Origin of the sequence: uncultured Eudoraea sp., assembly GCF_947258925.1 — a bacterium.
Taxonomy (GTDB): domain Bacteria; phylum Bacteroidota; class Bacteroidia; order Flavobacteriales; family Flavobacteriaceae; genus Eudoraea.
On sequence record NZ_CAMYKG010000005.1, the window covers coordinates 16,596 to 74,266 of the forward strand.

General features: G+C 38.2%; 57 protein-coding genes and 1 pseudogene (1 of these 58 only partly in view). 20 read left to right on the plus strand and 38 right to left on the minus strand.

Going from position 1 to position 57,671, the window contains the following annotated elements; translation table 11 throughout:
- Window positions 1–57: 57 nt before the first annotated feature.
- The 13 genes and pseudogenes from rpmC to rpsL form a co-directional block, all read right to left on the minus strand.
- On the minus strand, window positions 58–249 hold the full coding sequence (gene rpmC / locus Q0X77_RS02625; RefSeq protein WP_297792888.1) for a 50S ribosomal protein L29: 192 nt from the start codon (window positions 247–249) through the stop codon (window positions 58–60).
- 16 nt (window positions 250–265) lie between these two features.
- On the minus strand, window positions 266–688 hold the full coding sequence (gene rplP / locus Q0X77_RS02630) for a 50S ribosomal protein L16 (protein WP_297792599.1): 423 nt from the start codon (window positions 686–688) through the stop codon (window positions 266–268).
- Between the two features lie 24 nt (window positions 689–712).
- Window positions 713–1,426, minus strand: coding sequence for a 30S ribosomal protein S3 (rpsC, locus tag Q0X77_RS02635; protein ID WP_297792601.1), 714 nt, complete (start codon window positions 1,424–1,426; stop codon window positions 713–715).
- Between the two features lie 10 nt (window positions 1,427–1,436).
- Window positions 1,437–1,844 (minus strand): 50S ribosomal protein L22, encoded by a 408-nt coding sequence (gene rplV, locus Q0X77_RS02640; protein WP_297792603.1) that lies wholly within the window; start codon window positions 1,842–1,844, stop codon window positions 1,437–1,439.
- Window positions 1,845–1,851: 7 nt separating this feature from the next.
- Window positions 1,852–2,130: a 30S ribosomal protein S19 gene (gene rpsS, locus Q0X77_RS02645; RefSeq protein ID WP_297792605.1), complete on the minus strand. Its 279-nt coding sequence runs from the start codon at window positions 2,128–2,130 to the stop codon at window positions 1,852–1,854.
- 14 nt (window positions 2,131–2,144) lie between these two features.
- A complete protein-coding gene (rplB, locus tag Q0X77_RS02650) occupies window positions 2,145–2,945 on the minus strand; it encodes a 50S ribosomal protein L2 (protein WP_297792891.1) in 801 nt (266 codons plus the stop codon).
- A 33-nt stretch (window positions 2,946–2,978) separates the two neighbouring features.
- A pseudogene (locus Q0X77_RS02655) lies at window positions 2,979–3,179 on the minus strand (50S ribosomal protein L23); the annotation flags it as partial.
- A gap of 7 nt (window positions 3,180–3,186) precedes the next feature.
- A complete protein-coding gene (rplD, locus tag Q0X77_RS02660) occupies window positions 3,187–3,816 on the minus strand; it encodes a 50S ribosomal protein L4 (protein ID WP_297792607.1) in 630 nt (209 codons plus the stop codon).
- Window positions 3,816–4,433 (minus strand): 50S ribosomal protein L3, encoded by a 618-nt coding sequence (rplC, locus tag Q0X77_RS02665; protein ID WP_297792609.1) that lies wholly within the window; start codon window positions 4,431–4,433, stop codon window positions 3,816–3,818. Before rplC ends, rplD begins: the two co-directional genes overlap by 1 nt.
- Window positions 4,434–4,591: 158 nt before the next feature.
- Window positions 4,592–4,897: a 30S ribosomal protein S10 gene (gene rpsJ / locus Q0X77_RS02670; protein ID WP_007094989.1), complete on the minus strand. Its 306-nt coding sequence runs from the start codon at window positions 4,895–4,897 to the stop codon at window positions 4,592–4,594.
- 11 nt (window positions 4,898–4,908) lie between these two features.
- The gene (gene fusA, locus Q0X77_RS02675) at window positions 4,909–7,035 is read right to left on the minus strand and encodes an elongation factor G (RefSeq protein ID WP_297792628.1); all 2,127 of its coding nucleotides are present in this window, start codon (window positions 7,033–7,035) and stop codon (window positions 4,909–4,911) included.
- A 6-nt stretch (window positions 7,036–7,041) separates the two neighbouring features.
- A complete protein-coding gene (gene rpsG / locus Q0X77_RS02680) occupies window positions 7,042–7,518 on the minus strand; it encodes a 30S ribosomal protein S7 (RefSeq protein ID WP_297792630.1) in 477 nt (158 codons plus the stop codon).
- Between the two features lie 22 nt (window positions 7,519–7,540).
- Complete coding sequence (rpsL, locus tag Q0X77_RS02685; RefSeq protein WP_297792632.1) at window positions 7,541–7,900, minus strand: 30S ribosomal protein S12; 360 nt, start codon at window positions 7,898–7,900, stop codon at window positions 7,541–7,543.
- Window positions 7,901–8,420: 520 nt separating this feature from the next.
- Here rpsL and Q0X77_RS02690 point away from each other — a divergent pair.
- From Q0X77_RS02690 to rlmB, 5 genes are all read left to right on the plus strand, one after another.
- Complete coding sequence (locus Q0X77_RS02690) at window positions 8,421–11,660, plus strand: SusC/RagA family TonB-linked outer membrane protein (protein ID WP_297792634.1); 3,240 nt, start codon at window positions 8,421–8,423, stop codon at window positions 11,658–11,660.
- 13 nt (window positions 11,661–11,673) lie between these two features.
- A complete protein-coding gene (locus Q0X77_RS02695) occupies window positions 11,674–13,338 on the plus strand; it encodes a SusD/RagB family nutrient-binding outer membrane lipoprotein (RefSeq protein WP_297792636.1) in 1,665 nt (554 codons plus the stop codon).
- A gap of 19 nt (window positions 13,339–13,357) precedes the next feature.
- Window positions 13,358–14,272, plus strand: coding sequence for a hypothetical protein (locus Q0X77_RS02700; protein ID WP_297792638.1), 915 nt, complete (start codon window positions 13,358–13,360; stop codon window positions 14,270–14,272).
- A 114-nt stretch (window positions 14,273–14,386) separates the two neighbouring features.
- Window positions 14,387–15,112 (plus strand): hypothetical protein, encoded by a 726-nt coding sequence (locus Q0X77_RS02705; RefSeq protein WP_297792640.1) that lies wholly within the window; start codon window positions 14,387–14,389, stop codon window positions 15,110–15,112.
- A gap of 68 nt (window positions 15,113–15,180) precedes the next feature.
- Window positions 15,181–15,918, plus strand: a complete 738-nt coding sequence (gene rlmB, locus Q0X77_RS02710) for a 23S rRNA (guanosine(2251)-2'-O)-methyltransferase RlmB (protein ID WP_297792642.1) — start codon at window positions 15,181–15,183, stop codon at window positions 15,916–15,918.
- Between the two features lies 1 nt (window position 15,919).
- On the opposite strand, the gene Q0X77_RS02715 is transcribed toward rlmB, so the two are convergent.
- Window positions 15,920–16,666 carry a rhomboid family intramembrane serine protease gene (locus Q0X77_RS02715; RefSeq protein WP_297792644.1) on the minus strand — a complete coding sequence of 249 codons (747 nt, stop codon included), beginning with the start codon at window positions 16,664–16,666 and terminating at the stop codon, window positions 15,920–15,922.
- 213 nt (window positions 16,667–16,879) lie between these two features.
- Between Q0X77_RS02715 and Q0X77_RS02720 the strand changes: the two genes are divergently transcribed.
- On the plus strand, window positions 16,880–18,151 hold the full coding sequence (locus Q0X77_RS02720; protein ID WP_297792646.1) for a replication-associated recombination protein A: 1,272 nt from the start codon (window positions 16,880–16,882) through the stop codon (window positions 18,149–18,151).
- Here the strand turns inward: Q0X77_RS02720 and Q0X77_RS02725 are convergent.
- The 6 genes from Q0X77_RS02725 to radC all read right to left on the minus strand — a co-directional run bounded on the left by Q0X77_RS02725 (window position 18,148) and on the right by radC (window position 23,766).
- Window positions 18,148–19,005: a hypothetical protein gene (locus Q0X77_RS02725; protein WP_297792648.1), complete on the minus strand. Its 858-nt coding sequence runs from the start codon at window positions 19,003–19,005 to the stop codon at window positions 18,148–18,150. The two genes, Q0X77_RS02720 and Q0X77_RS02725, sit on opposite strands and share 4 nt — an antisense overlap.
- A gap of 12 nt (window positions 19,006–19,017) precedes the next feature.
- Window positions 19,018–20,454, minus strand: a complete 1,437-nt coding sequence (locus tag Q0X77_RS02730; RefSeq protein WP_297792650.1) for a DUF5723 family protein — start codon at window positions 20,452–20,454, stop codon at window positions 19,018–19,020.
- On the minus strand, window positions 20,451–20,999 hold the full coding sequence (locus tag Q0X77_RS02735; protein ID WP_297792651.1) for a hypothetical protein: 549 nt from the start codon (window positions 20,997–20,999) through the stop codon (window positions 20,451–20,453). Before Q0X77_RS02735 ends, Q0X77_RS02730 begins: the two co-directional genes overlap by 4 nt.
- Window positions 21,000–21,087: 88 nt before the next feature.
- Window positions 21,088–21,777 (minus strand): YjjG family noncanonical pyrimidine nucleotidase, encoded by a 690-nt coding sequence (locus Q0X77_RS02740; RefSeq protein ID WP_297792653.1) that lies wholly within the window; start codon window positions 21,775–21,777, stop codon window positions 21,088–21,090.
- Window positions 21,770–23,065, minus strand: a complete 1,296-nt coding sequence (locus Q0X77_RS02745) for a polysaccharide deacetylase family protein (protein ID WP_297792654.1) — start codon at window positions 23,063–23,065, stop codon at window positions 21,770–21,772. Before Q0X77_RS02745 ends, Q0X77_RS02740 begins: the two co-directional genes overlap by 8 nt.
- A 2-nt stretch (window positions 23,066–23,067) precedes the next feature.
- The gene (gene radC / locus Q0X77_RS02750; RefSeq protein WP_297792655.1) at window positions 23,068–23,766 is read right to left on the minus strand and encodes a DNA repair protein RadC; all 699 of its coding nucleotides are present in this window, start codon (window positions 23,764–23,766) and stop codon (window positions 23,068–23,070) included.
- A 66-nt stretch (window positions 23,767–23,832) separates the two neighbouring features.
- Here radC and Q0X77_RS02755 point away from each other — a divergent pair, with 66 nt between their 5' ends.
- Window positions 23,833–24,276, plus strand: coding sequence for a DUF1569 domain-containing protein (locus tag Q0X77_RS02755; protein ID WP_297792656.1), 444 nt, complete (start codon window positions 23,833–23,835; stop codon window positions 24,274–24,276).
- A 27-nt stretch (window positions 24,277–24,303) separates the two neighbouring features.
- On the opposite strand, the gene Q0X77_RS02760 is transcribed toward Q0X77_RS02755, so the two are convergent.
- Complete coding sequence (locus Q0X77_RS02760) at window positions 24,304–25,665, minus strand: Mur ligase family protein (RefSeq protein WP_297792657.1); 1,362 nt, start codon at window positions 25,663–25,665, stop codon at window positions 24,304–24,306.
- Window positions 25,666–25,769: 104 nt separating this feature from the next.
- On the opposite strand from Q0X77_RS02760, the gene Q0X77_RS02765 reads away from it, so the two are divergent.
- From Q0X77_RS02765 to Q0X77_RS02775, 3 genes are read left to right on the plus strand one after another with little or no spacing between them, the layout of a single operon-like run.
- Complete coding sequence (locus Q0X77_RS02765; protein WP_297792675.1) at window positions 25,770–26,597, plus strand: class I SAM-dependent methyltransferase; 828 nt, start codon at window positions 25,770–25,772, stop codon at window positions 26,595–26,597.
- A gap of 10 nt (window positions 26,598–26,607) precedes the next feature.
- Window positions 26,608–26,925, plus strand: a complete 318-nt coding sequence (locus tag Q0X77_RS02770) for a cupin domain-containing protein (RefSeq protein ID WP_297792678.1) — start codon at window positions 26,608–26,610, stop codon at window positions 26,923–26,925.
- A gap of 8 nt (window positions 26,926–26,933) precedes the next feature.
- Window positions 26,934–27,719, plus strand: a complete 786-nt coding sequence (locus Q0X77_RS02775; protein ID WP_297792681.1) for an SDR family oxidoreductase — start codon at window positions 26,934–26,936, stop codon at window positions 27,717–27,719.
- A 32-nt stretch (window positions 27,720–27,751) separates the two neighbouring features.
- Here Q0X77_RS02775 and Q0X77_RS02780 read toward each other — a convergent pair whose 3' ends face one another.
- The 5 genes from Q0X77_RS02780 to Q0X77_RS02800 form a co-directional block, all read right to left on the minus strand.
- On the minus strand, window positions 27,752–28,627 hold the full coding sequence (locus tag Q0X77_RS02780) for a tetratricopeptide repeat protein (RefSeq protein WP_297792684.1): 876 nt from the start codon (window positions 28,625–28,627) through the stop codon (window positions 27,752–27,754).
- Between the two features lie 229 nt (window positions 28,628–28,856).
- The gene (locus Q0X77_RS02785) at window positions 28,857–31,169 is read right to left on the minus strand and encodes a S9 family peptidase (protein ID WP_297792687.1); all 2,313 of its coding nucleotides are present in this window, start codon (window positions 31,167–31,169) and stop codon (window positions 28,857–28,859) included.
- Window positions 31,170–31,413: 244 nt separating this feature from the next.
- On the minus strand, window positions 31,414–31,953 hold the full coding sequence (locus tag Q0X77_RS02790) for a DUF4136 domain-containing protein (RefSeq protein ID WP_297792690.1): 540 nt from the start codon (window positions 31,951–31,953) through the stop codon (window positions 31,414–31,416).
- Window positions 31,954–31,999: 46 nt separating this feature from the next.
- Window positions 32,000–33,001, minus strand: a complete 1,002-nt coding sequence (gene obgE / locus Q0X77_RS02795) for a GTPase ObgE (protein ID WP_297792693.1) — start codon at window positions 32,999–33,001, stop codon at window positions 32,000–32,002.
- 59 nt (window positions 33,002–33,060) lie between these two features.
- The gene (locus Q0X77_RS02800) at window positions 33,061–34,179 is read right to left on the minus strand and encodes an adenylate kinase (RefSeq protein WP_297792696.1); all 1,119 of its coding nucleotides are present in this window, start codon (window positions 34,177–34,179) and stop codon (window positions 33,061–33,063) included.
- A 138-nt stretch (window positions 34,180–34,317) separates the two neighbouring features.
- Between Q0X77_RS02800 and Q0X77_RS02805 the strand changes: the two genes are divergently transcribed.
- From Q0X77_RS02805 to Q0X77_RS02815, 3 genes are all read left to right on the plus strand, one after another.
- The gene (locus Q0X77_RS02805) at window positions 34,318–35,472 is read left to right on the plus strand and encodes a 5-(carboxyamino)imidazole ribonucleotide synthase (protein WP_297792699.1); all 1,155 of its coding nucleotides are present in this window, start codon (window positions 34,318–34,320) and stop codon (window positions 35,470–35,472) included.
- Between the two features lie 6 nt (window positions 35,473–35,478).
- On the plus strand, window positions 35,479–35,970 hold the full coding sequence (gene purE, locus Q0X77_RS02810; RefSeq protein ID WP_297792702.1) for a 5-(carboxyamino)imidazole ribonucleotide mutase: 492 nt from the start codon (window positions 35,479–35,481) through the stop codon (window positions 35,968–35,970).
- 69 nt (window positions 35,971–36,039) lie between these two features.
- The gene (locus Q0X77_RS02815) at window positions 36,040–38,067 is read left to right on the plus strand and encodes a M3 family metallopeptidase (protein WP_297792705.1); all 2,028 of its coding nucleotides are present in this window, start codon (window positions 36,040–36,042) and stop codon (window positions 38,065–38,067) included.
- A gap of 1 nt (window position 38,068) precedes the next feature.
- On the opposite strand, the gene Q0X77_RS02820 is transcribed toward Q0X77_RS02815, so the two are convergent.
- Window positions 38,069–38,422: a rhodanese-like domain-containing protein gene (locus Q0X77_RS02820; RefSeq protein WP_297792708.1), complete on the minus strand. Its 354-nt coding sequence runs from the start codon at window positions 38,420–38,422 to the stop codon at window positions 38,069–38,071.
- A 73-nt stretch (window positions 38,423–38,495) separates the two neighbouring features.
- Here Q0X77_RS02820 and Q0X77_RS02825 point away from each other — a divergent pair, with 73 nt between their 5' ends.
- A complete protein-coding gene (locus tag Q0X77_RS02825) occupies window positions 38,496–39,056 on the plus strand; it encodes a sigma-70 family RNA polymerase sigma factor (protein WP_297792711.1) in 561 nt (186 codons plus the stop codon).
- Window positions 39,057–39,276: 220 nt separating this feature from the next.
- Here Q0X77_RS02825 and Q0X77_RS02830 read toward each other — a convergent pair whose 3' ends face one another.
- A complete protein-coding gene (locus Q0X77_RS02830) occupies window positions 39,277–40,134 on the minus strand; it encodes a hypothetical protein (RefSeq protein WP_297792714.1) in 858 nt (285 codons plus the stop codon).
- 107 nt (window positions 40,135–40,241) lie between these two features.
- On the opposite strand from Q0X77_RS02830, the gene gcvP reads away from it, so the two are divergent.
- The 4 genes from gcvP (at window position 40,242) to Q0X77_RS02850 (ending at window position 45,742) form a co-directional block, all read left to right on the plus strand.
- Window positions 40,242–43,094, plus strand: a complete 2,853-nt coding sequence (gene gcvP, locus Q0X77_RS02835) for an aminomethyl-transferring glycine dehydrogenase (protein ID WP_297792715.1) — start codon at window positions 40,242–40,244, stop codon at window positions 43,092–43,094.
- A gap of 161 nt (window positions 43,095–43,255) precedes the next feature.
- Window positions 43,256–44,314, plus strand: coding sequence for a 3-oxoacyl-ACP synthase III family protein (locus tag Q0X77_RS02840; protein WP_297792717.1), 1,059 nt, complete (start codon window positions 43,256–43,258; stop codon window positions 44,312–44,314).
- A gap of 4 nt (window positions 44,315–44,318) precedes the next feature.
- On the plus strand, window positions 44,319–44,864 hold the full coding sequence (locus Q0X77_RS02845; RefSeq protein ID WP_297792720.1) for a methyltransferase: 546 nt from the start codon (window positions 44,319–44,321) through the stop codon (window positions 44,862–44,864).
- Between the two features lie 26 nt (window positions 44,865–44,890).
- The gene (locus Q0X77_RS02850; protein WP_297792722.1) at window positions 44,891–45,742 is read left to right on the plus strand and encodes a glycosyltransferase family 2 protein; all 852 of its coding nucleotides are present in this window, start codon (window positions 44,891–44,893) and stop codon (window positions 45,740–45,742) included.
- Here Q0X77_RS02850 and pafA read toward each other — a convergent pair.
- Entirely contained in the window at window positions 45,734–47,416 is a 1,683-nt protein-coding gene (pafA, locus tag Q0X77_RS02855; RefSeq protein WP_297792725.1) for an alkaline phosphatase PafA, read from the minus strand. The two genes, Q0X77_RS02850 and pafA, sit on opposite strands and share 9 nt — an antisense overlap.
- Before the next feature lie 112 nt (window positions 47,417–47,528).
- Here pafA and Q0X77_RS02860 point away from each other — a divergent pair, with 112 nt between their 5' ends.
- On the plus strand, window positions 47,529–48,266 hold the full coding sequence (locus Q0X77_RS02860) for an ABC transporter permease (protein ID WP_297792727.1): 738 nt from the start codon (window positions 47,529–47,531) through the stop codon (window positions 48,264–48,266).
- Complete coding sequence (locus Q0X77_RS02865; protein ID WP_297792730.1) at window positions 48,266–49,033, plus strand: ATP-binding cassette domain-containing protein; 768 nt, start codon at window positions 48,266–48,268, stop codon at window positions 49,031–49,033. The genes Q0X77_RS02860 and Q0X77_RS02865 overlap by 1 nt, the downstream gene beginning before the upstream one ends.
- A gap of 8 nt (window positions 49,034–49,041) precedes the next feature.
- On the opposite strand, the gene Q0X77_RS02870 is transcribed toward Q0X77_RS02865, so the two are convergent.
- From Q0X77_RS02870 to porV, 9 genes are all read right to left on the minus strand, one after another.
- Window positions 49,042–50,496, minus strand: a complete 1,455-nt coding sequence (locus Q0X77_RS02870; RefSeq protein ID WP_297792733.1) for a DUF389 domain-containing protein — start codon at window positions 50,494–50,496, stop codon at window positions 49,042–49,044.
- 2 nt (window positions 50,497–50,498) lie between these two features.
- Window positions 50,499–51,596: a mannose-1-phosphate guanylyltransferase gene (locus Q0X77_RS02875; RefSeq protein WP_297792736.1), complete on the minus strand. Its 1,098-nt coding sequence runs from the start codon at window positions 51,594–51,596 to the stop codon at window positions 50,499–50,501.
- Window positions 51,589–52,203, minus strand: a complete 615-nt coding sequence (locus tag Q0X77_RS02880) for a SprT-like domain-containing protein (RefSeq protein WP_297792738.1) — start codon at window positions 52,201–52,203, stop codon at window positions 51,589–51,591. Before Q0X77_RS02880 ends, Q0X77_RS02875 begins: the two co-directional genes overlap by 8 nt.
- Window positions 52,204–52,304: 101 nt before the next feature.
- Window positions 52,305–52,985 (minus strand): SDR family oxidoreductase, encoded by a 681-nt coding sequence (locus tag Q0X77_RS02885; protein ID WP_297792741.1) that lies wholly within the window; start codon window positions 52,983–52,985, stop codon window positions 52,305–52,307.
- Window positions 52,986–53,999, minus strand: coding sequence for a M28 family peptidase (locus Q0X77_RS02890; protein WP_297792743.1), 1,014 nt, complete (start codon window positions 53,997–53,999; stop codon window positions 52,986–52,988).
- A gap of 88 nt (window positions 54,000–54,087) precedes the next feature.
- Window positions 54,088–55,746 (minus strand): pyruvate dehydrogenase complex dihydrolipoamide acetyltransferase, encoded by a 1,659-nt coding sequence (locus tag Q0X77_RS02895; protein WP_297792746.1) that lies wholly within the window; start codon window positions 55,744–55,746, stop codon window positions 54,088–54,090.
- A gap of 4 nt (window positions 55,747–55,750) precedes the next feature.
- Window positions 55,751–56,749, minus strand: coding sequence for a pyruvate dehydrogenase (acetyl-transferring) E1 component subunit alpha (gene pdhA, locus Q0X77_RS02900; protein WP_297792749.1), 999 nt, complete (start codon window positions 56,747–56,749; stop codon window positions 55,751–55,753).
- Between the two features lie 193 nt (window positions 56,750–56,942).
- Window positions 56,943–57,461 carry a cytidine deaminase gene (gene cdd, locus Q0X77_RS02905; RefSeq protein WP_366939197.1) on the minus strand — a complete coding sequence of 173 codons (519 nt, stop codon included), beginning with the start codon at window positions 57,459–57,461 and terminating at the stop codon, window positions 56,943–56,945.
- A 100-nt stretch (window positions 57,462–57,561) separates the two neighbouring features.
- Window positions 57,562–57,671 carry the 3' portion of a type IX secretion system outer membrane channel protein PorV gene (porV, locus tag Q0X77_RS02910; protein ID WP_297792753.1) on the minus strand. It continues 1,036 nt past the right edge of the window, so only the last 110 of its 1,146 coding nucleotides appear in the window; the start codon falls outside the window, past its right edge; the stop codon is at window positions 57,562–57,564.

Below are 57,671 nucleotides of genomic sequence, written 5' to 3' on the forward strand. Positions count from 1 at the left end.
GTTACAACGCCTATTCTTTCCTTTCTTAAATTTCTTTTTTCCATAAAGCAGAACCAATTATTGGTTATCCCTTTTTGTTAATTCAGTAGCCAATTGTGCTACCGTTCTTCTTGCCTTCCTTATTTGAAGGGGGTTTTCCAGTGGAGTGACGGAGTGGGCGATTTTAAGATCTGCATGCTGCTTCTTAAAATGCGACATCTTCTCCTTCAATTCTTCTACCGATAATTCATTTATTTCTGATTGTTTCATCATGCTAATTATAAAATTATGCCGCTTCGTAATCCCTGGCTACAATAAATTTTGTCTTCACTGGTAACTTTTGCGCAGCAAGCCTTAAAGCTTCCTTAGCAATGTCCATAGGCACTCCGGAAACCTCGAACATAATCCTTCCCGGTTTAACCACAGCAACAAAGTATTCCGGAGCTCCTTTTCCTTTACCCATACGTACCTCTAAAGGCTTTTTAGTAATGGGTTTATCCGGGAAAATTTTAATCCACAATTGTCCTTGCCTTTTCATATACCTTGTCGCAGCAATACGTGCCGCCTCAATCTGACGCGAAGTAATAAAACAGGAATCCAAAGATTTAATCCCGAACATTCCATTGGAAAGTTGATGCCCTCTTCCGGAATTGCCCTTCATACGTCCTTTCTGCGCTTTACGAAACTTCGTTCTTTTTGGCTGTAACATAATCTTTAACTTCTTCTTTAATTATTACTTTCTGCGACGTTGCTTCTTACCACCATCCTGCTTTCCTTTAGACTGCCCTTTAGACATGCCTACCAACGGAGAAAGTTCTCTTTTACCATAAACTTCACCCTTCATGATCCATACCTTAATCCCTAATCTACCGTAGGTGGTATGAGCTTCATGAATGGCATAATCTATATCCGCCCTAAAAGTGGATAAAGGAATTCTACCATCTTTATAAGATTCTGACCTTGCCATTTCCGCACCATTCAATCTTCCTGCAATCTGAATTTTGATTCCCTCCGCATTCATTCTCATTGCGGCAGCAATAGCCATTTTAATCGCTCTCCTGTAAGAAATTCTATTTTCTATTTGTCTGGCCACACTGGCAGCTACAAGATTTGCATCTACTTCTGGCCTTTTTATTTCGAAAATATTTATCTGAACTTCCTTATCCGTAATTTTCTTGAGCTCCTCTTTTAATTTATCTACTTCCTGACCACCTTTCCCGATAATTATCCCGGGTCTTGCCGTCGTGATAGTAACAGTAATTAACTTTAAGGTTCTTTCTATAATTACTCTGGACACACTAGCCTTTGCCAAACGTGCATGAACATATTTTCTTATCTTATCATCTTCGGCCAGTTTGTCACCATAATCGTTTCCACCATACCAGTTAGATTCCCATCCCCTGATTATACCTAGACGATTGCCGATTGGATTTGTTTTTTGTCCCATACTAAAAGTTCTAGCTTTGTGTATTATTGTTAGATCCCAAAACCAAGGTTACGTGGTTGGAACGTTTTCTTATTCTATGAGCTCTCCCTTGCGGTGCCGGTCTTAATCTTTTCAGCATACGACCACTGTCCACAGTAATTTCCTTAATAAACAATTCAGCTTCTTCAACATCTGCTTCTTCATTTTTAGCCTGCCAGTTAGCTATTGCAGATAACAATAACTTTTCTAACCTGCGGGAGGCTTCTTTAGGACTGAATCTTAGAATAGCAAGTGCCTTTTCAACTTCCGCTCCCCTTACCAAATCTGCTACCAAACGCATTTTTCTTGGTGAAGTAGGGCAGTTATTTAACTTTGCAAAAGCTATTTTTTGCTTTTCTGCTTTTAGTCTTTCGGCCATTTGTTTTTTTCGAACTCCCATAGCTTACTTACTTTTTACCTTTATTTTTTGCCCCTGCGTGACCTCGGAAAGATCTTGTTGGGGAAAATTCGCCTAATTTATGTCCTACCATATTCTCAGTAACATAAACAGGTACAAATTGTCTTCCGTTATGAACCGCTATTGTCTGACCTACAAAGTCGGGAGTAATTGTTGATGCTCTTGACCAGGTCTTAATAACTGTCTTTTTACCGGACTCTAAATTCAGCTGGACTTTTTTATCCAGGCTATAATGAACGTAAGGTCCTTTTTTTAGTGAACGTGCCATTTCTTTCTACTTTTTTATTTCTTTCTACGTTCTAATATATACCTATTTGTATCCTTGGTTTTGGATCTGGTCCTGTATCCTTTAGCAGGAATTCCATTCTTAGATCTTGGATGTCCTCCGGACGCCCTGCCTTCACCACCACCCATTGGGTGATCCACAGGATTCATCGCCACCGGTCTTGTTCTTGGTCTTCTGCCAAGCCATCTGCTTCTACCGGCTTTTCCGGAAACAATTAACTGGTGATCAGAATTAGACACCGCACCAATAGTTCCAAAGCAATTAGCAAGGACTAATCTTGTTTCTCCGGAAGGTAATTTTATAGTGGCATACTTTCCTTCTCTTGCCATTAGCTGAGCAAAAGTTCCAGCACTTCTCGCCATTGTAGCTCCCTGACCAGGACGTAATTCAATACAAGAAATAATTGTTCCTAAAGGAATTTTACTCAATGGAAGTGCATTCCCGATCTCAGGAGCCGCTTTTTCCCCGGAGGAAATTTTCTGACCAACCTGTAAACCGTTTTGAGCAATTATATATCTCTTTTCACCATCAGTGTATTCCACTAAAGCAATAAAAGCTGTTCTATTAGGATCATACTGGATAGACTTTACTTCAGCAGTTACGTCTTTCTTATCCCGTTTGAAATCAATAATACGATACCTCCTTTTATGCCCTCCACCTCTATGGCGAATGGTCATTTTTCCTTGACTGTTTCTACCTCCAGACCTTTTTAACGGAGCAAGCAAGCTTTTCTCCGGCTTATCAGCAGTAATGGCGTCAAACCCGTTTACTACTTTAAAACGCTGTCCTGGAGTGATCGGTTTTACATTTGACTTCCCATGTTGAACCCCTGTTTTTGTGAAACGGGTTTTGCGTGAAGGTCCATAATTCATTGTCCGAACTTTCTTTACTGAAACACCATAAGCTGCTTCAACGGCATCTTTGATCTGTAGTTTATTGGCCTTAGGATCAACAACAAAACCATAGCGATTATATAACTCGCTATCCGCTGTCATTTTTTCCGTTATAATTGGCTTTATCAACACACTCATGTCTTACCTATTTAATTAAGTTCGATTCAATTCCTTCTATGGAACCTTCTAAAAGAACAATTTGATTTGCATTAAGAATTTTGTAAGTGCTTAATTCTGAATTAGTTACAACTTCATAACCTTTCAAATTACGCGACGACAAATATACGTTATTATTTGAATCGCCCAACACAAACAAAGACTTTTTGTTTTCCAATCCTAAGGATTTCAAAACCTGAACGAATTCTTTGGTCTTTGGAGAGTCAAAATTAAAGTCTTCGACAACCATAATAGCCTTATCCTGATTCTTAAGACTCAAGGCTGATTTTCTCGCTAACCTCTTTAAATTCTTATTCAATTTTTGGGTATAATCCTTAGGCCTTGGCCCAAAAATCCTTCCTCCACCACGAAAAATCGGGGATTTAATACTTCCTGCCCGAGCAGTCCCTGTTCCCTTTTGTTTTTTAATCTTCCTGGTACTTCCAACAATCTCCGCTCTTTCCTTGGCTTTGTGCGTACCCTGTCTTTGATGAGCCATGTACTGCTTAACATCCAAATAAATAGCATGGTTGTTCGGTTCTATTTTATAAACTGCATCTGAAAGGTCCACCTTCCGGCCAGTTTCTTTTCCTTTTACATCTAAAACTGCTACCTTCATTATTTCTCTATCGTTACGTACGCATTTTTATGACCGGGCACACAACCTTTTAAAACCAAAAGATTCTTTTCCGGAACAATTTTTAAAACTCTGAGGTTTTGAACGGTAACCCTACTGCCACCCATTCTTCCTGCCATTTTCATTCCCTTAAAAACTCGTGAAGGATATGAAGCGGCCCCGATTGAACCGGGAGCTCTCAACCTGTTATGCTGACCATGAGTGGCCTGCCCGACTCCCGCAAAACCATGTCTCTTAACCACACCCTGAAAACCTTTTCCTTTGGATATGGCCGACACATCAACAAATTCACCTTCAACAAATACGTCAACACCCAGGGTGTCTCCTAATTTGTGTTCTCCTTCATAATCCCGGAATTCGACGACTTTCTTTTTGGAGGAAGAACCTGCTTTTTTAAAATGGCCTGTTTCAGCCTTATTAGCACGTTTTTCTGCCTTGTCATCGAAACCAAGCTGAAGGGCATTGTACCCGTCTACCTCTTCGGTTCTGACTTGGGTAACTACACATGGCCCAGCCTCTATGACAGTACAGGGAATGTTCTTCCCATTATCGTCAAAAATGCTGGTCATGCCTACTTTTTTTCCAATTAACCCAGACATATTATTATTGTTATTTATTAATTATTCTTAAACTTTATTTTTCTTCCAAAAAAAACAGGATCAAAAACAATTCGATCCCGAATATATTTTTGTTGCCGTTTTTCCTTTGCGAAACGCTCCGGACATGTTATCCGTTTCAACCGAAACGAAATATACTATCACACTTTTATCTCAACCTCAACACCACTGGGAAGTTCTAACTTCATAAGGGCATCAATGGTTTTTGATGAAGAACTATAAATATCCAGTAGTCTTTTATAAGAACTTAACTGGAATTGTTCCCTTGATTTTTTGTTCACGTGAGGCGAACGCAAAACCGTAAATATCTTTTTATGCGTTGGTAAAGGAATCGGCCCTGTTACAACAGCACCGGTCGTTTTTACCGTTTTTACGATTTTCTCCGCAGATTTATCTACCAGATTATGATCGTATGATTTTAGTTTTATTCTAATTTTCTGACTCATAATACTAAAATTTAGGCCGTTACACCTGTTGCTGCTTTTACCACTTCCTCAGCTAATCCTGAAGGAGTTTCTGCATAATGTGAAAATTCCATAGTTGAAGTTGCTCTGCCCGAAGACAACGTCCTAAGTGCAGTTACATATCCAAACATCTCTGAAAGAGGCACATCAGCCTTAATTACTTTAGAACCTGCTCTGTCATCCATATTATTTACGTGACCTCTCCTTCTGTTAAGGTCTCCAACAATATCTCCCATATTTTCTTCAGGAGTTAATACTTCCAACTTCATAATAGGTTCCATAAGCACCGCTCTCGCAGCCCTTGCAGCTTCTTTATATCCTATTTTTGCTGCCAGTTCAAAAGATAAGGAATCAGAATCCACAGGATGGAAAGATCCATCTTTAAGTGTAACCTTCATACTATCCATTTCAAATCCGGCTAAAGGCCCATTCTTCATGGCCTCTTTAAATCCTTTCTCCACAGATGGAATATATTCCCTGGGTATATTACCCCCTTTGATCATATTCACAAATTCCAATCCGGCTTCACCATCCTCTCTTGGTTCCATCGTAAAGACAATGTCCGCAAATTTTCCACGACCACCGGTTTGCTTTTTATAAATTTCCCTGTGATCTGCACTTTTGGTTATTGCCTCTTTATACTCAACCTGAGGTTGCCCCTGGTTAACATCTACCTTAAACTCTCTTCTAAGGCGGTCCACAATAATATCAAGATGCAACTCTCCCATTCCGGAAATAATTGTCTGGCCTGATGCTTCATCTGTCTTAACCACGAAAGTGGGATCTTCTTCGGCCAACTTAGCCAGGGACATACCCAATTTATCCACATCGGCTTTTGTCTTAGGCTCAACCGCTATCCCGATTACAGGATCCGGGAAATTCATACTTTCCAGGATAATTGGATGTTTTTCATCCGATAGTGTATCCCCGGTCTTAATATCCTTAAAACCTACAGCTGCACCAATATCACCTGCCGCAATAGATTCTACGGCATTTTGTTTATTGGAATGCATCTGGTAAATTCTTGAAATTCTTTCTTTATTACCTGAGCGGTTATTAAGTACATATGATCCTGCGTTCAGCTTACCAGAATATGCTCTGAAGAATGCCAAACGACCTACAAAGGGATCCGTGGCAATTTTAAATGCCAGAGCCGAAAAAGGCTCATTGATATCCGGCTTTCTTAAAACTTCTTTTTCTGTTCTAGGATCTATTCCGGTTATCCCTTCTTTATCCATTGGCGAAGGCAAATATCTACATACTGCGTCAAGTAGAAATTGTACCCCCTTATTTTTAAATGAAGAACCGCAAATCATTGGGATAATACTCATATCCATAACCGCTGCTCTAAGAGCTGCATGTACTTCGTCTTCAGTAATTGAGTCTTCGTCCTCAAAGAACTTCTCCATTAAAGTTTCATCGTATTCCGCAACTGCTTCAATTAAGGCGGCGCGATATTCATGCACTTCCTCCTTCATTTCTTCCGGGATATCGATGATATCAAAAGAAGAACCCATGTCTTCTTCATGCCAAACAATGGCACGATTCTTAACCAGATCAACAATACCTTTAAAATCTGCCTCTTCACCAATTGGCAATACAATTGGTACGGCATTAGATTTCAACATATCCTTTACCTGCTTACTAACCATCAGGAAGTTAGATCCCTGTCTATCCATTTTATTTACAAAGCCAATTCTTGGCACTTTGTAATTGTCAGCTAACCTCCAATTGGTTTCCGACTGTGGTTCAACACCGTCTACTGCACTAAACAGAAAAACCAAACCGTCTAATACCCTTAGGGAACGATTTACCTCAACAGTAAAATCTACGTGTCCGGGGGTATCAATTATGTTAAAGTGGTATGGTTTTGACTCAGGTATTAATTGTCCATTCTTGGTTGGGAAATCCCAGGTACAGGTTGTCGCAGCCGAGGTAATAGTTATTCCCCTTTCCTGCTCCTGTGCCATCCAGTCCATAGTGGCAGCACCATCATGCACCTCACCTATTTTATGGCTTACACCTGTGTAAAATAAAATACGTTCCGTAGTAGTGGTCTTGCCGGCATCAATATGAGCTGCAATACCTATGTTCCTTGTATATTTTAAATCTCTTGCCATTTTTTCTTAAAATCTAAAGTGGGAAAATGCCTTGTTTGCCTCTGCCATTTTATGTGTATCCACCCTCCTTTTAACCGCTGCACCTTCTTCTTTTGACGCAGCTAATATTTCTCCGGCCAATTTCTGTGCCATGGACTTTTCATTTCGCTTTCTTGCAAAGCTTATAAGCCATTTCATGGCAGTAGAAATTTTTCTATCCGGTCTTATTTGCATAGGTATCTGAAAAGTAGCACCTCCTACCCTTCTGCTTCTAACCTCAACGTGTGGCATTACATTGGAAAGAGCTTCTTTCCATAATTCCAGCGCTGGTTTCTCTTCATCAGTTTTCTTTTCTTCTACAATGTCAATAGCATCGTAGAAAACTTTAAAGGCAACTGATTTTTTACCATCCCACATTAACATATTCACAAAACGCGTTACCAGTTGGTCATTAAACCTCGGATCCGGTAATAGTGGTCTTTTTTTCGCCTGTCTTTTTCTCATCGCTTTTTCTTAATCGTTTAGATTACTTTTTAGGGCGTTTTGCACCGTACTTAGATCTTCTTTGGGTTCTTCCTGCAACACCTGCTGTGTCTAAAGCTCCTCTTACAATGTGATATCTAACTCCCGGCAAATCTTTCACCCTTCCGCCTCTAACCAATACTATCGAGTGCTCCTGGAGATTGTGACCCTCGCCCGGGATGTATGCGTTTACCTCTTTACCATTTGTTAACCTTACCCTTGCAACTTTTCGCATTGCAGAATTTGGCTTTTTAGGCGTAGTGGTATAAACCCGCGTACAAACCCCTCTTCGCTGGGGGCACGAATCCAAAGCAGCCGATTTACTCTTCTTGGTAATTGTGGCCCTTCCTTTTCGTGTTGGCATACTATTTTTTATCTATAAATCCTACCCTCATTTAAGGGCTGGCAAATGTAGTAATTATTCATTATAATTCAAATCCATTCTGATAATTTTCTTTGATTTTTTTATGACCCAAATTCTCTGATGCTTTTTTTGGCAGAAAAAGGAAAACATATACCTTATTATATATACCCTATTATACACATTTCAATTTTGAATATTTATTAATTAAAATTCCACCATAGAATATGCAGAATATGATAGTGACCTGCTATTGCCAAATAGATTTTAGGTGAGAGTTTTAAGAAGGTTCCGATTATTGATTCCCTAATTTTTTTCTTAACAAAACAATGTTTATCCATTTTATTGGGATAATCTTAATTCATATGTTATTTTTTTAACACTTTATTTGTCATTTTTTTAACATTAGCCCGCCAAATTGTTTTTTTTATCTGCCCGTATTCTTAAAGTTTTATTAAAATATGTTTGGATTATTAACATGAAATTAGGATTTTCGCAGTTAGCTAATTCAAATAATTATAAAATGAGAACAAATTTAAATGGAATCTTGACGCTACTTTTGGCGTTTGTTGTGCATTTATCATTTGCGCAAGACAAGACGATTTCAGGTAAGGTCACTGATTTTGAAGGTTTACCTTTACCTGGTGTAAACATCTTGGTTGAAGGTACTACTACAGGTACTCAAACTGATTTCGATGGTTTATACGAGATTAGAGCGCAAGAAGGTCAGGCGTTAATCTTTACCTACATTGGTCAAAAAGATGTGCGCGTCGTCATTGGAGCTGCTCTAAACTATGATGTGCAAATGCAGGAAGATGCGCAAGCCCTTGAAGAGGTTGTAGTAACAGCTCAGGGTATCAAACAGGAAAAAAAGGCATTAGGTTATGCCGTAACAACTGTTGATTCTGAAGAACTGGAATCCAGGGCAGATACCGATATCGGTAAAATCCTTCGTGGTAAAGCCGCGGGTGTGAGGATTACAGGTACTGGTGGTGTTACAGGTAGTGGTACAAACATCGTTATCCGTGGGGCTTCATCTATTACAGGGAATAACCAACCCTTATTTATTGTTGATGGTATCCCTTTTGATGCTGGTTCAAATACAGCGAACCAGGATGCATCTTCCGGTAGCTTCCAATCTGCTAACGTAGCCAGTAGGTTTGCTGATTTGGATCCTAATGATATAGAAAATGTAAACATCTTAAAGGGGCTTAGTGCAACGGCTATTTATGGTAGTGCTGGTCGTAATGGGGTAATCCTTATTACAACGAAATCCGGGGCAACGAGTAACAAGAAATTTGAGGTATCAGTAAATACCTCTATGTTCTTTAATGATGTTGTGCTTCCGGATTACCAGAATAACTGGGGTAATGGTTTCCAAAATGTTTATGGTGCCTTCTTTAGTAACTGGGGTGCAAACTTTGCAAGCCAGCGTACTATCCCGAATGCATTCAGGAATATGTTGTTGAACAATTTCGGGGTAGAACCTTCTGTTCTTTTCCCGGATCGCGCAGATTTGGACTCTCCGGAACAAGTATACAGACCTTATGATTCCCAAAAGGCCTTCTTCCGAACAGGTGCCATCAGCACGATCTCCGTTACGGCAGCAGGAAGTTTTGAAAAAGGTAATTATAGTGTTTCCTATGGTAATACGCAGGATCAGGGATTTATTCCCAATAACCGATTGATCAGAAATAACTTTTCAGTAGGTGGTACATATAGGTTTGATAATAAATTAACCGTCTCCGGTAAATTAAATTATGTTCAAAATGATATCTCATCACCATTTACTGATGCTTCTACAGGTAGTGACGTAACAAGTTCTACTGCCGGTACAGGTGGTGTTAGTTCGATATGGAATATCTTATACCTGCCCAGGAGTGTTGATATCACAGAGCCATCCCAACATCCAATTACAGGGGAAAGCCTTTGGTATAGAGGGGGTAATGACAGAACCAATCCGGTTTGGACACTAAATAATACCAAATCCACGAACAATACGAACAGGGCATTTGGGGCATTTAATGTCAAATATGATATCGCAGACTGGATTAATATAAATTGGAGAACCACTCTAGATAATGCAATTACTTCTTCTGAAAGATCTATTAATAAAGGTTCTAATGATGGTCTGCATCCAAACGGTTATTTACAAACCACAGTTGCGAACAATACCATTTGGGATCATACCTTTTTCGCATCGGTGAATAAGTCCCTTGGCGAAAATTGGGGTATAAATGGTTCTCTAGGTCTAACGGCAAGACGAATTGTTTTTGAACGACAGGGTAATGAAAGCAGGGATCAGATAGTATTTGGTCTTCAAAATCATGCCAACTATGTAAACCATAGTCCAATAATTGAAGGAACCGCATTTCCTGCAAATACAACGGCTTATCAGCGAGAAACTGAAAGTAATAACCCGGCGGTATATGCTACTGCAACGGCAGATTACAAAGGATGGTTATTCTTAACTGCAAATGCAAGGGAAGATTGGTTTTCAGGTTTAGAAAAAGACAATAGAGCTCAATTCTCATGGGGTGCATCTGCTTCATGGATTCCTACTTTGACTTTTGCAGATATACGCTCACAAAATGGGCTTAACTATTTAAAGGTAAGAGCATCTTATGGTACTGCTCCTGGTTTCCCAGGTCTGTATAGAACAAGAAATATCCTGAACTTAAACCCTGCGGCCTTCCAGTCAGCTAATGGAGCTACTGTTACAACAACAAGTGTTGATAACCTTTTAGCAAACTCGAATTTAACACCGGAACTATCTGAAGAAATAGAAGCTGGTATAGAGGCAAGATTTTTTGATAACCGCCTGGGATTTGACTTTACCTATTACACCAGGGAAACGAAAGATCAAATTATTAACAGACCCATCCCACCGGAAAGTGGATTTACCACTACAACGGTAAACGCGGGTAATGTTACCAACAAAGGTGTTGAACTTGCTTTTGACGGGACCCCCGTTCAATCTGAAAACTGGACCTGGAATATAAATGGTAATTATACAATTAATGAGAGTACCGTTTCAGGTTTAGAGGAAGGTGAACAAATCTATGTAGGTGGTATTTTTAATGTTCCTTCCAACCAGGCTATTAATGGGCAACCATTAGGTGTTGTCCTGGGAAGTGCTGTACTTAGAGATGATGCAGGAAATCGTTTGATAAATGAAAATGGTTACTGGATTCAGGATCCTGAGAACAGACTAATAGCGGATCCTAATCCGGACTGGTTCATGACAATAGGCACGAGTTTAAGGTTTAAATCTTTGACCTTGAGCATGCAGTGGGAATACCAGCAAGGTGGTGATATTGTATCTACAACTATTGGTGCTATTACCGGTAGGGGATTATCTCAGGAAACAGACTTTGACAGAACGCAAAGTATTATTTTACCTGGTATCAGACAATCCACCGGACAGCCAAATGACATTCAGACAACGGCTACTGAAGCATATTTCAATAACATAGGCTTTGGAACCGATGAGTTAACTGTCTTTGACGCTTCGCACATTAGACTTAGGGAATTATCATTGGCGTACACTATGCCCACTAAATTCCTGGATAAGACTCCATTTGGCAGTCTAATTGTTACACTGGTAGGTCAAAACCTATGGGTAGATGCTTATAACACTCCTGATAGTATTAATTTTGACCCTGAACTTAACAGTCTGGGTGTTGGAAACTCGAATGGATTGGATTATTTGACTTCCTGGAATTCCAGAAGATACGGTCTAAACCTGAAATTAACATTTTAAAAAATAAATTGTAATGAAGAATTATAGTAACAAATTATTTTCATTCATGCTACTTTTCGGACTTTTATGGTCTTGTGAAGTGGGTGAACTGGACTTAGTGACGAATCCAAATGCGCCCAGTCCGGACAATTTGGATGTAGACTTTACTCTAAACAGCATACAGTTGAATTTTGGTGCATTCTTCTCGGAAGCAACTGAAGCTGGTGGTGAAGCGGTACGATTGGAATACATGTTCGATGAATATGATGTAAACTTTAATAACACCAATGGTAATATTACTTCAATGTGGAGCAACGCATATGCAGAGGTATTACCGGATATTCAAACTTTGATCCCCATTGCGGAATCATCAGATCTTTATATTCATGCAGGGATTGCTAAAGTTATCAGAGCGTATACTTTAATGACCCTGGTAGACTTCTTTGGTGATGTGCCTTACACTGAAGCTTTACTTGGGAATGAAAATTCATTTCCAACAGTAGATAGCGGACAGTTGGTTTACGACGGAGCTTTAGCCGATTTAAATGCAGCTCTTGCCGATTTTGCTAAGGAATCATCTGCTGAACCTGATTTAGATTTGTATTATGACGGTGATATTGATTCCTGGATTAATTTAACCAACACGCTTAAGCTAAAATATTATCTTAATCTTAGGTTAACCAACCAAGCTGCAGCAGCATCTAATATAGCGGCTCTTATAAATGGAGGAGATATTATCACTGGTCCGGAAGACGACTTTAAATTTACTTACGGAACAGCGCAATCTCCATTGAGTAAGCATCCATATTATATAGAGGAATACCAGGCAGCTAGCCCGGGTGAGTATATTACCAACTATATGATGTGGGCCCTGGGTGTGGAAAAAGGATTGGATGATCCAAGACAACGCTTTTATGTGTACAGACAGGTTGATGAATTCCCTTCCGATCCAGCAACACTTAATAATGAAATTGACTGCTGGAACGATCCACGACCATCAACTTATCCACCTATTGATGCTATTTCGCCTGTACCCTTGGCATTCTGTTCTTTATTTGACAGAGGAGATGGTTATTGGGGTAGAAATCACTCCAACGCTGACGGAATTCCACCGGATAACCAAAAAAGAGCAACTTTTGGTCCCTATCCTATAGGAGGCCGGTATGATGACAACGATGCGGAAGCTATTGATGATGGAGACGGACTGGATGGCGCAGGTATCTGGCCAATAATGATGGATTCCTTTGTTTATTTCATGAGGGCTGAAGCAGCACTGTATTTAGGTACCAGTGATGACCCAAGAGCCATGTTGGAACAAGGTGTAAGATCATCTATCGCCACGGTTACCGGATTTTTGAATACAGATAGTTTTACCAATGTACCGGATGATACAGATATTGAAGCCTATGTTACTTTTGTTTTAGGTTTATACGATGCAGCAGGATCAGCAGACGAAAGAATGGCTGTTGTAGGTAAAGAATACTGGATAGCGTTGTTCGGAAACGGTGTAGAAGGGTATAACCTGTTAAAAAGATCTGGAACACCAATTAACTTGTCCCCTACGCTATTGGGTACAAGTCCATTTCCAAGGACTTTCCTTTACCCAAATACATCTGTGGATAGGAACTTTAATATAAGCCAGAAATTATTAACGGATCAGACCTTTTGGGATTCGAATGCTCCAGGCTTCATTTATTAACTAAAAAAAAGATACAGCAATGAAAAGTAACTTTTTAAAATCAATAGTATATATAGTCGCTCTGGGAATGCTCGTATTCTCTTGTTCGACTCAAACCGAGAAATTGCCGGTTGACTTTGAGACCTTAGTGGTTTCCGGTGGCGCATTTGCTTCGCAGATAGCATCTGAAGGTTCAACGGATATTAACAGGGATGATGCGTCAAGTTCATCTTTCTCTAAAACCTATACACTAACAACACCTGCACCTGCACTGGGTTCAGATGTTAACCTGGTAGAATTATTTGTAAGCTTCTCAGGAGCAAACTTAAATGTAGATGAAGTGTTATATTCATCTGCAGGTACTGCAGACTTTGACACTTCCAGTGGAGGTTATCCTGAGGTGTCCTTTAGTGTTGCGGGTGATCAGGTTTTGAGTAGCCTGGGACTTGTTCCAGCTCAATTGGAAGGTGGAGATAGTTTTAACTTCCGCCTTGCATTGACTACTCCTAAGGGAACATTTTCTGACGTTAGTGCTAACTTTGATAACCAATCTGCAGACCATAGATTTTCATCAACAGTAGTTTGCTTGCCTCCTATTATTCCGGCAGGAGACTATGTCGTGGCTATGGTAGATACCTTTGGTGATGGTTGGCAGACAACTACTGCATCAGGAGGAGATCCAATCACGATCACCTTGAGTTCAGGAGACGTTCTTGAAGTTGGTATGTGCACCATTTATGAGGCATCAGCATTTGCTTGTGTTGATGGACCGTCGCAGGCCTCTGATGTTGTAACCATCCCGGCTGGAATTACTTCAGCAGAATGGTTCTTCCCAGGAGATACATACGGAGAAATATCGTTTACTATAACGGGTCCAAATAGTGGAGAGATTATATATGACTCTCCGCAGGGAGCAGCAGCAGGAGTTCTTGCACTGAATTTGTGTAACGAATAAGTTCTGTAATAATAGTATTGAAAAGCCGCTTGTAACCAAGCGGCTTTTCTTTTGGTCTTCTTTTAAATTTTGTATAACTAAATGAAAAGTACTAATTTTAGAAAAAACAGGATTATGAAACATGTAGAAAATGGCATCTCACTTATTGTGCTGATCGGCTTTTTAATAAGCTTCGGGACCACTTCTGCACAAGCGGTTTATAAAGGAAATCACAACTTTGAAAGTACCTCACAGATTTTTGATATTATTGAGGACAAACTCATGGAAGATAAAGAAATTATCTATGATATGCGCGAAGTAATAGGTAGCCCCTACCTAACAGAGGAATTTGTCCGAGGATCATTATTTTTAAATGAAAAGAACTACGGGGACTATTTATTTCGCTACAATATCTTTCGGGATGATGTGGAATTTAAAAAAGATCCCTATGCCCCAATTGAATCTGTAAAGAAAATAGAAGGTATTGTTGTTAAGCTGGAGGATAATACCAAGATAACTGTTCAAACCCTGACCATTGACACCAATACCTATGAACGAAAGTTCCTGGTTGAAGTTGTTGATGGAAATTATCAATTAAATAAATTGGTAAGAGCTAAATTTACCGCTCCTAAAAAAGCTGAAACGCCAATGTCTAGCGATATAAAGGCCAAGTTTACTAAAGTTGAAGAGTTTTATGTAATCAATGAAGATAAGATCGAAAAATTGGGTAACAAAAAGAAGGATCTTAAAAAACAATTTCCTGATGAAAGCGATAAAATGATGGCATTTGTAAACAAGGAAAAAATTAATCTTAAAAAAGAGGATGACCTTATAAAATTATTTCAATACATGAATAATTAATAAGATTTAACTTTTATAATTAAAACCATCCTTGAATTTAAGGATGGTTTTTTATTTACCTTTAAGGCATGCAAAAAACTTCCCGAATTTATGGCATAAGAGCCGTAATTGAAGCTATTAATTCTAAAAATACAATAGATAAGATATTCATTCAAAAGGGCCTGGGTGGAAGTCTTTATAAAGAATTAGAATCCCTTATCCGGGAAAATGGAATTAGTTTCTCCTATGTCCCTGTGGAAAAACTCAACAGACTTACTAAAAACAACCATCAGGGGGTTATTGCAAATATTTCACCCATCGAATTCCACAACTTTGAAAGCTTAGTAGAGGAGGTAATTAAAAGTAAAGAACATCCATTGTTTCTTCTTTTGGATCAATTGTCTGACGTCAGAAATTTTGGGGCGATAATACGAACCGCAGAATGTACCGGTGTTGATGGAATAATCATTCAAAAAAAGGGAGCTGCTCCTGTGACTGAAGACACTATTAAAACCTCTGCAGGTGCCGCTTTTAAGGTGCCAATTGCTAAAATAGACCATCTGAAAGACGCCGTTTTCTACTTACAGGCTTCCGGCATACAAGTGACTGCAGCTACAGAAAAAACAGAAAACAGTATTTACGATTTAGATTTTAAAACCCCTTGTGCAATTATTATGGGCTCAGAAGATTCCGGGATATCCCCTTCAATTCTTAAAGCTGTTGATCACAAAGCAAAGCTTCCCCTTTTAGGTGAAATAGCATCTCTGAATGTATCTGTCGCCTGTGGTGTTTTTTTATATGAAGTAGTAAGACAAAGATCTCTATAACCTAATTTTTAGAGTCTTTTGTTTTATCCTTTATAAAATGATACGTTATTTTGACTTCTGCGTTTTCTGAGGCTTCCGGTTCATCCATGTTTTCAATAAAATTACCCTCTTCATCAAAATGCCTTAAAAACGGATCCTCTTCTTCATTATAATGCTCTGATTCCCATATGTATTTTTTAGGTTCTGGAACCCTGGCCTTTAGAATCAGCGCTAGAAATAAACCAGTTATAAAGCCCGACAAGTGTCCCTCCCAGGAAATAGCCTCCTCAATTGGAAATATAAACCACAATAAACTTCCATAAATGAATACAACCATCATTGAAAGTGCCACCAGCCTGTAGTACTTGGTGAAGATACCTTTGAAAAATATGAAGCTGGCTAAGACATAGATGACCCCACTGGCTCCGATATGATAGGACGGCCTGCCAATGATCCAGGTTAACAAACCCGAAATAAGTACCCCCCAGAATAATACCTTAAAAGCGCTTTTTCTGTAGAAATAAACAAGGGAAGCCGTTAAGACGGCTATCGGTATTGTATTATTGTAGAGATGTTCAATTGACCCATGGATAAAAGGACTGAAAAATACACCTCTCAATCCGCTTAGTCTGCGCGGAAATACCCCATATTGATTAAGATTTACCTGGTACCGTATCTCAATCCAAAAAACAGTCCATATTACTAATATGGAAATCATTGGAACAAGCAATACCTTGTTCGAAAATTTAAAATAGGTCTCCTCCGACATAAGATCAAATTACATTTTATTTCTTCAAATTATTGGCCATACATTCAAAACATGATAAATTGTCATAATATTGTTTAATACAATTAATTTCTGATAAGCATTTAAAAAAGGCTATTATCAATTGGAACCGCAGATTTAACTTTGTTGTTTTAACCGTTTTCCTATTGATTGGGTTATCAAACAAGGTTAAAACGTATTTATTACATTTATCATATGAATGAACCCCTGGCAGAGCGGGTTAGGCCTAAAACCCTTGCAGAGTACATTAGTCAGCACCATTTAGTAGGTGCGGATGGATCACTAACATCCCAAATAAAGAATGGCGTAATTCCTTCCCTGATTCTATGGGGTCCGCCCGGTACAGGTAAGACAACCCTGGCCAATATTATTGCCAATGAAAGTCAGCGTCCATTTTATACCCTAAGTGCAATAAACAGCGGGGTTAAGGATATAAGGGAAATTATAGACAAAGCAAAACAAAGTGGTGGGTTGTTCACTTCCAAAAATCCAATTCTGTTTATTGATGAAATCCATCGTTTTAGTAAATCACAGCAGGACTCTTTATTAGGAGCTGTGGAGAAAGGTTGGGTTACCTTAATTGGGGCCACCACAGAAAATCCCAGTTTTGAAGTAATTCCGGCCCTTTTGTCTCGTTGCCAGGTTTATATATTACATTCTTTTGGGAAAAAGGACCTCGAGGCCTTATTGCAAAGAGCAATGAATGAAGATTCGATAATAAAATCGAAAAATATTGAGTTGCGGGAAACAGAAGCTTTATTAAGACTTTCAGGCGGTGATGGCAGAAAATTATTAAACATATTCGAACTCGTGGTCACATCTGAAGATAAAGAAGAAGTTGTAATCACCGATGCGCTGGTCATGCATAAGGTCCAGAAAAACACGGTATTATACGACAAAACCGGTGAACAACATTACGATATCATATCGGCTTTAATAAAATCGATACGGGGAAGTGATCCCAATGGTGCTGTCTATTGGCTGGCCAGAATGATAGAAGGAGGGGAAGATGTAAAATTTATCGCCAGACGTTTGCTGATCTCGGCATCCGAGGACATAGGTTTAGCAAATCCTACGGCTTTGGTTATTGCTAATTCTACTTTTCAGGCAGTTAGCAGTATTGGGTATCCGGAAGCTCAGATTCTTCTAAGTCAGTGTACCATTTACCTTGCTACCTCACCAAAGAGTAATGCAAGTTATATGGCAATAAAAAAGGCCCGGGCATCAATTCAGGATACAGGGGATTTATCTGTTCCACTCCATTTGAGGAATGCTCCAACCAAATTAATGAAAGACTTAGGTTACGGCGAAGACTATAAATACGCCCATGACTATGAGGGTAATTTTACCGATCTGGAATTTTTACCTGACGAATTAAAGGGGACATCTTTTTATATCCCCGGTAAGAATAAAAGAGAGCTGGCTCTTAAAGAATTTCTGGATAAAAGATGGAAGGATAAATACTAAAATTTAATAGCCAGTTCTTCGATTTGCAATTTATCTGCAATGTAATATTCAAAATACCATTTCGAATTTTTAGAATAAACCAAACCTTTTATTTCGCCATTTACACCTATGTAGATATCAGGTAATGAAGTATTGTAAACCTTTAGTCTTATTTTTGGCGTACTATCCACCAATTGATACCCATTTGGTATTTCCTGGGCATACCAAACTTCGGGACTTCCCATTGTCGGAACCGTACTAACTTGAGATGCAGCTGCTGCAGCGACCGTTGCACTACCTTTAGTTACAACTTCTGAATTTGACTCACTGGTATTTATCTTTGGAGGCCCAATATCCTTTTTCTCTTCTGCAGCTTTCACTGCTTTAGGTTCTTTAACTTCTTCCTTTAGGACAACGGGTGTGGATTTGACCGTGCTCCGGGTAGCTGGAGGTTTATAGCTATAAGAAACATTATTAAAGGAATTGAAGGCATAACTTATGGCCTCTTTGTAACCTAAGGTGTAGTCCTTTGATTTACTTTTTCCTTCTGCCGTAACAAATACATCTTTATCGTTACAGTCTTTTAAAGTCAACGAAGCGATTGTAGCAAACATGGTCGACTTATGGTTTAATTGAACTAAAAGACCCAGACATCTGTTTGAATTTAAATCTTGAGGTAAATTATCGTCATAGACAACATCAAATCCTTTTTGCTGAAAAAGGTATTTTATCAGGGTACTGGTTTTATACTGGTTCTCATATTTAAAACCTACAAAGTTTTTAGGTACAATTATATATTTATATTTATTGAGCTGTGCCTGTAAACTATATGAAAATGCAAATATTATAAGAAGGCAATAAATTTTATTTTTCATGTACATCAAATATCAATTTCCGTCCCAAGATATGATATTTAATCCTAACTGAAAAGAGGCCAAATTGCTGTCGGCAATATTACCGTAAGACAAGATATTGTCTGCCATGATATAAAAATTGACAGGTCCTGCCTGGAGGCTCATACCCAAACCTATGTTTGATGCCGTAAATTTATCTACAGTATAGGTCGCTTTTAGGGCAAGGACATCACCAAAGCGCCTCTGATAAAATGCGGTAAATGCAAATTGTGGTCCCCGCGGCCTGTTTATAGCATATAACTGTCCTCCAACACTGTTTAAATAGTAAAGGTTTCTAAAGTCACTATCATTTTGGTAATCGCAGTCACAAGATTGCTTGGGTTCACCTTGCTTTCCAAAATTATAACGTATGGAGGAGTAAAATTTAATTGGCCTTAAAGTCACATAATTTTTATCGTTCTCCTCAAAAGGTATTAACTCTTCAATTTCATCTACCAGCTCCTGCCAGAAATCGGCATTTGGATCACTTAAGGCATCCGGTAAAATGATTTCAACACCTTCAAGAGAAGCATTTCCTTTAAGCGTATAATTCAAGACATCTGAAGTATGGTATAACAAACCAATATCCAAAAGGCTTCCCGTTAGCACCAACTGTTCATTGAGGTTATAAGTAACTCCCACATCAAAGCCAAGACCGGGATCACCTCCAAAAAAACCTCTTTTCGTAAATAAGCCCGATAACGACTCACCGTTATCATTAGCATTTATAAGGGCATCAAGGCCTGAAGATCTAAATCTTACATCTGCATCCAGAGTACTTCGCAACAAATTGTTCTGTCCTTCCGATGTTACAAAATAGCCCTTATTACCAGTTGAATTAATATCTAAAATTCCGGAATACAGTTTGATTCGGGCACCTACAGTGAGATTGTTTTTCAGCTGTCTGTTAATCCCGAAATGCAATACATTTATAACTTGTCCACTGGCATTGAGATCATTGAGATCAAACCTTTGATCCAATCTGTCCGCATTACCTTCATAGGCCAAAATTGCAAGGTCTTCCGGCCAATAATTCTGTGCATAACCTTCAACATACATGCCAAATGAATAAAAATTAGAAGGGTCTTTTCTTCCTCGGAAACCTCCATTTAATATATCAATCTGAAATATTCCATTGACCTCATCACGCTTGCTTAAGGCATATAGTGCACGATCTCTTACTTTTTGATTAATATCAAGGCCATCAGCTGCGAAAATATCGTTTACTGTTAGTCCACTGGTTGCACCCTGCGCATATATCCCTGATATTAATGGTACGCCTGCATACCAGTTGTAAGAAGCATTCATACCGGGATTGAGTAATAACGCCTGAGGGATTTCAATGAAATCGTATAACACTTCTTTATTTTGACCATGGAGAGTCATATACCCCCAAAAGAGCATTATATAAAGTATCAGCAGGTTTTTCATTTTAACCGAAGCCTGAATTTAGCGCTGGACCTTAAATAGACTGAAGGGTTGGGTAAGGAAGATACACTGGTGTTGTCACCCAAATTTATGGCACTTACCCTGATAGCGGAGGTATTTCTAATTATATCGAGACTTCTTCCGGCGGGTCCATAGGCAATTTCCCGTTGTATTATTGCAGTTGGTGCTGCATTAACAATAAAATTTTCAGAATCCAATGAATTTCCTGCGTCATCTAAAAATTCAAAAGTGATATCCAGAGGTTTACTTGTTGTATTTTCTACTTCATAGGTAACAATTCCATCTAAGATATTATCAGCAAAAAATTCCTCGCTAAATGCATCGAAATTGAATGTTTGGGAATAAAAATTAGTCCCGGTTACCTGATTAATAATGCGCTCGGGTGCTTCAATATAGAGAAGACTGGCTTCTGCAGTTGGTATAACATCAAGATTGTCCAGCTGATCAAAATCCTGCTTTTCCGCACAGGAACTTACGATTGCCAAATACAAAAGAAGAGTAAAAAGATATTTTGGGATATATTTCATTGCTTATACCAGTTTTAAATTGCCTGATTATTTAATATAACCACCTAAATAGGTATTTGCCTCCTATATTATTCTCCCCTATATAACTCTATAAATAGTTTTTTATTTCACGTAAATCATGAATCATTATACAATGCTCATGTTTGGGGTCATTGTGTGCATTAAAATGCATCGCGTGGAATCCTACAGCCTTTGCGCCTAATATGTCTGCTTCAATGCTGTCGCCGACCATGAGCGACTTGCTGGCATCTACTTTGGCTTTTTGAAGAGCAAGTTCAAAAATCTCCGGATTTGGTTTCTTAACACCCGCCATTTCAGAATTAATCACCTGATCAAAATAATTGAATATATTGGCGTTGACAAGCTTCCGGGTCTGCACTTCTTCAAAACCGTTTGTTATGATATGCAGTTTATATTTCGGTTTTAAATAGTCCAGGATTTCAACTGCATTAGGTAATAGGTGGTTGTACGTTGCCAGCTTTAAAATATACTCCGTTGATATATTATTTATTTCTTCATCTCCTATATGGTATTGTATGGCATCAAATGTTGTTTTAAGCCTTTGATATCGCAATTCGGGTTTCTTGATTTTATCTTCACGGTATAATTTCCAATATGCAAGATTTACCGGGACATATACTTCCAAAAATTTAGAGAGATTCACTTCAATTTCGAGTTCATCAAATAATTTTTGGAATGTGAGGGCCGAATTCATTTCAAAATCCCATAAAGTATGGTCCAGGTCAAAAAATATATCCGAAATATTTTGGTTATCCATGATAATTCTGAATTACTTTACTATATAAACTTAACCAATTTATTGCCTGATCACCACCTAATAATTCATTAGAGAAAATAGTTACAAAGTGGCCATTAACCTTTTTAACCTCATCATAGTAGACACCAATCTTCTCAAGTGCTTCATCCTCAGAATCGACATGGAGCAAGGCATAATCATGAATGGCAAAGGGGTGAATTATAATAGACTGCTGTTCTTCCATTGCAATATCATAAAAATAGTATGGTGTGCATGTACCTGCCCTAAATCCCATTTCATGCGTATAACCCATGGTATAATCATCGGTGAATTCGGCTTCTACCAGGTTTCTGTACGTATAGGGAATATCTACCCTGTTATATCTCATTCGTGAATAATTAACGGGCCGGTTGATAACATTGGCCAACCTTCTCTTCTCTTCTTTTAACAATTCAATATTCCTAAACGAACTATACGAAGCTGCCAAAGACACTATACTATAATCTGCCACAGATTTAATGAGGTATTTAAAGTTGTTATTTTCCGGAGATACATTTTTATCATAAGTTGAATATTCAGCGAACTGGAAAAAGAACATATTCTTAAATTGATACTGCTTCTGAATCTCAATCAATTTTGCAAAGTTATTATAGGGGTCCTTTTTGATATTAAGCCATACCGAAGTCCTTTCCAGGACACGTTTAAATTTAAAAGTACCTATATCTAATAACAGTCCGGCTATGCTTCTTATTGGTCCTCTGTGCGCATAACAGTGAGATGAGGTTACATCAACAATGGAAGTAAATTGAAACTTTCGTTCTTTAAGTATCATATCAGGAAAACGCTCCTTAAGCTTAGCCAGAAATTGATAAGCCCAGATATCAATAACAGGTAATCGCAAAAAGTTGTGTTTGAGGGCCAGACTTTCCGATGGTGGAAATCTGCCATGCGTATCTTTTAAATAAGGCAAATACTCTTCATACCTCGTCATCAGATAAAAACTTGCAGAGAAAATATCATATGGAATAGCGCTGGGACCGCTAGTTCTAAAAAAACAAGGAGTTCCTTCCCAGTTTTCAACATTAATCTCCATATCACTTATACCGTGGATAAATAACAGATCACTACTCCTTACAAAAAACTCGTTTTGCAAAGGATGCTTGCTATAAGTGATCTTGGGTCCTGTATGTTTGATAAAATCCTCAACTTTTGTCGTAAAAATGATATCTATCCCTAAAATCCTGGTAAAAACCTGCCTCATGGTATAACTGAAACGGGAGGTAATCTTATGGGTATATATCAATAGCATAATTATATCAAATTATTATCAGCAAAGCTATAATATTCATTTTGACCAATAATCACATGGTCCAGCACCCTGATATCCATAGAATCGCAGGCCTTTTTAAGTTTGTAAGTAATCTTTTTATCCGCCTCACTTGGTTTAAGCGTCCCTGAAGGGTGATTATGTACCAGAATTAGAGCAACGGCCCCCAGTTCCAGGGCTTGTTTCATAACTAAACGAACATCAACCAGGGTGCCTGTTATTCCGCCCTTGCTTAATTGCGCCTTATGAATGACCTTATTTGAATTATTCAGATAAATGATCCAGAATTCCTCATGAGGAAGATCTGCCAATATAGGAAGTAACAGATTAAAAACAGCCTGACTGCCTGAGATTTGTGGCAATGTTAAACTAGCCTCTTTATGCCTCCTCCGACCTATTTCCAAAGCAGCCGCTATAGCCACAGCTTTGGCTTCTCCGATACCTTTAAACTTCATTAATTGTTTCACGGACACCTTACCTAATTCGTTTAAATTATGATTGTATGTGCCTAAAATTCTTTTAGATAGCGCAACCGCTGTTTCATCTTTTGTACCAGAACCAATCAATATGGCCAATAGTTCGGCATTTGAAAGTACGGAGCGCCCTTTATGCAACAGTTTTTCCCTTGGTTTGTCATCGTCAGACCAATTCTTTATAGAAAAAGAGGTAGTTTTTTGTTGCATGGCCTAAAGATAATCAACTAAAAAAATTATTGTAAATTTCAATCATAAAATCCTGATCAAGATCTTATGAAATCCATTTTTGACGAAGCTACATTTCATGAAGTTGAAGAACGGTTCAGCAAATTAAGCCCGGATTCAGAACCTCTATGGGGTAAAATGAGTGCGGGACAAATGCTATGGCATTGCCAGGTTTTCGTTAAAGACGCAATAAAGAATAAAAAATATACTAAAAAGGGAAATCCAATTCTTCGTTGGTTTTTTAAAAAATCTATGTACAGCGATAAGCCCTGGAGAAAAAATCTACCTACAACAGCTTTTGCCAAAGCTAAGGAAGAAAAGGAATTTGAATCGGAATATAACAGATTACGGGAATCAATTAAAGAACTATATAGCCTAAGAGATAGAAAAAACTGGAATCCACACCCGATTTTTGGTGACTTTACACCTGAGCAATGGGGTAAACTGGAATACAAGCATTTGGATCACCATCTCAGACAATTTGGCGTTTAGTAGTCCAAACTGATAGACCTCCCAAGGTCAATTCGTCCCGATCATATCAACTACTTCTTTCAAATTAAGACCGCCATAGTTACCAGAACTCATAAATAGAATTATACTGCTGGTAATATCCTGCTCAAAAAGAAACTCTTTGAAATCACTACTATTTGTGAAAATATGAATGCCCTTTTGATCAAAAGCCTCCTCAATCTGTTCTTTCGTAATCTCGTTTAATCCCTTTATTTTGACCGATTCAGGAATATAAAATACCGCAGACACATCCGCTTCTTTTAAAGCCCCTCTGTATTCCTTCAAAAATTCGGCATTAAGACTGCTATAGGTATGCAATTCCAAACAGGCAATCAGTTTTCGATCCGGGTATTGTTCCTTTACCGCCTTTGTAGTTGCAGCAACTTTACTTGGCGAATGTGCATAATCCTTGTAGATAATTGTTTTGTCTTTCTCACCAATCTTTTCCAGTCGTTTGGAAGCACCTTTAAAAGTAGCAATAGCCTCATAAAAACCCTCCTCATCCACGCCCATATTCTGGCAAATCCACTTGGCGCCGGCCAGATTGCTCAGATTATGCCGTCCAAAAATTTCCAAAGGCATAGGGCCCTCATTTGTTTCTAAAAAAGTTTGTCCTTTTTCAACAAAAAACCCGGGCGTAGCATAGGGAAATTTTCGTATTGAATTTGTTGAAGCTTCCACAATTTCCTTTACACTTGGATCTTCTTCATTATAAGTAATGCTTCCTCCTTTTACTATACTATCCACAAAAATCCTAAATTGTTCCAGATAATTCTCAAATGTGGGAAAAACGTTAACATGATCCCATGCTATTCCGCTGAGCAATGCAATATTGGGCTTATAAAGGTGAAACTTTGGACGTCTATCAATTGGAGAGGAAAGGTATTCATCTCCCTCTAATACTATAAAATCATTTTCATCGGTAAGATGCACCATACGGTCAAAACCTTCTAATTGGGCCCCAACCATATAATCTACCGGTTTCCCATGATAATTCATTACATGAAGGATCATAGAGGTAATTGTTGTCTTACCATGACTACCTCCAATAACTACCCGTGTTTTGTATTTAGATTGTTCATACAAAAATTCAGGATACGAGTAGATCTTTAGTCCAAGTTGTTGGGCCTTTACCAATTCAGGATTATCCGGCTTGGCATGCATTCCAAGGATAATGGCATCTAAAGAAGCAACTATTTTATCGGGAAACCACCCAAATTCAGAAGGCAGGATTCCCTGATCTGCCAATCGGCTTTTTGAAGGTTCAAATATTACATCATCACTACCTGTAATAGTATATCCTTTCTGATGCAGAGCAAGAGCCAGATTATGCATGGCGCTCCCCCCTATTGCTATAAAATGAATTTGCATTCTACCTTTTTGTAAGACCCAAAGATAGGCATTGAAAAGTGTCTAACAAATCAATATTTCCCTCATAATCTTGCTATCTTAGTAAGATCGTTTAGTACCAGACATTGAGCACTAAAATAAACATACATGAAACGGCCTTTGTTACCGCATCATTCAGAATGAGTGATGTAGCTTTAAGCAAAGACAGGTATGCATATCTGTGGACCAGGAGCAGTATTGAGGCTCATGCTAATCGCTACAGCACTGCTGTTTCCTCTTATGAACCCTATGCGCACTGCTTACGCAATCGCTATTTTTATGATACCCTGAACAATCTCATTACTCACAATAACATAGAAGTTCTCATCAATTTTGGATGTGGATTCAGCATGTATCCCTTTTTGTTAGAAAATTCGCTTCACTATATTGAAATAGACAAACCGGATGTGGTGTCACACAAAAAGGAAATGACAACCAAATGGGAAATTGCGGGGGAATTACCCCATAGGAATATCAGTTATGTGGAAGCTGATTTTAACCGGAAATCCCAGGATAAACTTTACAAAAAGGTTTTAGCCCTAAAAAATGGTAGAAAATCCTTTATTCTGCTGGAAGGTGTCCTCTTTTTTTTGGGCAGGGAAGATATGGAAAGGCTATTCAAACTCTTCAGCAAACTTCAGGGGCCCGGTGAATATTTAGCCAGTGTTTCTTTTATTCCCCAATTGGAAAAGCAATTGGTTTTTAAAAGCCTTATCGAATATGTGGAAGGTAATCTTGAAAAAAATGAGCGATTTCAATATCAAACGGTTCCTGATGATTTTTATTCATCACTGGAAGGTTATAAATTACTGGACCATCAGGATACGTTAAGCCTTTCAGCCTTATATATGCCCAATCGCGATATACCCGAAGAGGAAGTCCTTAACGAACATATGTACCTATTAAAAAAATAATTTATTTACTATGAATGTAGCTTTATCAGACATCAAAACCAAAGAATTCATACCAGGGTTCCATGGTAAAATGATCCATAGCGAGACCATGACACTAGCTTTCTGGGAGGTGGAAAAGGGCGCCATGGTGCCGGAACATTCTCATATTAACGAACAGATAATGCATGTATTGGAAGGAGAATTTGAGTTTAAGGTTGGAGGAGTTTCCAATATTTACAGATCCGGAGAATTGGCAATTATTCCTCCAAATATTCCTCACAGCGGCAAAGCACTTACGGCTTGTAAGCTTATGGATGTTTTTAGTCCGGTAAGGGAGGCATATAAATAGTTATTCCTATGCAAATTAATTTAAAAGGTAAAAAGGCCCTGGTTGGTGGTAGTAGTCGGGGTATTGGTAAAGCAATTGCAGAACAGCTGGCAGAAAGTGGTGCAAGCGTCACACTTATGGCCAGGAGTGAAGATCAATTGAAATCAATTACGGCCCGACTTAAACCTGCAGACGGACCGCCTCATGACTATTTGGTCGTGGATTTTTCTGATTTTGATTCTTATAAAAAATTGATTTCTAAATATTTTGAAACCCATAAAGTGGACATCCTCGTAAATAACACGCAAGGGCCTTCTGCCGGCAGCGCATTAGAAAAGGAGGTATCTGACTATCAAATGGCTTTTGACCTCTTGTTTAAATCTATTGTTTATACCACGCAACTTGCTATAAAACACATGAAGCAAAATAAATGGGGGCGAATTATTAATGTGGCTTCAATCTCTGTAAAGGAACCTCTCAGTTATTTGGCGCTTTCAAATACTATTCGTGCTGCAGTGGTAACCTGGGCAAAATCGCTGGCTAATGAGGTAGCTTCAGATAATATTACGGTAAACAGTATTCTAACAGGATATTTTGACACAGAGCGGATCGCAGATTTGAATAAGAAGAAATCGGAACAAATGGGTATCCCATTAGACAAAGTTCGCCAGGCCATGGAAGATCAGGTACCAATGAAACGTATTGGAAATCCTAAGGAATATGGATACTTGGTTTCTTTTCTGGCATCGGATAAAGCTTCTTATATAACGGGAACGAATATTCCCATTGATGGGGGGCTCTTAAAATCACTTTAATGAAAATGACCTTTTAGTTTATGCATAAAAATTTATCCTTTTAAGCCTTGAATTAATTGTTTTTCCTCCTGTGCCCTTTTAAAATCAGCTCGTTCTTGCAGTGTCTTGTTTATCCAAAATAAAGACTTCTGTTTATTTCCTTTTTTCCTGTACAAAAGCGCCATTCGATAAAAAGCCCACTCTAAAGGCACACCATCCTTAATAGAAAAGTTAGCTATATATCGGGTCATATATTCAATTCCTTTGTCTAACTGTACACCATAGTCACTGCATACCTTACCCAGCTGATAATTCAATTGATTTCTTTTAAATTCCTTATCCTCCCTTACCAAAGCCAGGGCTTGAAAATAACTTGATTTAGCCTTGACCGGTTCATCGTCATATTCATATACATAACCCATAGCAAAATAACCGTCAATAGGTGAACTATTTTTGAGCTCTGCAGCCAATTCGTACGCCTTACTATAGCTTCCACCAACAATTCCCGGCAATGAAACATAGAGATCAATAAGCGCCCAGTGGGCTCCGGTATGATTTGGGTCGAGATCCAGGGTTTTATTAAAACTGGATTTTATACGTCCCAAAAGGGTAAGTCCGATAAAAGGATTGCTGTTTTGAGCTTTTTTGGCCAAAACACCCCCATATTTAAAAAAATAGTTTGGATCATCTTTAACCAGGGAGGTAAGTCTTTTATACGTCTCGATAGCTTTATCCCATTCTTGCTGATATGCATAAGATTCACCTAATTTGTCCAATAAAATAGCGCTAGAATACAGGTTTGGCTGTTGTAATAACAATTCAATGGAATGCTCGTAATTCCCGCTAGCCATTGAATTTGATATATCGGTAGAAACTGTTTGGGCATTTACACAAACAGAGGTGAGTAAAATAAAAATAATATGTCTCAAGCCAGATACTTTTCTTATCCTAATATGTCGTAAACGAAATTGATTCCTTAAAAATTATTGGAGATTGAAATTTCTTTATAATTCAGTGGCCCTTAAATTATTTACACAGAGAAAGGCATCAAAAATTCAAAAAAACGAAAAAAGGCAGAATGGATAGGGGCCGGAAAAAAGAAAAGGAACCATTTGGTTCCTTTTCCATCAAAGTTAAATTATATCTGTTAAATATTGATTAGTCCTTAAGAGGCTGTTCAATTTCTTTCTGGCCAAGATGCGTTGCATAAAAGCCCATCATAGCTTTATAAAGGTGTATTGAATTTTCTTCTTTGGCATAACCATGACCTTCATCGTATTTTACCATATATGGCACATCATATCCTTTAGACCTAAGAGCACTGACTATCTGATCTGATTCATCTATATTAACCCTTGGATCATTGGCTCCCTGAACTACAAATAGCGGTTTTTTAATACGGTCAATTTGATAAACGGGTGACACTTCTTCCATTATGATTTTTTCTTCCGGGTCATCCTCATCATACCAAATTTCTTTAATAATTTTCAGATAAGGTTTCCAATATGGAGGAATTGTTTTCATAAATGTAAATAAGTTGGATACACCCACATAATCCACACCACAAGCGTATAAATCCGGTGTTTTGGTCAAACCTCTTAATACGGCATAACCACCATGACTGCCACCGTAAATAGCAACTCTATCCTTATCTACCCATCCCTCATCAATTACATACTGCAAACCATCTTCTACGTCATCCATTGCTTTTCTTCCAATTTGCTTAAATCCAGATTCCAGGAACTCCTTTCCGTATCCACCAGATATCCTAAAATTTACCTGAAGCGTTGCATAACCCCTGCTTGCAAATAATTGTGCTTCCGGATTGAAACCCCATGAATCACGAATGCCTTGAGGGCCTCCATGCGGATTGACAATCAGAGGTACTTTCTGACCATTTAATGCTGCTTGTGGTAGTGTGATATAACCATGCAACCTAATACCATCCCTGCTTTGGAACGTGATTGGTCGCATTTCTGCCATATCCTTTTCTTTAAGTTGTGGCATTAAATTATACAGCTCTCTAAATTCATTTTTGTTTACATCATACGAATAATACACTCCGTACAATTTGTCACTGGATACAAAAATCAAATAACTGGATTCATCATCTGTAAAATCTGCAATGCTGTACTGTTTCCCTGTGAATTGTTTTTCAATTTTGGCATGTAATTTTTTGTAATAGTCACTTACAGGAACAATAACTTGCTTCTCCCCCTCATACTGAAAATAGTCTATTTCCCAATTTCTCTTTCTGGAAGTAGCCATATCAGCAACATCATATTTATCATTGCTGTATAGTTTTTTGATTAATTTATCTTCTTGAAGATCATAAAGTATAATTTCTGACTTATCACTATCCAAATTACTAATCATATATGCATCATGTGGATTATCCGTGGCATAATTAAATTGTAAAATACCAAAAGCATCTTTCCAGTTTAAGCTTCTGAAAAGCTCGAATTTACCATCCTCTGATGCATAATAGATATCCTGTTCAACGCCATCCCTAATCTTGGTAAATGCCTTTAAATTGCCATCTTTATCAAAATTATAACCGGCTATGGGATTAGCAGGGTCTTCATTGGTATAAAGTTGTTTTAATTCCCCGTTAACCACATTGACCTTGTAGGGCTCGAATACCTGTGGATTATTTTTATTCATTTGAACAATAATGTGGTCCTTATCATCTTTCAATAAATCAGAGAATTGTGCTCTTACCCCATCATAAGGTGTTAAATCTTTAAGGTTGGATCCATCAAGATTGACAGCATATACGTGATAATTTTCATCACCTCCCTTATCCATTAAATAGACCATTCGCTCATTGTTAACCCAGCCATAGCCTCTGACCAACTCTTCTTTTTCTTCGATTGCCCTTGTTATTTTACCTGTTGCAGTTTCTTTTACATATATGTGTCTTTTACCATTGTCATCCTTCTCGCGGTAAGACATATACTTTCCATCTGGCGAAAATCTAAAGGTAGAAGCCTTGGGTTTTGCAAAATAATCTTCAACGGTATATCTGTAATCACCAATATCCATTGCTGCCAACTTATCTAACTCTTCATCGGAACTTACGAGCGAAGGGTTCCCGGGAATAGTTTTAACCGTTTTTTCCAGGAGTAAAGGAAGTTCCATTTCACCTTGATAGAAAACACCATTCATCTTTTCTCCTTCAATCATTCCTACATACTTAATTCCGGCTTGTTTGAAAACAATGGTTAACTCATTTTCTGAGACAGAAGTCTCATCCATTTGGATGTCTGTTGCCCCTTGCGATGGACTGTCCATTGTGGATGTATAGTTACCATCTGTTTCAGTTACATTGAATATCAATGGCATTTCTGTCCCCTGGATGGAAAGATTCCCTTTCCAGGAGCCAACGGCATCCTGGGCATAAATGCCCAATGATAAAAAAAACAGGGATATTGAAATGATGGGATTCAAATTTTTGAGTATTAATTTCATTGTAATTAAAATTTTAAGTTAGTACATGACATCAATGTGCAACTTCACACTTTCAATAAGTATTAGATAAGTCGTTTTTGTTACACTAAAAGATGCTAAATTGTCGATTAAAAATATAATAGTGTTGAAAATTGGAAATCCAATTAGTGTTCTATGGTAAGATTTCAGAAGTACAAGGGTCTTTATGCTAGAGTTATAATGGTAAAACGAGGATAAAATTCATGTATCAATCCATTATTTCAGCCTACTTTTTTTTGGTGTTCTTTGGTACCGGTGGATATTTTGAAAATACTTTGGCAACAATTTCATAAAGCTTCCTTTCTCTGGTATTTGGCGAATTATTCTCACTAAAATTACTAAGACTTACAGCCTGCCAGATCAAGGCATCCTTTTGGCTATCCACCAGATCAAATATTAATTCACGTTCGAGGTTTGCGCCCCCTATGGGAACCCCAATTGAAACACCTCCACCCACATTACCTCCTGTACCCCCTATGCCAACACCTACTGTACTGTTATTTGGTTTTACATATGAACTACTTTGAATATTGATATAAAAATCCGGTTCTTCAGCTAATAATATCCCACGCAATTGCATCGTTGAATCAATTGCATTATAGAGCCTTTTTGAATCCAAATCAGTCAACCCGGTTTGTATTTCAGGATAGTAATTATAGGTGCTGTAATCAGCAAAATTCACAGATTTGTCATAGTCATAGTTCACACGCACCGAACTGCAGGAAAAGGCGCATATAACAACCAAAAAGATCATTATATATTTCATAGACAATTTTATATAAAATTAAGAAAGAAGTTGAGATATTCAGGTTTTAATCGTTCAAAAGCAACCAAAGCTGATCTTTTAGCTCATTAAGCCCTAACTCCGAAACAGACGAAATAAACAAATAAGGTGTGTCTAATAAGTCCTTATCCAATTCTACTTTCATTTCCCTGATTAGCTCATCATCAAGCATATCCGATTTAGAAATGGCCACCAATCTGTTTTTATCAAGCAGTTCAGGATTATACCTTTTTAGTTCATTTAACAAAATTTGATACTCCTGGCTAATATCATTGCTATCTGCCGGTATTAAAAATAACAGAATAGAATTTCGCTCTATATGTCGCAAAAAATAATGTCCCAATCCTTTGCCTTCGGCAGCTCCTTCAATTATCCCGGGGATATCTGCCATAACGAAACTCTTATAATCACGATATTTTACAATCCCTAAATTTGGCTTAAGGGTGGTAAATTCGTAGTCAGCAATCTTCGGTTTCGCAGATGTTATTACCGATAATAATGTAGATTTTCCGGCATTGGGAAAGCCTACTAACCCAACATCTGCCAAAACCTTCAATTCTAATGTCAATTGCTTCTCCTCACCTGGAATTCCGGGTTGTGCATATCTGGGTGTTTGGTTTGTGGGAGATTTAAAGTGCCAATTACCTCGTCCCCCTTTCCCTCCTTCTGCAGCAATTACTTCTTCTCCATGTTCCGTAATTTCAAAAAGAACCTTATTCGTTGAAGAATCCCTTACAACCGTGCCCAATGGTACTTCCAAAAATATATCTTGTCCGTCAGCACCGGTACTTCTATTTTTACTGCCGTGTTCCCCATGTCCGGCTTTAAAGTGACGCTTGTATTTATATCCCAGGAGTGTCCATAGATTTTGATTACCACGTACAATGATATGGCCACCTCTACCACCATCTCCTCCATCGGGGCCCCCTTTTGGTACATATTTCTCTCTATGTAAATGCATGGAACCTTTTCCTCCATTACCAGAAGAAACCTGCATCTTAACATAGTCCACAAAATTCCCTTCGGTCATAGTTCAAAGTTCCCTTTAAAAAAGTAAAAGTATGTTTTGGTTTAGATTGTAAAGCTCAATCAACCTTCTACCTGCAGCGTGTTTATTACGCTCCCAAGGCGTTCTGTAATCTCGTCTATTGCACCTATCCCATTTACGCTATGGAATTTACCCTGAGAGTGATAATAATCTTTCAGAGGAGCTGTTTTTTGATTGTACTCTTCAAAACGATTCCTGATTTTGTCCTCATCCTGATCATCTGTCCTTCCGCTTATTTTACCGCGCTCCAATAAGCGCTGAACAAGTTCTTCATCATTGGCTTCAAGCGCGATAGTGGCATCAATTTGCATATCCTTAGAATCCATTAGGTTATCCAAGGCCTGGGCCTGCGCAACGGTTCTGGGAAAGCCATCAAAAATAAATCCATTGGCTTCCGGGTGCTTCTCAACTTCATCTCTCAACATCTTAATCGTCACTTCATCAGGAACAAGATCTCCTTTATCCATATAGGTTTGCGCCAATCTGCCAAGTTCGGTTTTGTTTTTAATATTATATCTAAAAACATCTCCGGTAGAGATATGCTTTAAATTGTATTGATCCTTTAAAAATGCTGCTTGTGTTCCTTTACCAGCGCCAGGTTTTCCAAAAAGTACAAGATTAATCATATGGTATTGGTGTAATTGGTGTATATCTCTCAAATTCCTTCCCAGCTCTTTATAATCCAATCCATAACCCACTATGAACTTATTTGGTATTTCTATACCAATATAGTCTATGGGATATTCTCCATTATATATTTCATGTTTATAAAAGAGACTGGCAATTTTAAACTCCTTAACATTGGTTTTAGAAAACAAATGAACCAATTCCTGTAAAGTCCTCCCTGTGTCTATAATGTCCTCTACAATAATAACTCGTCTCCCTTCCAGGTTTTCTGGAAGATCCAGCAGTGTTTCTACAATTCCCGTGGATATCAGTCCCCGGTATGAAGCTAATTTTACAAATGAAACCTCACATGGATAGGGATATTGTTTCAATAGATCGGAGATAAACATAAAGGCCCCATTCAGAACTCCCACAAAAATTGGTACTTCATCCTTGTAGTCCTTAGCGATATCATCTGCAATTCTCTTAACGGCAAGCTGAATTTCTTCCTCTTTAAGAAATGGCTTAAACATTTTGTCATGCAGCTTTATCACTGGTAATTGTTTTTATAGGATGGCAAAGATAGTATTTTGCTTTCTCTTTTTTGGGCTTAGGACAACAGATTCTAACATTTAGATGTATTTTTGTAGCCAGCAAAATCAGTCTTTAGCACTTAAAAAAAGCATAAGTCCATGAATTTCATTTCTTCCGATTTTAAGTTGGGCATACTTGGAGGTGGTCAATTAGGTAAAATGCTTTTATACGAAACACGAAAATTTGATATTTATACCAAGGTACTGGATGCATCTCCTGATGCCCCTTGCAAGATTGCCTGTAATGAATTCGTTCAAGGGCAATTGATGGATTTTGAAACCGTCTACAATTTTGGGAAGGAGGTAGATTTACTTACTATCGAAATTGAGAATGTAAATATAGACGCACTTGAAAAATTAGAAGGTATTGGTAAAAAGGTTTACCCTTCTTCCAGAGTACTGCGAACTATTCAAAATAAAGCCAAACAGAAGTTGTTCTATATTGACAATAAAATTCCGACTGCACCTTTTTCGAGATTTGCATATACAAGTGAAATTAAGGATAGCATTGCCCATGGAGGTTTAGAATTACCTTTTGTATGGAAAAGTGCACAATTTGGATATGACGGTCAGGGAGTGAAAATTGTTCGTTCTCCAAAAGACCTTGAAAATCTGCCAAATGTAGAATGTATAACGGAAAGACTCATCCCATTTAAAAACGAACTTGCTGTTATAGTATCGCGAAATGTAAAAGGAGAAGTAACTACTTACCCTGTTGTGGAAATGGAGTTTCATCCTGAGGCTAACCAGGTGGAATACGTCTTATGCCCTGCCAGAATTGATAATAAAGTTGCCTTAAAGGCAAGGAAAATTGCATTAAGATTATCAGAAAAATTAAATCATGTTGGCCTGCTGGCCGTGGAAATGTTTCAAACTGCTGAAGATGAAATATTAGTAAATGAAGTAGCCCCAAGACCTCACAATAGCGGTCATTATAGTATTGAAGCAAGTTACACTAATCAATTTGAACAACACCTGAGGGCCATCCTGGGTTTTCCACTGGGAAGTGCAGAGAGTAAACTGGCAGGTGTAATGGTAAATTTGGTTGGAGAAGAGGCATATACCGGAAATGTAATTTATCAAAATATTGAAGAAATTTTTGAACTCACAGGAGTTACACCTCATATTTATGGTAAAAAGGAAACTCGTCCATTTCGGAAAATGGGTCATGTAACCATTATAAATAAAGACTTAAATAAGGCAAGGGAAATAGCGGAAAAAGTCAAAAAAACGATTAAAGTAATAAGTAAATAACAAAAAATGAGCAAAGTAGCCGTAATCATGGGTAGCCTAAGTGATCTACCTGTAATGCAGGAAGCCGTTGATATTTTGAAGGGATTTGATATTGAAGTAGATGTCGATATTGTATCTGCTCACCGAACACCGGATAAACTATTTGAATTTAGCAAAGAAGCACATAAAAATGGTTATTCCGTTATTATTGCAGGTGCAGGTGGTGCAGCTCACTTACCGGGAATGGTAGCCTCACTCTCTCCACTTCCAGTTATTGGGGTCCCTGTTAAAAGCAGTAATTCTATAGATGGCTGGGATTCTGTTCTTTCAATTTTACAAATGCCCGGAGGCGTACCTGTTGCAACTGTAGCCCTCAATGGCAGTAAAAATGCAGGCATACTTGCAGCACAGATCATTGGAAGCAGCGACAAGTGCGTAATGGACAAAGTTCTTTTATATAAAGAAGGACTAAAAGACAAAGTGATTAAAAGCACCCGCGAAATAAATAAGAATAAATAATAGACGCGGCTTTGCCTTACAATGTTAAACCCCTGTCTAAAAGCATTTTAAAAACATAGCATTCCGTATATGAACCCCTTATTAACCCCATTTGATACTGCTCCATTTTCTCGTATTAAGAATGAACATTTTATGCCGGCCTTTATTGAGGCCATGGAAAAGGCACGTAAGGAAATTGATGACATAGCCAGTTCTCAGGAAGCACCTACTTTTGAGAATACTATAGAGGCTTTAGAATTTTCCGGACAGCACCTGGACCGGGTTACCAGCCTGTTTTTTAACCTTAACTCGGCTGAGACTAATGATAAACTTCAGGAGATTGCACAGGAAGTATCGCCTTTACTTTCGGAGTTTAGTAACGACATTACTCTTAATGAACAATTATTTAAAAGGGTGAAATCGGTCTTTGAGAATAAAGACAACTATCAACTTACAGCAGAACAAGAAACCTTACTTGATAAAAAGTATAAAAGTTTTAGCAGAAATGGCGCGAATCTCAATAAAGATCATAAAAAACGCCTTAGGGAAATTGATGCTGCCCTTGCAACACTAAAATTAAAATTCGGTGAAAACGTTCTAAAAGAGACGAATAAATATGAAATGCATATTGCAAATGAAGCTGACCTAGATGGACTTCCGGAAAGCGCAAAAGATACCGCAGCACAATTGGCAAAAACAAAAGGTAAAAAGGGATGGATTATAACCCTTGATTACCCGAGTTATATTCCTTTTATGAAATATGCCAAAAACAGGGCGCTTAGAAAAGAGCTTGCAATGGCATTTGGAAGCAAAGGTTTTCACAATGACGAACTGGACAATCAGGATAATGTTAGACAAATTGCGAAATTGAGGCACGAAAGAGCAAATTTGCTGGGGTATAAAACTCATGCCCACTACGTTTTGGAAGAGAGAATGGCTGAAAAGCCTAAAAAAGTAAACGAGTTCCTGGAAGAATTACTTCAAAAAGCAAAGCCTGCAGCGCAAGTTGAATTTAAGGAACTTTCCGATTTCGCAAAAGAATTAGATGGAATAGAACTATTGCAATCCTGGGACGGTCCATTCTATTCTGAAAAATTAAAGCAAAAGCTTTTTAGCCTGGACGATGAAATGCTAAAGCCTTATTTTAAACTCGAAAACGTTATTGAGGGCGTATTTATAATCACAAAAAGATTATTCGGATTACAGTTTGAAGAAGTAACCGATATAGATAAATATCACCCGGATGTTAAGACGTATAGAATTTATGATCAGGATCATAATTTTGTTTCCATTTTCTATGCCGATTTCCACCCCCGAGCCGGGAAACGTGCAGGTGCCTGGATGACTTCATTTAAACCCCAGTATATTTTAAATAACCGGAGTGAAAGACCCCAGGTTTCCATTGTGTGCAATTTTACCAAACCAACTGATACCAAACCATCATTATTAACCTTTAATGAGGTTACAACCTTATTTCACGAGTTCGGTCATGCGCTTCACGGGATTTTGGCAAATACTACCTATCCTAGTTTATCCGGCACTTCGGTATATTGGGACTTTGTTGAATTACCCAGCCAGATTATGGAAAACTGGTGTTACGAAAAAGAAGCCCTGGAACTATTTGCGAAGCATTATGAAACCGAACAACAGATTCCAATGTCATTAATCGAAAGCATAAAGGAATCTGCAACTTTTCAGGAAGGAATGGCCACATTGAGACAATTAAGTTTCGGATTCCTGGACATGGCCTGGCATGGATCGGATCTATCAGAAATAATGGATGTGAAGCAACAGGAAGTAAAAGTTTTTGAAGAAACATCATTATACCCAACCAACCAAGAGACCTGCATGACTACTTCTTTTGCCCATATCTTTCAAGGTGGCTACTCCGCGGGGTATTACAGTTACAAATGGGCAGAAGTACTGGATGCAGATGCCTTTGATTATTTTAAAGAAAAAGGTATTTTCAATAAAGGAATTGCTACAAAATTCAGAGATAATATCCTGTCCAAAGGTGGAACCGAAAAACCTATGGTTCTCTATAAACGCTTTAGAGGAAGGGAGCCAAAAATTGAAGCCCTGTTAGAGCGAGCCGGACTCACAAAAAAAACGGCTTAGGTCAATTCTTTGCCAAATATGCATCATAGCCTCCCAGGAGGTCAACTACATCTTTATAGCCCGAAGAGTTTAGCAATTCAGCTGCGCTCGAACTGCGTCCGCCCTTTTTACAATAGACATAAACAGTTTTCCCTTTTTCTATATCCTTGAATTGATCTATAAAATCCTCATCATACCAATTAATATTAATCGCATTTTCCAGATGCCCATCAGCATATTCTTCAGGGGTTCTAACATCAATCAGAACTGCATTTTCAAGATCTTGAGCCGTAAACTCGTTTATAGACATTGATTTCGATTGGGTACAGCTAACCTGGACAATTAAAAGAAGCAGGAGATATCCTATATTTTTCATAATGAAGGGTATTGTGGTTAATTTTAATATATTCATTAAAATTAATATATTTTTGGTTTATAGAAGCATCCAAATGACAGCAAATCAATTAAACCCTGATTCCTGGGTTGACCTTTACGCAGACTATCTTTTCAACTATACTGTTGCGAGAGTTAGCGATGCTGAGATCGCGAAAGATTTGGTACAAGAAACATTTCTGTCTGGTTTAAAATCTGCAAAAAACTTTAAAGGTACGGCCTCTGAACGGACCTGGCTTATTGCAATTTTAAAACGGAAGGTTATTGACCACTACCGCAAAATAAATTCAAAAAAAGGTAAAGCTGAAGTACGTATGAATTACAGTGGTCAAAGTGATGCTGAAGGCGACTGGCTGGAGGAACGAGTTGCTGATCCTATTAGTACACTTGAGAATGATGCAATAGAAAATGAAGAATTGGGACTAGCCATTCAGGAATGTATTTCTTTGCTTCCCAAAAAACAATCTGCCGTCTTTGTTATGAAAACAATACGCGGATTAAGTACAGAAGATATATGTAATGAACTAGGCATTAATCCGTCTAACCTTTGGGTAATGGTACACAGAGCCAGGACAAACCTAATGGGTTGCCTTAATGAAAATTGGTTTAAATCATGATTAACTGCGAAAAAGCAAGTGAAATTTGCAATAAAAAGCAATACAGGGAAGCCTCGTTTCTAGAACAAATTAAACTTGGTATTCACCTTTTGTATTGTAAAACCTGTGCCACATTTTCTAAAAGGAACAAAAAATTGACCATTCTTTGTGAAAAGGGAAATTTGCATAGTCTTTCAATAGCAGAAAAGAACGCAATGAGAGAAAAAATGCAAAATTTTATCTAAAAATAATTCTCCAGAACTTTAAGAATCCCCAACCAGCCAATAGGTATACTTTCTACATAAAAAGAGGCAAAATATTCTGATTGATGCCTGCGTGTAAGAAAGAGCATCCCAAGCAGAATTAAGAATAAAATAGCTCTTCCGATAATATCCAATTGCGTTACACTATCCTTAAGAAAAGTCATCAAAAAAAAAATAACTGTCAAGAGTATCCCCAGTTGAATAGTTTTTGTAACTCCTAAGCGCTGGGGAATAGTTTTAAGGTTGAGTTGATCATAGTCTAAATCCCTTATCTCAAATGGAATTAGTAATATTAAAATCAGGATAAGTTGTTGGATTATTAAAATATAAATGTCCCACGAAACTAAAATACCTGCTGCTATTACCGGAATAATGACCGTGGTTCCTGTCCATACGAGTGCCACTAATAGCACTTTTAAGACGCCCAAACTCCGCAAATTTTTATACATCGGAAAAACCGGCAACGCGTACAAACCAATTAATAATGCCAGCGCAAAACAGATAAACCACAGTTCGTAACTCAAAAAAAAGAAATGATACCCGGCAATTATCAGCATAATCAGACTGAAGATTTGTATCTGCCTGTGATAGTGATTTTTTAAAAGGATATACTTTTTTGCTTCTACACCATATTTTATAAAATTATAAGTGGGAATAGTGCCAAAAAAGACGAATTGAATTAAATGTTGTCCAGGTGAAATGTTTAAGAAAAGAGTGGTTGCCAATAACAGGCTAATCACAGCAAATGCCACGTGAATGCTGGCATCAAGATAAAATCTAAAAACTCGGGTCAACCATCCCATTAAACAAAAATAGCCAAACTGTTCATAACGCATGATTTTCGTTAAAAACTTTAGTCTCCTGCGCTCTGAAATAGCCTGTTTTACCGGAATTAATTCCTAATTTTGCTAACTGTTATTTTAGCTAAAAAAAATCTGGAATTATGACCACAGACCTGTTTGCTTCCCGACATATAGGTATACGAAAAGAAGATCTGCCAAAAATGCTTAAGACCATCGGTGTGGAAAGTATAGATCAACTAATTCATGAAACAATTCCCAATGACATAAGACTCCAAAATCCTTTGGAACTTAGCAATGAAATGAGCGAACATGAGTTCCTCACTCATATTAACTCCCTTGCATCAAAAAACAAAATATTTAAAACTTTTATTGGTCTTGGTTATCATGAATGTATAACACCGGCTGTTATTAAAAGGAATATTCTTGAAAACCCGGGATGGTATACTGCTTACACCCCTTATCAGGCAGAAATTGCACAAGGCAGATTAGAAGCCTTATTAAACTTCCAGACCATGATTTGCGATCTTACCGGCATGGAATTGTCTAATGCTTCTCTTTTAGACGAAAGTACAGCTGCTGCTGAAGCGATGACCATGCTTTTTGATGTCCGGACCAGGAATCAAAAGAAAAATAAGATCACTAAATTTTTTGTGTCTGATGAGGTAATGCCTCAAACACTGTCACTACTACAAACAAGATCAAAACCACTGGGAATTGAATTAGAAATCGGAGACCACGAATCTTTCCAGTTCGGTGAAGAATTTTATGGGGCCCTGTTACAATATCCGGGGAAATTTGGCCAGGTAAATGATTATAAAAATTTTGTCCAGAAGGCTAATGAAAAAGACATTAAAGTTGCTGTAGCTGCTGATATCCTCAGTTTGGTTTTATTAACCCCTCCGGGGGAAATTGGCGTGGACGTAGTTGTTGGTACTACGCAGCGTTTCGGAATTCCTTTGGGCTATGGTGGCCCTCATGCCGCTTTTTTTGCCACTAAGGAAGCCTATAAAAGAAATATTCCCGGAAGAATTATAGGAGTTACCAAAGATACCGACGGGAATCAGGCACTACGCATGGCTCTACAAACCAGGGAACAACATATAAAAAGAGATAAAGCCACCTCTAATATTTGCACAGCGCAAGTATTGCTGGCGGTTATGGCCGGAGCTTATGCCGTATATCATGGACCAAAAGGGTTAAAACGAATAGCTGAAAAAGTTCATCACAATACCCGTATAATAAGTCAATCCCTTGAAAAACAAGGATTTGAACAATTAAACACTTCTTATTTCGATACTATTAAGATAAGAGTGGAAGATGCTGAATCGCTAAAAGAAATAGCAGAAAAAAATTGTGTTAACTTCAACTATATTGATAAGAATACGGTTTCCATATCTGTCAATGAGACAACAAATACTGAGAATATAGAACTTATATTAAACTGCTTTGGTGAATTAGCAGCGGTTAAAGAAATTAGACTTTTTGAAGGTGACTTAAATCAGGTTATTCCATTTACGCTAAAACGAGACACCCCCTTCCTTAAAAATGAGGTCTTTAATTCGTACCACTCAGAAACAGAATTGATGCGTTATCTCAAGAAATTAGAGCGCAAAGACCTGGCTTTGAACCACTCTATGATCTCGCTTGGGTCATGCACAATGAAATTAAATGCTGCCAGCCAAATGTTGCCGTTAAGCATGCCTGAATGGGGTAATATTCATCCATTTGTTCCTGTTGATCAGGCAGAAGGTTATCAAATAATACTCCGGGAGCTCGAAAGAGATTTAACAGAAATCACTGGTTTTGCCGGTACTTCTTTACAACCCAACTCAGGTGCGCAGGGTGAGTTTGCCGGATTGATGACCATAAGGGCATATCATGAATCCAGGGGTGAACACAATAGGCATATATGCATTATTCCGGCATCTGCACATGGTACAAATCCGGCTTCTGCTGTAATGGCAGGGATGAAGGTTGTCGTGACAAAGACAGATGAGCGCGGCAATATAGATATAGGGGATTTACAGGAAAAAGTAGAAATGCATTCAGAAAATTTGGCGGCGTTAATGGTGACATATCCGTCAACACACGGAGTATTTGAATCCTCGATCAAAAAGATAACTCAACTTATACATGATCATGGTGGGCAAGTGTATATGGATGGCGCTAATATGAATGCCCAGGTTGGTTTAACCAATCCGGCTACCATTGGGGCCGACGTGTGCCATCTTAACCTCCACAAAACCTTCGCTATACCTCACGGAGGTGGCGGACCGGGAGTTGGACCTATTTGCGTTGCCAAACAGTTAGTACCCTTCCTCCCCGGAAATCCGGTTGTTAAGACTGGTGGTGACAAAGCAATTACCGCAATTTCAGGAGCGCCATGGGGTAGTTCATTGGTTTGTTTAATCTCTTATGGTTATATTAAAATGCTTGGAGAACAGGGGTTAACTGAATCCACCAAAATTGCTATTCTCAATGCAAACTATATAAAGAACAGACTGAGTGGAAAATTTGATGTTCTTTACTCGGGAGAAAGTGGACGTGCCGCCCATGAAATGATCATAGACTGCAGGCCCTTTAAGAAAAACGGAATAGAGGTAACGGATATCGCGAAACGTTTAATGGACTATGGTTTTCACGCCCCTACCGTATCCTTTCCGGTAGCAGGTACCCTTATGATAGAACCAACGGAAAGTGAAAACCTTGATGAATTAGATCGATTTTGTGATGCGATGATATCCATACGGGAAGAAATTGATCGGTCTTCATCTAATGATTCCAATAATCTTCTGAAAAATGCACCGCATACCTTGCATATGGTAACCAGTGATTTTTGGAATTTCCCTTATTCCAGACAAGAGGCCGCTTTCCCATTAAACTATGTAAATGAAAATAAATTTTGGCCCAGCGTCAGACGGGTCGATGATGCCTATGGAGATCGTAATTTAATATGTACCTGTGCCCCAATTGAAGCGTATATTGAGGCATAGCTTTTAGCCATAAATAGTAATTTCAAAGGTTGCACAAGAGTTAAAGAAATTATTTGACCGTGGATTGTTTCTTTTGGACATCGTATTTAAAAAAGAGGTTTACTTTTTCTGGGACTTTTTTTTTATTAGTTTGAAAAATAAATAAAATCATTCCATTAAATATGAGTATTGGCATTACAGGTACGGGTTGTTTTATCCCATCAGTCGCCACACAGAATAAAGATTTTGAGCAGCATAATTTCCTTACCAGTGAAGGAGCACCATTTGATTATAGCAATGAGGTAATCATAGAAAAATTCAAGGCAATAACGGGGATTGCCGAAAGACGCTATGCAAAAAAAGAACAGAACACATCAGATCTGGGATTTTTCGCAGCGCGTGATGCAATTGAAGATGCAGGGATTGATCCTGAGGAACTTGATTATATAATTTTCGCCCATAATTTTGGGAATGTAAGCTACGGTAATTCTCAGGGAGATACTGTTCCCAGCTTAGCCACCAGGGTAAAGCATAAACTGGGAATTAAAAACCCGGCTTGTGTGGCATATGACATGTTGTTTGGCTGTCCTGGTTGGATTGAAAGCGTTATTCAGGCAAACGCATTTATCAAAAGCGGGATAGCAAAAAAATGCCTGGTAATTGGAGCAGAAACACTTTCCAGGGTGATTGATCAACACGACAGGGATTCAATGATTTATTCAGATGGTGCAGGAGCTTGTATTATTGAAGATTCTGCAGATTCCGGAGAGATACTTGCGCATAGTTCCGCCACATTCTCTAATGAAGAAGCTTATTATTTATTTTTAGGCCAGTCGCACAATAAAGCGTGCTCCAATAATACGCAATACATAAAAATGTATGGTCGCAAAATTTATGAATTTGCCCTGAATCATGTACCCAATGCGATGCGGCAATGTTTGGATAAAAGCGAAATTGCAATTGAAGATGTAAAGAAAATATTTATACATCAGGCAAATGAAAAAATGGATGAAGCTATTGTAGAACGATTTTACAAATCCTATGACTTGGAAATGCCTTCAGGGGTTATGCCTATGAACATCCGTGAATTGGGCAACAGTTCTGTAGCAACGGTTCCTACATTGTTTCATATGGTTAAAACCGGAAAAATAGAAAATCAGCATATAGAGAAAGGGGATGTTGTTATCTTTGCCAGTGTTGGCGCAGGTATGAATATCAACGCCATAGTGTATAGATGCTGAAAATATGTACGAAAAAACTTTTCCCGGCAAAAGGTATAAAAACACCTTGGCCTTTCTTCAAAAACATATCAGTACTAAGGAATCCATTTTAGATTTAGGGGTTGCAAACCCATTTTCTCAAATCATGACAGAACAAGGTTATTCTGTGGAAAATACCAAGGGGGAAGACCTGGATTTGGATTTTGAATTTATCAAGAATTCAGATGCAACTGTCGTCACAGCTTTTGAAATCTTCGAACACCTTGTGGCTCCTTACAATGTATTGAGGGAAATTAAAGCGAGCAAAATCGTAGCAAGCGTCCCCTTAAGGCTCTGGTTTTCAAAGGCCTACAAAAGTAATACTGATCCCTGGGACAGACATTACCATGAATTTGAGGCCTGGCAGTTTAATTGGGTGCTCGAAAAAGCCGGCTGGGAAATTAAAGATTCTTTCAGCTGGACTAATCCCGTTAAGAAATTAGGTCTACGGCCTTTATTAAGACTATTTACTCCGCGTTATTACATTGTTTATGCGGAAAGAAAACACCTCCCGGAATATACTAAATCCTAAACCGCGGAAAAATAATACCCTCTATTGTGAATTATTATATCGTCATCTGCGCACATAATGAAGAATCCTACTTAGCAGAAACGCTCAATGCTGTTCTTTCACAAACCATGTTACCCGACAAAATTTTGGTTGTGAATGATAATTCAACTGATAACACGGAGGCTATAATAGATAGATTCACCAAAAAGGATAAACGTATTCAAAAGGTTAACAAATCTTCTTCTAAACTACATATGCCCGGTGCCAAAGTTGTAGATGCCTTTGATGCAGGTTATAAACATTTAGACGAGAACTACGATTTCATTGTCAAACTCGATGCTGACATTGTGCTCCCGAAAAATTATTTTGAAAAAATTGCAACACTCATTGCTTCAGATTCCAAAGCAGGTATTTTAGGAGGTTTTGCCTATGAGCAAGACTCGGAAGGTTTGTGGAAATTAAATCACCCCATGAATAAGGAGCACGTTCGGGGTGCTTTTAAAAGCTATACAAATGCCTGTTATAAAGCTATAGGCGGTTTAAAGAATTCCATGGGCTGGGATACTGTTGATGAACTATTGGCTCAATATAATGGATTTAGCATATTAACTGATGATTCGTTAAAAGTTAAACACTTGCGACCTCTTGGTCTTGCCTATAACAAGAAGGCTCGCTACCTGCAGGGAGAAGCCATGTATCGCATGCGCTATGGCTATTGGATTAGTCTTATTGCATCATTGAAGATGGGCGTAAAAAGAAAGGATCCAGGATTGTTTTCAGACACAATAAGAGGCTATCAGATGGCCAAAAAAAAGAAACTACCCTATTTGGTTTCTAAAGAAGAAGGTAAATTTATCCGCAGGCTCCGATGGAAAAATATCTTTGCCAAATTATTCTAATACTTCACTAATTGGCTTTCCGGTTGTGCCGTTAGGGAAAGCTATGCCCAGTAAAACAGCTAATGTTGGCGCAATATCGGGAATCTCTGTTCTATTAGCAGTAGCGCCCGGATTGATGCCCTTTCCATAAAAGAGCAAAGGGGTATGTGTATCATATATTTGTGGAGATCCATGGGTGGAACCTGTTTTACTATAATTTATACTTCCTGGTTTGTACACCATAAAAATATCGCCGGATCGCTTCATATTGTACCCATTTTGGATAATATATGGAATTCCGGTGCCGTACTCATTATTACGCAATTGATAAGCTGTATATACCTTGGAAAAAGCGTTATACGTAAGTAATTCATTGGCCAAAGTCTCCTGGACTTCCTTAACGCTTAAATCCAAATTTTGTATCACTTTATGATCAAGGAAAATCTGGCTGCCGGAAAAATTTTTCACCAAATCCATAGAACCATATTTATACTTAATAAAATCTCCCAATTGAGATTCGATATCTGCCCTGTTAATATACCCCGCAGGTATTTTTTTATCATTTAAATAAGCAGGAACATTAATTGCTCCGTGATCGGAGGTAAGAAAAACTGTGTATTCTCCCTCTCCTATTTTAGTGTCCAAAAATTCAAATATGCGCTCTAAATCAAGGTCTAACCTAATATAAGTATCCTGTATTTCCTTCGAATTTACACCAAACCAATGGCCTACATAATCTGTACTGGAAAAGCTAATCGTTAAAAAGTCTGTTATATCATCTGTTCCTAACTGCTCCCCTTTCAATGCTTCCAGGGCGAAATCTGCAGTAATACTATTCCCAAAGGGCGTTACCTTTAGCAAATCATATTTACTGTTTTGATCCCACAATTTTGGAAGGTCGTGCGGAAAAACAGGTGTATTTTCTCCTGTGAAAAGTCCCTCATAACTATTGCTATCAGGGCCACTTTCTTTGTAAGAGTAAATATCCTTCAAGGTATTCCAAGGTTTAATATACTTCTCAACCCTATCAGAAGCATTAAAATTTACTACCCATTCCGGCAAATTCTGCATATAAAAAGTGCTGGAAATCCATTTGCCCTGGTCACCTCCCGTAAACCAATATGCAGCATTAGCAGTATGACCACCGGGGAGTACAGCACCCCTATCCTTGAGTGCAATGGCAATGACTTTGCTCTTCATTTGAGTATGCAACCGCAACTGATCTGTAATTGTAGTAACAGTCATCCTATGTGGAGACATTTTTCCGGCATCTGAAACTATCCCAACAGAGGTTTGCGAATCATCTGAAGCACAATAGACCATTGTGTCTTTTTCCTTATCATACCAATCATTTCCAATTATTCCATGTATTGCTGGTGTGGCACCTGTGTAAACAGATGCATGTCCGGGACCGGTACTAGTCGGAGCATAATTAAAGTGATTATTTTTACAATTGAAGCCTTTATTAACAAATCGTTTAAAGCCATTATCACCATAATGATCCCAAAAACGTGTGAGGTAGTCATATCGCATTTGATCCACAACAATACCAACAACCAATTTCGGCATGGTATTTAAACGAGGAGAAACTTCAACCTTGTCCGATTTTTTAGCCCTTCGTTGGCTATGCACGCCCGGGGATATTAAGAATAAACCAATTGACAAAACAGACAAGAAATAGCTTTTCGGAAACATATTGCTTAAGTTAAAAGTTTAAAAATATCGAAATTAAGTTTTAAAATTTTAAATGGAGGCTAAATGAAGGCTAATATTACTATTTTTACAACCAAAATTATCGCATAGTTTCATGAAATATATCTCATCAATTGGCAGCTATTCCATTATGGTTCGAGAGGTTTTTAAGAAACCTACAAAGTGGTCAATTATGAAGTCGCTGATTTTAAAGGAAATTGATGAGTTGATTTATGGCTCCATGGGAATCGTAATATTTATTTCTGTATTCATTGGGGGTGTTGTGGCCATTCAGACGGCATTAAACCTTACAAATCCATTGATCCCAAAAGACCTGATTGGATTTGCTACCAGACAATCCGTTATCCTTGAGTTTGCACCTACATTTACATCGATCATAATGGCAGGTAAAGTGGGTTCTTACATTACCTCCAGCATTGGTACAATGCGCGTAACAGAGCAAATTGATGCCTTGGAAGTTATGGGGGTTAACTCCCTCAATTATCTGGTTTTCCCTAAAATAATCGCAATGTTATTCTATCCTTTCGTAATTGCTATATCTATGTACGTAGGAATTTTTGGGGGATTAGTTGCGAATACTTTGGGGAATTACAGCACATCTACTGAATTTATTCAAGGTATACAATTAGATTTTATTCCTTTCCATGTGACTTATTCCTTTATTAAATCTGTTGTTTTTGCTTTTATAATAGCAACAGTTCCATCTTTTCATGGGTATTATATGAAAGGTGGTGCTCTGGATGTTGGTAAGGCAAGTACAACCGCTTTTGTATGGACAAGTGTGGTTATCATTATATCAAACTTTGTTCTCACACAACTTTTATTAGGCTGATGATAGAAGTAAAAAATTTAAATAAATCGTTTGGAGATGCCCATGTATTAAAAGGTATAACTACTTCCTTTGAAAAAGGAAAAACCAACCTTATTATTGGTCAAAGTGGCTCGGGTAAGACAGTTTTTATGAAGTGTCTTTTGGGTTTAGTTGTCCCCGACTCCGGAACAATTAGTTATGACGGTCGAATCTTCTCTAAGCTGTCTGATAGAGAAAAACGAGATTTAAGACAGGATATGGGGATGGTATTCCAGGGCAGTGCATTATTTGATTCGATGACGGTTGAAGAAAATATAATGTTCCCAATGGATATGTTTACCCAGCAGTCCCATTCAGAAATGGAAGACAGGGTGAATACTGTACTGAAACGAGTAAACCTGGTCAATGCGCATAAAAAATACCCAGCCGAACTTTCCGGAGGTATGCAAAAAAGAGTTGCAATTGCAAGGGCAATTGTTATGAATCCAAAGTATTTATTTTGTGATGAACCTAACTCGGGTTTGGATCCCAAAACGGCGATTTTAATAGACAACTTAATTCAGGAGATCACAAAGGAGTATGATATTATTACAGTGATTAATAGCCACGATATGAATTCTGTAATGGAAATAGGTGAAAAAATAGTCTTTCTCCAACATGGCATCAAAGAATGGGAAGGTACAAAAGACGAAATTTTTAAAACTGATAATGAAGCGGTTACTAATTTTGTCTATTCTTCAGAATTATTTAAGAAAGTAAGACAAATGTATATTGAAGAGCGAGATTAGACCGGCTTTTACTTTACCATTACTTTATTATCATTCAAACGCAACTTCAACCAATTACTTAGTTTTTGGCTATTTTGCTTTATATCTTGCTTCCTGGTGCCTTTCTTCCAAACTACATTAAAAACCGGAATTGTGTCAATCTTTGAAAAGTCAGTTCTTATTGTATAGGCAAACCCAAGACTATCCAGGTTGTCAAAATTGGCTTTAGCCTCTGCGCTAATCTGTTGAAATGGAATTTGCTTGGTGCTAAGTTTACTCATTTTGGCCAATTCGGTTTCCAAAAAATTTATGCGCTGATCCTTGGTTAATAATTCCGCCTTCTTTGATTCATATAATTCATTTATATAATTAAATTTTATTTCAGTATCGTCCCTTCCTCCCTGAACTATTCTTAGTTCTGTGTCTTTTAGTCGGGAAAATGAATTTTTTTGTTCCATCCAGCTGGCTATAACATTATCAGGTATAAGTTCATCTCCCATACAAACTAATTCAATGGAAGAACCGCCCTTCTTATCATAGTTAATCTTAGTCAGATTATCTAAATATCTTCCCCGATCCCTGAACTTATATACTGCTATGGTCTGTTGAATTAAATCCTGTGCCTGACTCATATATTGGGATTTCTGCCAAACATTAAAAAAGGTAATTATGGCAGGGATCATGACCAGGATAGAAATTAAAGTTGCAATCCGAGCGTAAAATTGTCTTTTTTTCGAATGCATGTAGCGCACCATTGGAAAACGAAGAATTTTGAGTACAATTACTGTTGCAAGGGCGATGAAAATTGTATTGATTATAAAAAGGTACATTGCCCCGGTTGCATACTCCCAATTACTGATAGCCAATCCAAAACCTGCGGTACATAGCGGTGGCATTAACGCTGTTGCAATAGCCACACCAAAAATAACCGTAGCCACCGTTCCTCTTTTTGCTCTCGCTATGACCAAGGCGAACCCACCAAAGAAAGCGATTAACACATCTCTGATATCCGGTTCAGTTCTGGCCAATAATTCAGAAGATTCATCGCGTAACGGAAAGAATTCGAAAAATAGATATGCCGTGAGTATACTAATAACCACCATTACAGCAAAATTTTTCAAAGAACGCCTTAGCGTATCAATGTCGTTTGTGGCAAGTGACATCCCTACACCCAAAATTGGGCCCATTAAAGGGGAAATAAGCATTGCTCCAATTACAACCGCCGTAGAATTAGCATTTAACCCAACTGAAGCTATAAATATTGAACATATTAATATCCAAATGGTATGTCCTTTAAAAGGAATGTCTGCAATAATAGCTTCCCTGGTAGCTACCTGATCGGTATCCCTGCGTATGTTTAGCAGGCCGGAAAGAAATTTCCTGGTGCTTCCTATAAATCCCTGAAAATCCTCTTTAGCTTTTTCCCCGCTAAGTTTCTCATCAGAATCCGATAAAGGGTTTCTCTTGTCATAATTCTCATTCATAATTATATGTATTGATCTCCAAATCGTTTTTCAACTTCTGCCAAAACACTTTTAATAGCTTGTTCTTTGGATTTAGGATAAATCATCAATACTTCCTTTTTATCAACAATGATATAGTCTTTTAAACCATCTATGACAGCAAGTTTATCTTTAGGTAATCGAATCATGTTTCCTGAGGCGCCATCAACTAAAACTTTACCATTAACAGTAGCATTATCATCTTCATCTTTTTCCAGTTTATGATACAACGAACCCCAGGTGCCCAAATCATTCCAATCAAAAGTTGCAGGAAGAACAAATATTGATCTTGCCTTTTCAAGAATGGCATAATCTATTGAAATATTATCTGCTCTTGAATAGTTTTTAGCTATAAAATCTTTTTCACCCTCGGTATTGAACATATCAAATCCCGTATTGAACAATTCATATTGCACAGGTTGAAATTCTTTGAATGCATCCAAAATAACCTTGATACTCCAAATAAAAATTCCGGCATTCCAAAGAAAATTTCCTTGTTTCAAAAATGACTTAGCCGTTTCATAATCAGGCTTCTCTCTAAATTGCTTAACCGTAAATAAGTCGGAAGTTGTTTTCTGAGCATCTGCTTTTTCAAATTCAACATAACCAAAACCAGTATTGGGAAAAGTAGGCTTTATTCCAAGAGTGCATATTACCTCCTCCTTTTCACATTTATCAAAACAAATCTTCACATTGAGTTCAAACGCCTTTTCATCTTCTATCCAGTGATCGCTGGGAGCCACTATCATCAATCCATCAGGATTCATTTTCTTAATTTTCAGCGCCGCATATAAAATACAAGGCGCAGTATTACGCATTACAGGTTCCAAAATCACCTGATTTGCGCTTATCATAGGAAGTTGTTCCAAAACCAGGTCATTATACCTTTCATTCGTAAGGATCAATATGTTTTCGGTAGGTATGAAATTGTTGAGCCGACTAAAGGTTTTTTGTAAAAGTGTAGCGCCGGTTCCCAACATATCATGGAATTGCTTCGGGTATGCCGATGTACTAACCGGCCAAAAACGGGAACCCACCCCTCCAGCCATCAAGACCGCATAATAATTGCTGTTTTTATTCATATCCTATTGAATTTTTTATCAGTTCTACTTCGGCATGAGGCTGAAACAGGTATATCCTTCCTGTGGAAACTTCAATACATTCGTATCGTTTTACTTTTTTCGTCCCTTTTTTAAATTGTTTTCCATTGTACAATCTAAACGTACTCCCAAAAGGTAATTCAAAAACGTGTGTTTTATTTGTTTTAATATCAAAGGACTTCAAAGCCATAGCCAAATCAGAATCAGTTGTACTGCTGGCTTTGGGATTCTTGAAATGCCTTGCCAGGAGGGGCAATAGAGACGAAGGAAAAATTTCCGGACGGATAAAAGGAAGCATAAGGTACTGGAAGGTATGTTTCCACTCCTTACCATGAGGTTTTATTCTTCTGCCATATTTTTCAAAGGCTACCAAATGTGCAATTTCATGGATAAGTGTAATTAAAAAACGATATTTATTTGGCGTGGCATTAACTGTAATTTGATGTGTTCCGTTAGGCATTAGTCTGTAATCTCCATGTCTGGTCACCCTCTGATTAACTATTTTCAGGTTCACGCCATTTACTTTGATAAGTTCATGACAAGGGTCTGCGGCCTGTTCCGGAAGATATTTTAATAATACTTCGTTCATTATTGTAAAAATAGCTTTTATTGTTTTTCAGCTTGTATGAAAATCCATTTTTGTATGGAAAAAATACAAACTTCAATTACCATAGTGAAAATGTCTTTGAATCAGGGTGTGCTGCTGCTCACCTGTAGTAGTTTCCCATTGTAATAACGATTCCCCTGTAACGCAAAATCCATGATGTAGTCTGCCATATCAACGGCACTTATCGGTGCTTTATACCCCGGAAAGGCCTCTTCCAACATTTCGGTTTGGACTGCTCCAATAGCTAACACGTTAAAAGAAGGACCAGTTTCTTTGAATTCTTCTGCCCATAGTTCGGTTAATGTTATGACCGCACCTTTACTGGAGCTATAGGCCGAAAGACCAGGAAATTTAACGCTGCCCTGAACCCCGCCCATGGAACTTATAGTAACTACATGTCCTCCCGGGGACATCCTGGGAATTACTCGTTTGGTAAGTTCAGCGACTCCAAATACATTGACTTTATATAATTCTTCAAATTCAGTCCTTGTAGTCTTGAGAAACGGTTTGTTCAATAATTGTCCGGCGTTGTTAATTAAAACATCTACGGTCTCCCAGTTATCTCCTAGGAATTGATCTACTTTCTCCAAATCTTTATCCTGACAAATGTCAAAAGGAAATGTAGTAATATTACTTTCATTTAATTTCCTAATGGGTTTATCATTTCTGGAAAGGGCTAGGACTTGATGGCCGTTTTGGGCAAAAAGACGGGCCAGTTCATATCCTATTCCCCTGCTACAACCAGTAATTATAACTTTGGCCATTTAATAATATTTAATTTCTTGTTCGCGTGAATTTGAAAAACCTTCTATTACGGGTATCATGTTATTAATTACCCCGGCCATATGGCCAAAATCCATAAGGCCCACCTCATCACCTACCTTATGGTAATAATTAAAATTAGTGAAATCAAAAGTACAAAAGGTTTGCGAAGGAATATTAAACTCATTATGAAAAGGAAAGTTATCGGATCGCTGAAAAAGTCCAAATTCTTTGGCCGTGGGTAAAAAGCCAACTAAATTCTTATTCGCATACTTATTACTAACCTCAGCCAGATTGGACATATCATAGCCGGTCACATACATCAAGTAATCTTTATCGACCATAGGAACCCCAGTCATCTCGAAATTTAGCATCAAATATAAGTTCAGACCTTCTTCTTTGAATTTTTTAGCAAGGTGATTTGATCCGAGTAAACCTTTTTCTTCCGCACTAAATAATACAAAAATGAGGCTTCTTTTATTACTTTTAGAAGCACCAAAATATCTGGCCAACTCCATAACGGTAGTTGTTCCCGAAGCATTATCATTTGCGCCGTTCGCAATCGAATCTTCATTTTCAGACTTTATGATGCCAATGTGATCGTAGTGCGCTCCCACTATAATATATTCATTTCGAAGTTTCTTATCGCTTCCTTTCAGAACCCCGACTATGTTATATGCAGGCTTTTGAAAATTGACCAATGTATCCTTAAAATCATCAAAATAAGGCTTTATGCCATTTTGGACAAAGGTGTTTTCTATAAATTCCGCAGCCTTCTCTATCCCTTCGCTTCCTGCATCCCTGCCTTCTAAAACATCTGATGCTAAATAATTCATGATACCCTTCACTCTTATGCTATCGGAAAAATAGGCGTGACTTCCCTTTTTGACTTTGGTAGTTTTGCTTTTAAGTCCATCAGGACCTGCAGGAGGGTTTGAAGCATTGGACTGAGTTTGTCGTAATGAACCACAACCAAAAAGCAACATCAGTAAAAAAAGTATCGTTATTTGTCTCATTTGTAAGCTCAAATAATAAAAGGTATCCTTAATACCCCGGATACCTTTATATGTTTATTTTGAATTTCAAGTAGCTGATATCATCTTATCATGCCAACATTGTTACGGGATTCTCAAGATAAGCTCTAAGGGTTTGTAAAAACTGGGCCCCTGTGGCACCGTCTACCGTTCGGTGATCGCAGGCCAGACTTATCTTCATTGTATTTCCTACCACGATTTGTCCATTTTTAACTACGGGTTTTTCAATAATAGCTCCTACAGAGAGAATGGCTGAATTCGGTTGATTAATAATTGAGGTAAATTCGAGGATCCCGAACATACCGAGGTTAGAAACAGTAAAAGTGCTTCCTTCCATTTCGGCAGGAGTTAATTTTTTCTCCCTTGCTCTACCTGCCAAATCTTTGACTGAGGTTCCAATCTGAGTTAAGCTCAACTGATCTGTAAATTTTAATACTGGTACCACGAGTCCTTCATCTACTGCAACGGCTACTCCCACATGAATATGCTGATTATATCTGGTGGTGTCCCCGTTCCAGGAAGTGTTAACCTGCGGATGTTTTTTAAGCGCCATGGCACAGGCCTTAACTACCATGTCATTAAATGAAACCTTGGTGTCTGGAAGATTATTTATTTTTTCCCTTGAAGCTTTGGCATTGTCCATATCCACTTCAATCATCAGGTAATAATGTGGGGCCGTAAACTTGGATTCACTCAATCGCTTAGCTATCACTTTACGCATTTGAGAGTTTTTCACCTCCTCCGAGTATTCCTCCCCAGTTGGAAGAATTTGTGGAATCGTCACCCGGCTGTCCGTTATTGTCTTGGTTGCAACATCTTTTGCAGGAGCACTGATATCAGCTGATGGAACATAATTTTCAACATCTCGCTTAACAATTCTACCGTGATCTCCAGTCCCCTTTATGGCATTGAGATCGATCCCTTTTTCATCAGCAATTTTTCTTGCCAATGGAGAAACAAATACGCGCTGTCCTGATTCTAACGTTTTTTCTTCCTTTACTTCAGCAGGGGCTGCCTCTTTAGTGGCTATTTCTTCCGCTTTTTCTTCTGTTTCGGTTTTGGAAGTTGACTTGGACTGCAAAACGGATTCTACATCAGTCCCTGCCGGACCAATTACAGCTAATACCTCATCCACAGGTGCTGATTCACCTTCCTTGATACCTATATAAAGCAATTGACCTGCATAAAAAGATTCAAATTCCATGGTGGCCTTATCTGTCTCTATTTCCGCCAGAATATCACCCTCTTCTACTTCATCCCCAACTTTTTTCAACCAGGTGGCAACAGTACCTTCTTCCATGGTATCACTCAAGCGAGGCATTTTAATAATTTCCACGCCCTCAGGTATTTCAAATGCGGTATTGCTATCCGCTTTCTTTGATGATTCTTCGGAAACATCAGAAGTTGATTTGTTTTCAGGGGCTTCAACCTTATTTTCAGGCTCTTTTGACCCTTCATTGGCACCATTTAATAGTGAAGAAATATCCTCGCCTTCTTCACCAATTATAGCCAATAAAGTATCTACCGGTGCTCCATCTCCTTCGGCAATACCGATATGTAGTAAGGTGCCTTCATGAAAAGATTCAAATTCCATGGTAGCCTTATCCGTTTCTATCTCCGCAAGGATATCACCTTCTTCAATCTTGTCACCTACATTTTTTAGCCATTTAGCAACGGTACCTTCTTCCATGGTATCGCTTAATCTGGGCATATTTATTACTTCTGCCATTTACTTATAATTTGTGTTGTACAAATGGATAGTCTTCCTGCTCGTAAACCATATCGTAAAGTTGTTTTACCGGAGGATATTCAGATTCTTCAGCAAATTTCTCGCACTCTTTGACAAGGACTTTCACCTTATCATTTATAGCTTTAATTTCTTCTTCCGACGCATATTTCTTCTCCTTAATAACATCAAGAACCTGAGTTATAGGATCTATCTTTTTGTATTCTTCAACTTCATCCTTAGTCCTGTAGTGCTGAGCATCGGACATAGAATGCCCCCTATATCGATAGGTTTTCATTTCCAAAAAGGTTGGACCACCGCCGCTCCTCGCTCTTTCTATGGCCTTACTCATAGCAGTAGCCACTGTAACAGGATCCATTCCATCTACAGGGGCACATGGCATTTCATATCCCAAACCTAGTTTCCAGATATCCGTAGTATGCGCCGTTCTTGCTACCGAAGTACCCATGGCATAACCATTATTTTCACAGACGAAAACGACCGGTAATTGCCAAAGCATGGCCAAATTAAAAGTTTCGTGTAAAGAGCCTTGTCTTACCGCACCATCACCCATATAGCAAAGAGTTACTGAATCCCTTTTGAAATACTTATCCGCAAATGCTAACCCGGCACCTAAGGGTATTTGTCCTCCAACAATACCGTGACCTCCATAAAACCTGTGCTCCTTCGAAAATATATGCATTGAACCACCCATTCCTTTTGAAGTACCTGTTACTTTGCCATATAATTCGGCCATTACATTCCTGGGGTCTACCCCCATCCCAATAGGCTGAACGTGGTTCCTGTAGGCAGTAATCATTCTGTCTTTTGTGAGATCCATTGCATGTAAAGCACCTGCTAATACCGCTTCCTGACCATTGTACAGGTGTAGAAATCCGCGCACTTTTTGTTGAATATATACCGCAGCCAGCTTGTCTTCAAACTTTCTCCAAAACAACATGTCTTCGTACCATTTTAGGTATACCTCTTTGGTAACTTTTTTCATCAAATATTTGTCTTTTATGTGTACTTGTCTTACGCTGAAACATTCAGTTAAGAATAGTTCAAGAATATCAAGGAAAAACAAAAATACACATTAAATCAATAGTGAAAAAAAAATGATAAAAAAGGTATATGCAGTACGCTAAAAAGTAATTATTGGGTATAATCAAATATCTTCAGAGTAAAAAATTCACTTATTATAAATAAGAACTTCCAAAAGCCAAAGGAAGAATATCTTCCAGGGATTCACATTTAAAAATTTTACCGGAAGCAGCTTTCATTATAATGGATATAGGGGAGTCTTGATTTTGCTCATACTCGGCTATTGCTTGCCTGCAATTTCCACAGGGAGCTGCTGGTCTTTGTACAATATGGGTTTTGGAGGACACACTAATTGCAATACTCTTTATAGCAACTTTAGGATATTTAGCACCTGCCTGAAAAATGGCTACACGCTCCGCGCATAAACCAGAGGGGTATGAAGCATTTTCCTGATTATTGCCTATAACAACTTCCTCATTAGCCAAAAGCACGGCTGCACCGACCATAAATTTAGAATAAGGAGCATAGGCATTTTCCCTTGCCCCTTCTGCAATTTGCATAAGTGTTTTTTCGCTTGGAGAAAGTTCATCCAAAGTATCATAAACCAATAAATCAAATGAAATTTTACGTCTTTCCATAGAATAATAGGAGTGTAAAGATAGGTCTGTGTTAATAAAATTAAATGTACTTTATTTTAGAGCGTTGTCCAAGACTGAAACTTCCTAAAATAAAAAAACCTGTCCATGGACAGGTTTTTTTATTTTTTGATTGTGTTTAATCATTGTAGAATTCTTCACCTAAATTAAAGGTAAGCGAGAATCTTAAAGTATTTTCAAGAGGGTTTTTCACTTTTGAGGTAGAGAACAAGTAAGATAGATCTATCT

Coding starts and splice junctions, on each gene's coding strand:
- Q0X77_RS02735 (WP_297792651.1), bottom strand. CDS start 20,999: ATGAAATATATCCCAAAATATCTTTTTACTCTTCTTTTGTATTTGGCA.
- Q0X77_RS02745 (WP_297792654.1), bottom strand. CDS start 23,065: ATGCTATTGATATATACCCATAAGATTACCTCCCGTTTCAGTTATACC.
- Q0X77_RS02845 (WP_297792720.1), top strand. CDS start 44,319: ATGTACGAAAAAACTTTTCCCGGCAAAAGGTATAAAAACACCTTGGCC.
- rpsS (WP_297792605.1), bottom strand. CDS start 2,130: ATGGCACGTTCACTAAAAAAAGGACCTTACGTTCATTATAGCCTGGAT.
- Q0X77_RS02875 (WP_297792736.1), bottom strand. CDS start 51,596: ATGAATAAAAACAGCAATTATTATGCGGTCTTGATGGCTGGAGGGGTG.
- Q0X77_RS02690 (WP_297792634.1), top strand. CDS start 8,421: ATGAGAACAAATTTAAATGGAATCTTGACGCTACTTTTGGCGTTTGTT.
- Q0X77_RS02815 (WP_297792705.1), top strand. CDS start 36,040: ATGAACCCCTTATTAACCCCATTTGATACTGCTCCATTTTCTCGTATT.
- radC (WP_297792655.1), bottom strand. CDS start 23,766: ATGCAACAAAAAACTACCTCTTTTTCTATAAAGAATTGGTCTGACGAT.
- Q0X77_RS02785 (WP_297792687.1), bottom strand. CDS start 31,169: ATGAAATTAATACTCAAAAATTTGAATCCCATCATTTCAATATCCCTG.
- rlmB (WP_297792642.1), top strand. CDS start 15,181: ATGCAAAAAACTTCCCGAATTTATGGCATAAGAGCCGTAATTGAAGCT.
- Q0X77_RS02755 (WP_297792656.1), top strand. CDS start 23,833: ATGAAATCCATTTTTGACGAAGCTACATTTCATGAAGTTGAAGAACGG.
- Q0X77_RS02825 (WP_297792711.1), top strand. CDS start 38,496: ATGACAGCAAATCAATTAAACCCTGATTCCTGGGTTGACCTTTACGCA.
- fusA (WP_297792628.1), bottom strand. CDS start 7,035: ATGGCAAGAGATTTAAAATATACAAGGAACATAGGTATTGCAGCTCAT.
- rpmC (WP_297792888.1), bottom strand. CDS start 249: ATGAAACAATCAGAAATAAATGAATTATCGGTAGAAGAATTGAAGGAG.
- pafA (WP_297792725.1), bottom strand. CDS start 47,416: ATGTTTCCGAAAAGCTATTTCTTGTCTGTTTTGTCAATTGGTTTATTC.
- rplC (WP_297792609.1), bottom strand. CDS start 4,433: ATGTCTGGGTTAATTGGAAAAAAAGTAGGCATGACCAGCATTTTTGAC.
- rplD (WP_297792607.1), bottom strand. CDS start 3,816: ATGAAGGTAGCAGTTTTAGATGTAAAAGGAAAAGAAACTGGCCGGAAG.
- Q0X77_RS02695 (WP_297792636.1), top strand. CDS start 11,674: ATGAAGAATTATAGTAACAAATTATTTTCATTCATGCTACTTTTCGGA.
- pdhA (WP_297792749.1), bottom strand. CDS start 56,749: ATGAAAAAAGTTACCAAAGAGGTATACCTAAAATGGTACGAAGACATG.
- Q0X77_RS02775 (WP_297792681.1), top strand. CDS start 26,934: ATGCAAATTAATTTAAAAGGTAAAAAGGCCCTGGTTGGTGGTAGTAGT.
- rpsL (WP_297792632.1), bottom strand. CDS start 7,900: ATGCCAACACGAAAAGGAAGGGCCACAATTACCAAGAAGAGTAAATCG.
- rpsC (WP_297792601.1), bottom strand. CDS start 1,426: ATGGGACAAAAAACAAATCCAATCGGCAATCGTCTAGGTATAATCAGG.
- Q0X77_RS02860 (WP_297792727.1), top strand. CDS start 47,529: ATGAAATATATCTCATCAATTGGCAGCTATTCCATTATGGTTCGAGAG.
- Q0X77_RS02740 (WP_297792653.1), bottom strand. CDS start 21,777: ATGGATAACCAAAATATTTCGGATATATTTTTTGACCTGGACCATACT.
- Q0X77_RS02890 (WP_297792743.1), bottom strand. CDS start 53,999: ATGAGACAAATAACGATACTTTTTTTACTGATGTTGCTTTTTGGTTGT.
- Q0X77_RS02730 (WP_297792650.1), bottom strand. CDS start 20,454: ATGAAAAACCTGCTGATACTTTATATAATGCTCTTTTGGGGGTATATG.
- Q0X77_RS02705 (WP_297792640.1), top strand. CDS start 14,387: ATGAAACATGTAGAAAATGGCATCTCACTTATTGTGCTGATCGGCTTT.
- Q0X77_RS02820 (WP_297792708.1), bottom strand. CDS start 38,422: ATGAAAAATATAGGATATCTCCTGCTTCTTTTAATTGTCCAGGTTAGC.
- Q0X77_RS02725 (WP_297792648.1), bottom strand. CDS start 19,005: ATGAAAAATAAAATTTATTGCCTTCTTATAATATTTGCATTTTCATAT.
- Q0X77_RS02790 (WP_297792690.1), bottom strand. CDS start 31,953: ATGAAATATATAATGATCTTTTTGGTTGTTATATGCGCCTTTTCCTGC.
- rpsG (WP_297792630.1), bottom strand. CDS start 7,518: ATGAGAAAAAGACAGGCGAAAAAAAGACCACTATTACCGGATCCGAGG.
- gcvP (WP_297792715.1), top strand. CDS start 40,242: ATGACCACAGACCTGTTTGCTTCCCGACATATAGGTATACGAAAAGAA.
- Q0X77_RS02760 (WP_297792657.1), bottom strand. CDS start 25,665: ATGCAAATTCATTTTATAGCAATAGGGGGGAGCGCCATGCATAATCTG.
- Q0X77_RS02770 (WP_297792678.1), top strand. CDS start 26,608: ATGAATGTAGCTTTATCAGACATCAAAACCAAAGAATTCATACCAGGG.
- Q0X77_RS02700 (WP_297792638.1), top strand. CDS start 13,358: ATGAAAAGTAACTTTTTAAAATCAATAGTATATATAGTCGCTCTGGGA.
- Q0X77_RS02865 (WP_297792730.1), top strand. CDS start 48,266: ATGATAGAAGTAAAAAATTTAAATAAATCGTTTGGAGATGCCCATGTA.
- purE (WP_297792702.1), top strand. CDS start 35,479: ATGAGCAAAGTAGCCGTAATCATGGGTAGCCTAAGTGATCTACCTGTA.
- obgE (WP_297792693.1), bottom strand. CDS start 33,001: ATGACCGAAGGGAATTTTGTGGACTATGTTAAGATGCAGGTTTCTTCT.
- Q0X77_RS02830 (WP_297792714.1), bottom strand. CDS start 40,134: ATGCGTTATGAACAGTTTGGCTATTTTTGTTTAATGGGATGGTTGACC.
- rpsJ (WP_007094989.1), bottom strand. CDS start 4,897: ATGAGTCAGAAAATTAGAATAAAACTAAAATCATACGATCATAATCTG.
- Q0X77_RS02885 (WP_297792741.1), bottom strand. CDS start 52,985: ATGGCCAAAGTTATAATTACTGGTTGTAGCAGGGGAATAGGATATGAA.
- rplV (WP_297792603.1), bottom strand. CDS start 1,844: ATGGGAGTTCGAAAAAAACAAATGGCCGAAAGACTAAAAGCAGAAAAG.
- Q0X77_RS02805 (WP_297792699.1), top strand. CDS start 34,318: ATGAATTTCATTTCTTCCGATTTTAAGTTGGGCATACTTGGAGGTGGT.
- Q0X77_RS02870 (WP_297792733.1), bottom strand. CDS start 50,496: ATGAATGAGAATTATGACAAGAGAAACCCTTTATCGGATTCTGATGAG.
- Q0X77_RS02840 (WP_297792717.1), top strand. CDS start 43,256: ATGAGTATTGGCATTACAGGTACGGGTTGTTTTATCCCATCAGTCGCC.
- Q0X77_RS02720 (WP_297792646.1), top strand. CDS start 16,880: ATGAATGAACCCCTGGCAGAGCGGGTTAGGCCTAAAACCCTTGCAGAG.
- Q0X77_RS02895 (WP_297792746.1), bottom strand. CDS start 55,746: ATGGCAGAAGTAATAAATATGCCCAGATTAAGCGATACCATGGAAGAA.
- Q0X77_RS02715 (WP_297792644.1), bottom strand. CDS start 16,666: ATGTCGGAGGAGACCTATTTTAAATTTTCGAACAAGGTATTGCTTGTT.
- rplP (WP_297792599.1), bottom strand. CDS start 688: ATGTTACAGCCAAAAAGAACGAAGTTTCGTAAAGCGCAGAAAGGACGT.
- Q0X77_RS02880 (WP_297792738.1), bottom strand. CDS start 52,203: ATGAACGAAGTATTATTAAAATATCTTCCGGAACAGGCCGCAGACCCT.